This window comes from Thalassolituus pacificus (assembly GCF_025318105.1).
GTDB classification, from domain to species: domain Bacteria; phylum Pseudomonadota; class Gammaproteobacteria; order Pseudomonadales; family Oceanobacteraceae; genus Venatoribacter; species Venatoribacter pacificus.
Window position 1 is genome coordinate 1 of sequence record NZ_JAOANI010000005.1, and the last position, 57,671, is coordinate 57,671.

The window sequence follows — 57,671 nt, forward strand, 5'->3', positions numbered from 1 at the left end:
CTACCGCTCGACTTGCATGTGTTAAGCCTGCCGCCAGCGTTCAATCTGAGCCATGATCAAACTCTTCAGTTTAAAAAGTTTCGACTGGAGGAATATCCAATCTAAATCCTGCTCAAGAATAAAACTGTCTTTGCTTCATAAATGAATTATCGACGAGTTCTTACTTGATAATGCTTTGTCTCCAGAGCATCTCAGTAAGCACCCACACGTAATTGTCTAAATACTTTGTTAAAGAACGTCGCTTCGTTTCTCTCGAAGCGGGCTGCGCATTTTAAAGATTTACTTTTCAATGTCAACCACTTTTTTCGTCTTTCTGATCGTCAGGCTGAGCCTTGTCGTTCAGAGCGGGGCGCATTATAAAGCTGCTTAGCTTTCTGTCAACCCCTTGTTTTTCCTTTGTTTTTCCGTTTCTTTCGAAACCGTCTCAACTCAGGAGCGGCGCATTATAGAGATACCAGATACGCCGTCAACTCTTTATTTAAACTATTTTGCAATCTCGAACAGGTGGTACTTTTTCTTGCCCAGTTTCACCAGGAAGAAACGACCATAAAGTGCTTTTTCAACGCTGAAGGCTTCTGCAGTTTTCATATTGTCGTCCGCGCCTTTGGCCTCACCATTAATAACAATGGCATTGCGTCCCAACGCATCTTTCACTTCGCGCCCGGCTTTTACCATGCCACTGTCGGTAAACAGCGTTGTCATTGGGATATCAGCCAGACCGGACAACGGCAGATCGCTTGAAGGCAGCCCATCCAGTTTGATTTGTTCCAGCTCGGCTTCAGAGAGCTGAGCAATATCACCGGAGAACAAAGCTTCGGTAATACGACGCGCCGACTGCAGAGCGTCTTCGCCATGCACCAACCGGGTAACTTCTTCCGCCAGAATTGGCTGTGCTGTTTTACGCCCTTCAATCGTTGCGTCGTGCGCTTCAATTTCGGCGATACGCTCTATCGACATAAAGGTGAAGTAGCGCATGAATTTGTAGGCATCGGCGTCAGCGGTGTTCATCCAGAATTGATAAAAGCTGTACGGCGAGGTTTTCGCCGGGTCGAGCCATACCGCGCCGGACTCCGTTTTACCAAATTTGGTGCCATCTGATTTGGTGACCAAAGGAACGGTGAGGCCGAATGTCTGCGCTCCGTTCTGACGACGCGCCAGATCAATACCACCAACGATGTTACCCCACTGATCCGAACCACCGATCTGCAGCGTACAGCCATGACGACGATTCAGTTCTGCAAAGTCCATCCCCTGCAGCAGCGCGTAAGAAAACTCGGTAAAGGAAATACCGGCACCTTCACGGTTCAAACGCTGCTGTACGGATTCTTTGTTAATCATCGCATTCACAGAGAAGTGCTTGCCGACATCCCGCAGAAAATCCAGCACATTCATCTGTCCGGCCCAGTCGAGGTTGTTCACCACGGTGGCCGCGTTATCAATGCCTTCAAATTTAATGAACTGACTGACCTGTTGACGGATCTTATCGGCCCAACCGGCAACCACATCGGCGGTGTTCAGCTGACGCTCGGCGGCTTTAAAGCTCGGATCACCAATCAGACCCGTCGCTCCACCCACCAGAGCAATCGGCTTGTGTCCGGCATTCTGGAAACGGGTTAATACCAATAAGGGGACGAGATGGCCGAGGTGCAGACTGTCAGCTGTCGGATCAAAGCCGCAATACAGGGTGATGGAACCAGATTCCAGATGTTTGGTCAGTTCCTCATCCGCCGTTGCCTGATTAATCAGACCGCGTGCTTTTAAATCGTCTAATAATGCAGCTGTCATGGGAGCACTCTGAATTGTGTCGGTATTAGAAAGGTTGGTGAACATACCTGATCAATGTGCAAAATCAAGTTCGCTGGGTAAAATGCCGGTGAATTGTTTACACTTATGAAGCATTCAATCATTTACAGAATAAGGACAACCAGACCACTATGGCCTTGTCGGGACGCCTGCAGTATTTCCCTCTGACTCACTTGCTCGGTGTTCTGACCGCTATGGTCGTGTTGCTGATGTTACTTTTCTGGCCTCATGCGCCGGAGAAAAACCTGCAACAAACCCGGTACATTATCGAGATGCCGGATAACACCCCCGAGCCCAGGAACGAAGTCACCGCACTAAACTGGGAGGAGGCAACGGTTCGCCCCGGCGACAACCTCTCTATTCTGTTCAGCCGTCACAATCTCAGCGCTGCAGATGTTATCGAAATTGCCGCCATTGCACCGAAAGATGCTATCCAGCTAAAGCCCGGACAAACACTGCACTGGGTGCGCTCGCAGGATAATCATGTGCAGCAATTCCAGATTGAACTGTCCCCCCTCGCCCGCCACACCTTTGAACGCAGTACCGATGGCAGCCTGAAATACGAACTGGCCGAGCGTAACGCCGACTACCGGCCGCGCTTTGTCGGTACGACGATTGAAAACTCACTCTTTTTAGACGGCTCCCGCGCCGCTATTCCGGAGCAGATCCTGATTGAGCTGGCCGCCATATTCGGCTGGGATATCGATTTCGCGCTGGATATCCGCCAGGGTGATCGCTTCAGTCTGATTTATGACGAAGTCTTTCTCGATGGTGAAAAAATCGGTAACGGCAACATTCTGATTGCACGCTTTATCAATCAGGGCCGCGAACTGACCGCGGTGCGCTATGAAGATAAAAACGGCGACGCCAACTACTACACGCCGGAAGGCCAGAGCATGCGCAAAGCTTTTTTGCGTAACCCGATTGATTTTGCCCGCATCAGTTCGCGCTTCAATCTGAACCGCAAGCATCCGGTACTGAATACGCTGCGCGCGCATCGGGGCACCGATTATGCCGCACCGACCGGTACTCCGATTAAAGCGGCCGGCGATGGCAAAGTGGTCTTCGCCGGGCGCAAAGGCGGTTTTGGCAACTGTGTGATTATTCAGCACGGCTCACGCTACCAGACGCTGTACGCGCACATGAGTAAATTCAACCGCAGCGCCCGGGTAGGACGCAGCATTAAGCAGGGCCAGGTAATTGGCTATGTTGGCAGCACCGGCCTGGCCACCGGGCCACACCTGCATTACGAGTTCCGGGTTGATGGCGTTCATCGTGATTCTCTGCGGGTTAAATTGCCGAAAGCGGATTCTATTCCTTCACAGGAAAAAGCGACCTTCCGCCAGAAATCACAAAGCATGGTCAGCTGGCTGAACAGCTATAACGAAAACGAAGATAACCGCGTTGGTGCATTCCAGTGACGCTCTATATCGGCCTGATGTCGGGCACCAGTGCCGATGGCATGGACGCCGCGCTGGTCGATTTTTCTCAGGGCGCTCCGCGTTTGGTCGATGCTCTGTGCCTGCCTTACGATCCGCCATTCCGCCGGCAACTGCGTACGCTGGCGGTGGCTGAAAACGCAGACATCAACACCATTGCTCTGCTTGAGCGCCGCATTGCCACCTTATCAACCGACGCCGTAGCGCAACTGCTGCAACGCAACAGTCTCAGCGCGGCGGATGTCTGTGCCGTTGGTTCTCATGGCCATACCCTGCGTCATCACAGCCAGCCGCAAGGGTTCAGCTGGCAATTGGATGATCCCAGCTGGATTGCCGAACACACGGGCATCACCTGCATTGCCGATTTCCGCCGCCGTGATATTGCCGCCGGAGGTCAGGGTGCTCCGCTGGTGCCGGCATTTCATCGACATTGTTTTGGTCATAATGTGCAGGTGCTGAATATCGGAGGCATCGCCAATCTGACTGTTTTGCCGGAGGACAGCGACTCAGATTCCCTGCTCGGCTTTGATACCGGCCCGGGTAACGCCTTAATGGATGAGTGGTGCCAACAGCAATTTGGCTGCCCGCGCGATGACCGTGGACAGCTGGCTGCCAACGGCAAGGTGATTGACTATTTATTAGAGGACTGGCTGAGCCAGCCGTACTTTCAGCGGCCACCGCCGAAAAGCACCGGGCGCGAATTATTTCGCCTGGAGCATCTGGGTGACCTCAGCCACGAAGATCCGCAGAATGTACTCACCACGCTGACCGAATTAACGGTGCAGAGCATCGGCATGGCGATTCAACAGCATGGGCATAAGCAGGGGGAGGTTCTGGTCTGCGGTGGCGGCGTGCATAACCATTACCTGATGCAACGCCTGCAACACATTCTGCCGCTGGCGCAGGTGCACAGCAGCGCACGACGTGGCATTGATCCTGATTGGATGGAAGCCATGGCGTTTGCCTGGCTGGCACAGCGCACACAGGAAGGCTTAAGTGGTAATGCGCCGGCAGTTACCGGCGCTAAAGGCGAGCGTATTCTGGGCGGAATTTACCCTGCCTGAGCTTGCAGGCTGTAGTGATCAGGGCAAACTGACACTGCGCACCGCACGCTGCACTTTCTCTTCCCCCCATTGCAGCGGTTGTCGTGGCGACTCGCCAGCCACTACAGATACACCAAAACCCGGCTCTTCAATAAACACAACCCCGGCGTCATTGCGGATTTCCAGCGCATGCTCACCTTCAAGCAGGATGACATCCAAGACATCCGGCTGCAGATACCCACCCCAGAAATCCGTACCGCGGATACCGATAGTCGCCGCGGGCGTGGTGACGGTCAGCTGCGGATCGGCCTGACGGGTAATTAAGCCGGTAATAAAACGAAAAGCGCCTTCAATAAATTCCAGCCGGGCTGAATTGTTCTGACTGCCAGCGGCATATTGCCACTCACTGAACTGTAAGCTGGTATCTGCACCCAGAGTAATCACGCTGTCTTCGTTCATTTTCAGCACCAGACGGGCGCTGCTGCCGGTGGATACGGTATCGCCCTGCTCGACCGCATCGCCGCGTTTAAGCTGCAATTCATGACCGGCTCGATACCAGCTGACCGGACCAACACTGACGCTGATCACGCCAATGCTTTCTGCCCGGACGGGCATGACAAAGAGAAATAACAAACAAAAAAGAAGGGATTTCATATCCGGCTCCTGAACGCGGCTGCGGCAACTCCATTAGCCACAACATAGCATTAAGGAACAGACAGCGCATACCGGGCGGTATACGCGGGAAAGGTCAGAAGCTGGCGTAACCTTCAAGCTGCATGCGCGTTACTTCTTCGGCGCCATTGGTCACCGGATCAAGAAACGCCGGCAGATCAGCGGTTTCCACTTGATTACGCGCCATCCAGTTCTGGCACACCTTCAGCTCGACCACATTAAAGGCATCAAGACGAGCGGCGAGATCCACCAGCGCTTTGTTGCCGCGATAACTGCTGCGCACGAAGATAGCGATTTCATCGCCACTCAGTACCAGCCTGACCGGCTCGTTATTGCGGTAATCGACACTGCGGGAGAGTTCTTCAGCGCGGGTCAGTAAAGCCTGCAGCTCTTCTGCGGTATGCAACCGCACCACGGCCTGAATTTTACTGCCGGGCTGCAATCCCTGAACGCCAGAAGGAAGAATACCTTCCTCAGGTAAAACCACGGCATCGGCGGCAGGGGAAACGGCATTGGCTGGTTCGTCGTCCACCAGCGGCACTAACTCTGCCCAGGCCTGTTGTGCCAGCAGCAGAGAAGCGATAAAAACGATGCGGGAAAGCGCGGACATGAAGCGATCCTTACTCAGATGGAGAACGACGATCCACAGCCGCAGGTTGATGAAGCACCGGGGTTATTAACCATAAAGCGCGAGCCTTCCAGCCCTTCTTTATAATCCAGCACCGAGCCAACCAGATAGCCATAGCTGAGAGGGTCAACCAATACGCGGACACCGTCCAGACTGATGAGTGTGTCGTCTTCGGCACGCTCATCGTCGAAGGTGAAGCCGTATTGGAAACCGGAGCAGCCACCACCGGTGACGAACACTCTTAAACAGAGCTCGTCATCCGCTTCTTCCTGCAGCAGCTCACGGATTTTCTCCTGAGCTTCCTGACTGAGTTCGATCGGACTGGCCTGCTGTACTGCACTCATAATGATTCCGGCTTGCTGAATATCGGCAAATTATCTGTTTTTCCGACTAATTTAGTCAACTTTAACATCCGGTGTCACAACAACGGGCGCAGGCTCTGGTTTCTTGCGTCCATCACCTTTGGCCTGATGGTGCAGTTTGCCGTTCACTTCGGCACCCATCACCATTTCCATCATCTGGTAATACACATCACCGGTTACCTGAGCTTTCTTCGCCAGCTCAATGTATTCGCTGGCATGCACGTCGCCAATGACTTTGCCGTTGATGATAATATTGGGCGCACTGATCTGCCCTTCAACCCGACCTTTATCACTGACACGAACCACCGCACCACTGCCAGCTTCAGCCACCAGATTACCTTTGATCACACCATCAATGTGCAGCCCGCCGGTGAACTTAACATCGCCAGTGATTTCGGTTTTAACGGAAATCAGGGTGTCGTAATGGGTATTGCTGCCCTTGTCTTTACTGCTGAACATTAAGCCTCTCCTTATTGGGGCCAGTCGATGGTTTGCTCGACACGTTGTGCTTTACCGCCGGTGGATTGCAGAACAACCTGCACCTGCTGCGGCACGAAACCAGCCGGCAATGTGATATCGCCAGCCACTTCCTGAAAATAGCGGAACCTGAACTTTACGCCCAGATCGGTCACATTACTGTCGAAATCACGTAACGGCAGAATGACCTTTTCCGTACCTTTCATCCCGACAAAATTCACTGCCGCCAGCCCGGTAATATACGAACTGTTATCCGCGACCTGCGTCATCATGATGGAATAACGGAATTTTCCGGCGCTGTCCTGAGGCTGGATTTCAACCTTACTGATGCGCAAGCCTTTATCATTGGCGCTCGGGGCCATAATGCCTTTATAAAACGCCACTTCTTCTTCGAGGGTGGATATCTGTGCTTTCAGTTCTTTAACGGTCTGGCGGATACCTTCGGTGGCCTTGCGATCAACCTGACCACCTTTCTCCAGAACCCCAACACGTTGAGTCAGGTTAGTAATGGTACGCTCGGCATCCTGCAGGGCCGATTGCAGCGTATCGCGGGCGGTGGTCAGCTGCTGGATACGATTCATGCTGTCGTACACACCGCCGAAGTAACCACCCATTCCCACGGCCGCAATAAACAGTACCGTATACAGGAAACGGCGAAAGCGCTCCCATGGCCGGTACTGACGAATAATCAGCTGATCCTGTTGGCTACCTTTTACTACCGCCATGCGTGTGTCCTTATTGATTCATCCAGGGCCTGTTAACACTAATTAAACAGGCCTGTTATTAGCTAAAAATTTCTCAGGCAAGGCGCTGAGAGTGTGGCCTAACGGGTTAAGCGAACGAACAGCAACGCTGGATGAGGGATTTTTAGCCATAACCCTTCGGGCTGAGGCCAGTTTTCCCCATCGACTTCGTCGTTCGTCATTCATTTAGCCCGCTAATATCACTCCTCTCTCCTTGTTCTGAGAAAAACTGGCTCTCAGCAGGCCAGATTCACTTAGTGTTAACAGACCCTGAGTACGTATCAGGGCAACAGCGCGACCTGTTTCAGGCCGGCATCTTCCGCCAGGCCAAACATAATGTTCATGTTCTGTACCGCCTGACCAGACGCACCTTTAACCAGATTATCAATAACTGATAACACAATCACCTGACCGGTATGGGTGTGATGGTGAACGGCGATACGGCAAACGTTGCTGCCTTTTACGCTGCGCGTTGCCGGGTGGCTGCCAGCAGGCATAACATCAACGAACGGTTCGTTGGCGTAACGTGCTTCGTACAACGCTTGCAGATCTTCTGCCAGCCCCGGAGCCTGAGCATAGAGTGTAGAATGAATTCCGCGGATCATCGGCGTCAGATGCGGAACAAAGGTAAGGTTGACCGCTTTACCCGCGGCGCGTTCCATTCCCTGACGAATTTCCGGCAGGTGACGATGCCCTTTTACCGCATAGGCCATCATCGATTCACTGGCTTCGCACAACAGCGAGCCTACGCTGGCACCACGGCCAGCGCCGCTGACGCCGGATTTACAGTCGGCAATCAGCATCTGTTCCGGCAGCAGATTATTTTCCAGTAAAGGCAGAAAACCCAGCTGTACCGAGGTTGGGTAACAGCCCGGTACGGCAATCAGGCGGGCTTCCTGAATCTGCGCACGGTTCACTTCCGGCAGGCCGTAAACAGCCTGAGGCAGCAGGCCCGGCGCACCATGAGGCTGGCCATACCATTTTTCCCACTCAACCGCGTCCTGCAGACGGAAGTCGGCTGACAGGTCGATCACGCGCGCGCCGGTATTCAGAATATCTTCTGCCAGCGAGTGCGCAACGCCATGCGGCGTGGCAAAAAACACCACATCGCACTCACCCAGCGTCTGTACATCGGGTACGCTGAAGCGCAGATCGGTATGACCACGCAGGTTGGGGAACATATCCGCCACCGGCAGGCCATCTTCACTGCGCGAGGTGATCACCTTCAGCTCAACGTCCGGATGGTTTACCAGAATTCTGAGCAGCTCTACACCGGTGTATCCGGTGCCACCTACGATACCGACTTTAATCACGCCAAACCTCGTATGTCAGAAGACCGCCCCGCAAAAACGGGGAGCGGTTAAATACAGAAAGGCAGGTATAATACTGATTCTTGTCCCCCGTTGACACCACGCCGGTAAGCCCATTACCGGATAAGGATGCCGGTTTACCGTGAAGCGCCTCAGACAACAGTGGCTCAGCTTGATTTCTTTGTCAGATAACCAGATCGGTCTGGCGCTGCTCTCCCTGCTGGCAGGTCTGGCCAGTGCGCTGGTGATCACCCTGTTCCGCCTGGCGATTGAATTTCCTTTCGCGACCCTGCTGCCGGTTGCCAACTCGGACGACTTTGAACACCTCAGCGAAACCACACGCATCGCCCTGCTGTTGGGCGGCAGTCTGCTGTTGATTGCTATTTTCTACCTGATCAAACCCGAACGCCGTGGTGTGGGTGTTACCCATGTTCTGCAACGCATGGAATCGCATCAGGGCTACCTGCCACAGTCGAATATTGTGCTGCAGTGGATTGCCGCCGTCATTGCCATCATCAGCGGCCACAGCGTGGGGCGCGAAGGCCCGGCCATACACCTGGGTGCCGGTACTGCCAGCCAGATTGGTCAGAGCGTCGGTCTGGCGCATCACCGCCTGCGGATTATTGCCGGGGCCGGGGTCGCCAGTGCCATTTCAGCATCGTTTAACACGCCGATGGCGGGCGTCATTTTCGCCATGGAAGTGGTGCTGCTGGAATACAACATCCGCGGTTTTATTCCGATTATTCTCGCTTCGGTCGCCGGTGCGATTGTCAGCGAAGCGGTATTCGGCGCACAGACCGCCTTTGCCGTGCCCGGCGTTGATATGAACTCGCTGCTGGAAATCCCCTATATTCTTGCCCTCGGCATTATTGGCGGCATCGTCGCCAGTGGTTTTATTTTGCTGGTGCGTTTTTTTCAGCGTCTGAACAACTTGCCACTGTGGCTGAAATGGGGCGGCCTGAGCGCGGCAACGGCGTTAATCAGCCTGCAACTGCCGCAGGTAATGGGTATCGGCTACGACACGGTTAACGATGCCCTTGCCGGCAAGGTGATAATGGGAACGCTGCTGGGTTTATTACTGGCCAAACTGGTGCTGGCCGCCTGGGCCGCCGCCGTGGGTTTTCCCGCCGGCCTAATCGGCCCGACCTTATTTATCGGTGCCGCACTGGGTGGTCTGCTCGGGCAATTATCCGCCTGGTGGCTACCGCAATATCCGGTATCCGTGGGGTTTTATGCTCTGCTCGGTATGGCGGCATTAATGGGAGCAGTTTTGCGTGCGCCATTAGCCGCTCTGGTGGCGCTGCTGGAATTAAGCGCCAACCCGAACATTATTATGCCGGGCATGCTGACCATCGTGATTGCCAGTCTGGTGGTGAGTGAGGTATTCCGCCTGCCATCGGTATTCGAAGTCCAGCTCGGCGGTGGCCACAATTATCAACAGCCCGATCCGGTGCAGCAGATGCTGCGCAACACCTGGGTGGCCGAAGCGATGGAACAATCTTTTGTTTCGGCATCGCGTCAGTTATCACCGGAAGCAGCGGGGTTTATTTTGCAACGCGAACCGGAGTGGCTGCTGCTGGAGGAAGAAAACGTCATCCTGCCCCCGGCGGCACTGGCCGAGGCGCTGAGCCTGCGTAAAGAGCAGGAAGCAGAAGGCGCTGACAGTAATCCGGATGATATTGACCTGATCGCCATTCCCGCCGACCGCCAGCAGGTTGAACGTATTTCGCTTAAAGCCAATCTGCAGGATGCCTTAGACCTGATGCAGCAGCATCACTTACAATGGCTGGCCGTTTACCGCGATGACCAGTCCAGCCGCTGCGTTGGCATTGTCTCGCGCACTCATATTGAACATTTCTATCACTACCAACCAAGAGGCCGTTGATGCTCTGGGTAAAAGCCTTTCACATCATTGCCGTGGTGACCTGGTTTGCCGCCATTTTTTATCTGCCGCGTCTGTTTGTATATCACGCCAGCGCCGATGATCAGGTGTCGCGTGAGCGCTTCAAAATCATGGAACGCAAGCTGTACCGCGGTATCATGACGCCGTCGATGGTCGTGGTACTGGCGCTGGGCGCCTGGCTGCTGACGTTTAATCCGCGCTACTACTTTATCGACAGCCACTGGATGCACGCCAAGCTGACGCTGGTTGCCCTGCTGGTGATTTACCATTTTTACTGCGGCCACTTATTAAAAGTATTCCGCGACGACAATAACCAGCGCAGCCACGTGTTTTACCGCTGGTTTAACGAAATTCCCGTCTTCATGCTGATCGCCATTGTTATTCTGGTGGTCGTGCGTCCGTTTTAACTTCTTGTAAAAAGAGAGTGCTATGAGTTATTCCATCGCCCAGTCCGAAGCCCTGTTTGCCGCCGCACAAAAACACATTCCCGGCGGAGTTAATTCACCGGTGCGTGCATTTAAAGGCGTGGGCGGCACCCCGATTTTCTTCGATCATGCCAAAGGCGCTTATGTGTTTGACGCCGACGGCAACCGCTATATCGATTATGTTGGCAGCTGGGGGCCGATGATTCTGGGCCACAGCGCCGATGAAATTCTCGACGCCGTACGCGCCCGTATGGATAAAGGCCTGAGCTTTGGCGCACCGACCCATATCGAAATCGAAATGGCCGAAGAAGTATGCAAACTGATTCCATCTATGGATATGGTGCGTATGGTGAACTCCGGCACCGAAGCCACCATGAGTGCGATTCGTCTGGCGCGTGGTTTTACCGGCCGCGATAAGCTGGTGAAATTTGAAGGCTGCTACCACGGCCACGCCGATTCACTGCTGGTAAAAGCCGGCTCCGGCATGCTGACCTTAGGAGTACCGACCTCTCCGGGTGTGCCGGCCGCCGTTGCCGCCAACACCATCACCCTCGACTACAACAATCTCGACAGCGTCAAAGAATGCTTCGCGCAAATGGGCGACGAAATTGCCTGTGTGATCATCGAGCCGGTGGCCGGCAATATGAACTGCATTCCGCCAAGCAAATCCTTCCTGCAGGGTCTGCGTGAGCTGTGCACCGTGCATGGCATTGTGCTGATTTTTGATGAAGTCATGAGTGGCTTCCGCGCCGCGTTAGGCGGAGCACAGGAGTACTATGACATCGTGCCGGACATGACCTGTCTGGGCAAAGTCATCGGCGGCGGTCTGCCGGTGGGTGCCTTTGGTGGTAAGCGCGAAATTATGGAATATCTGGCGCCGCTGGGCCCTGTCTATCAGGCCGGTACACTGTCGGGTAATCCGCTGGCGATGGCGGCAGGTCTGGCCATGCTGAAAGCCATTCAGAAGCCCGGTTTCTACGACCAGCTGAACGCCCGCGTACAATTATTGCTGAACGGTCTGCAGGCCGCTGCCGATGCGCACAATATTCCGTTTACCCACAACAGCGCCGGCTCTATGTTTGGTTTCTTCTTTACCGGGCTGAAAGAAGTAAACACCTTCCGCGACGTGGCCGACCACTGTGATGGCGCACGCTTTAATCAGTTCTTCCACGGCATGCTGAAAGAAGGCGTTTACCTGGCGCCAAGTTCTTTTGAAGCCGGTTTTATGTCCATCGCCCACAGCGAGCAGGATATTCTGGAAACCATCGCCGCCGCCGATCGGGTAATGGCAACGCTGTGATGAATCCGTTGTTTGCTGCATTAATACTGTTGCTGGTCAGCGCCTGGCTGTGCCTGCAGCAGCGCCCGAACCAGCAACAGCCAAATGACGGAACAAAAGCAGAATGGCGCGGCGCATCGGCCGCGCGTTTTGCTGCGGGCCTGTTGCTGCTCTGCGCTGCCGTTGCCGGGTTGCTGCAACGGGTTCTGGATCTGCCGCCGGAGGCCGGTCTGTTACTGCAACAGCTGAGCCTGTATGCCGCGCTGCCGTTGTTAGTCGTGGTACTGGCAACAGATGCTCTGGGTTATCAGTGGTCGCGGATGATCTGGGGCCGGTTATTACTGGCATTGTGCGTGGTGTTTGAACTCTGCCGCCGGAATAACCAGCTCGATGCATTGCTGATTACCATCGCTGCGGCAGCCGTAATCGCTCTGCTGCTGGCGCTGTGGAAAATGAGCGCCGTACGTGTCTGGCTGGCCGCGCAACTGATCATGGCCTGCGGCGCACTGGCCTGGGTCTTGGCCAGTGAACATCAGCCTGAGCCGCTGTTATTCTGGTTAAGTATGACCAGTATCAGTGTTATGCCTATATGGGCGGATCGCATCTCCAGAATCTGAACTAGGCTGAGGGGAGTTTATGATCGGTCGATCCTTACGGATCAACCGACAAGCTCCACTTTACCGACCGTTCAGGTGCATCCATGAGTTCAATCCGTGATGATTTTTACCGTCAGGCTGACCGCTTTTTTCTGGGCATTAACAGCGCTCTTCTGATGGTCTCTTTACTGCTCGCCAACTGGTACAACACCTGGGCCGAAGCGCTGCTGATTGGTATACCAGCGCTGCTGGTACCGTTCATTGTCAGTAAAGTTTCCCCCGGCAGCCGCCTGTCCCGAATGACCTACGGTGCATCGCTGATGGTGTTCTCAGCGCTGCATATCCATCAGGCCCATGGCCTGCTGGAAATGCATTTTGGTATTTTTGCACTGCTCGCCCTGTTGCTGTATTACCGCGACGTGATGCCGATTCTGGTCGCCGCCGCGACTATTGCCGTACATCACCTGCTGTTTAATTACCTGCAGGAAAACGGCAGTGCTGTCTGGGTATTTGAATCGCGCACAGGGATCAGCATCGTATTACTGCACGCAGTATTCGTCGTCATTGAATCGGCTGCGCTGATGTACCTCGCCCATAAAAGCTGGCAGGAATTTCAGCAAAATACCGAGCTGGCCGAAATCGGCGCACACATTGCCCGCGACGGAGAAATTGATCTGACGTTCCGCATCGAACAGCCAGAAGGAAAATTCACTAAATCGTTTAATGATTTCTTTGCCCTGATGAATGACCTGGTCAGCCAGGTAGCGCAGCTCTCGCGGCAAATTGATGAGGTCGGCCGTTCATTTTCTGAATCGACACAACGCATGAGCGCAGGTGCCAAACGCCAGCATACTGAAACAGAAATGATTGCCAACGCCACGACCCAGATGACCTCGTCGATGCAAACCATTTACGGTCATTCTCAGGATGCCGCGAGTGCCGCCGCAGCCGCCGATAAAATTGGCCAGGACAGTGAAAAAAGCATACTGCAGGCACGCAGCACCATTGAAAATCTGGCCGGCAGTATTGATCGCGCCAATCAGGTGATCAAAAACCTGGATACCGAAAGCAACAATATCGGCTCCGTACTGGCCGTTATTCAGGGCATTGCCGAGCAGACCAACCTGCTGGCGCTGAACGCTGCGATTGAAGCAGCACGAGCGGGCGAGCAAGGGCGCGGCTTTGCGGTGGTTGCCGATGAAGTACGTACTCTGGCATCCCGCACCCATGAAAGCACCGAAGAAATTCAGCGCATGATTGAACGCCTGCAGAAAGGTTCAGGCGAAGCCGTCAGCGCGATGGACACCAGTCAGCAAGGCGTTGACAGCAGTGTTAGCCAAATTGCCGCCAGCAGCGACAACCTGCTGGGTATGAAACAGGCAGTGACCAATATTCATCATATGAGTCAGCAGATTGCCCGCTCTATCGACGAACAGAACAATGCCATCAGTGAAGTGAATGCCAATCTGAACGTCATCCGCGATATCAGTGAAGAAACCTCCGGCCACGCCAGTGGCTCGGCGCATAATTCAGAACGGTTAGTGGCTATGGCGACCGACCTGCGTGGTCTGCTGACTCAGTTTCACGTATCGGACTGAGCCGATATAAAAATCAAACGTCCCAAGCCGCCTGCTGACGCAGACGGCGGGCTTCTTCCCCGCGCCCCTGCGCATCCAGCGCTTCGGCCATTAACAAACGCAAACGCCGGGTTAATTCCATGTCGCCACCGGCAAATACCAGCGCGCGCTGCAGTAACTGTTCGGCGCGTACAGCATCGCCCATCTGCAGGCTGACCCAGGCCTGACGATAAAACACCGCCGGATTGCGCGGCTGAATCTGGCGCGCCTGATCAAGGTAGGTCATGGCTTTACGCCACAGCTGTTGCTGACGCGCCTGTTCGGCTTTGGCGAACAGGCTGGCGACCGCCGGGTGATGTTCGCCCTGACTGAGCGAGGCCAGCATACCGTCCTGCCACTGGGGCAGATCGTCGGCCGTTGCCTGTTGCTGTTCCGGTTTTGGCGGCAGCGGCGTACAGCCGCTCAGCCCACCCAGTAACAGCAATAAGAACAACAGAGGAAGCGGTACAGCTCTCAGAACAACCAGTCGAACCACGATTTTTTCTCCTCAGGCGCCGGTTCAGGCTGAAGCGGCTGACAGTCAGGCAGCGAAGCCGGTAAACGGCTGCTGATAAAAGGATAAAGCGTACCACGGCAACCGCTGCCCACCAGCTCGCCGCGTTCATTCACGGCGGCAGTACGCAGCGCCGAGGCCGGTTGCAGCGGTTCGCTGCCTACCGTGCGGAAGGTATCGAGCCAGATTGGCAGAGCGGCGCTGGAACCGGCGAAAGGCATCGGCTGGTTATCGTCACGACCAACCCAGATAATGCCGAGATAACGGTTATCGAAACCGGCAAACCAGGCGTCGCGCTGGTCATCACTGGTACCGGTTTTCGCCGCCAGCGGGCCGTTCAGCACCTGAGTTAAACGCCGTGCGGTGCCGCGCTCGGCCACCTGTTCCATACCATAACGCAGCCACTGCATCATCGCCGGATCGAAGGCCTGCTCGCCACGCAGCGCATAGGATGACAGGGTTTGTCCCTGCGCAGTGGTGACCGCTTCAATGGAACGCAACGGCATCACAAAACCCTGCGAGGCGATGGTCTGATACATGCCCGCCACTTCATAGGGCGACAACGAAATCGCCCCCAACAACATCGACGGATACGGCGGCACTTCGGCCTGTAAACCCAGTTTATGGAAGGTGGCGGCGACATTGCTCAGCCCCACTTTCATGCCCAGACGGGCGGTGGCCTGATTCAGCGAGCGCGCCAGACCATCCACCATTGGCACCACGCCGTGGGAGCGATGATCGTAATTCTGCGGCTGCCACAGCTGGCCGCCGGGGCCGGATACCGACACCGGTTTATCTTCCAGCGGCGTGCCCCAGTGGTAACGGCCGGTCTGTAATGCGGTTAAATACACCACCGGTTTGGCCAGCGAGCCAATGGCACGCTTGGCCGCCAGAGCGCGGTTAAAGCCAAAAAATTCGGCCTGACGCGAGCCCAGTAAGGCCCGTACTTCGCCGCCATCGACGCTGGTAATCACCGCCGCGGTTTCTAGCTGGCCTTTGAGTTTGGCCGAGCGGCTTTCCAGCTGCGCCAGCTGACGTTCGGCCGCCTGCTCTACCGCATGCTGAGCCCAGGGGTCGAGAGTGGTGAAGATATGCAGACCTTCACTTTGCAGATCTTCCAGCCGGTAATCACGCTGCAGCTGGGCTTTGGCCAGTTCGAGGAAGGCCGGATATTCTCGCTGACCGGCGCGGCGCGAATCGGCGGTAACCAGCGGCTGGCCCTGCGCCAGAATGCGCTGGGCATCGGAGATGATGTTGTTTTCGGCCATCAACCCCAGAATCAGGTCGCGGCGCTGTTTCGAGCGCTCCGGATTGCGGCGAGGATTGTAATAAGACGCACCTTTGACCAGCCCGACCAGCGTGGCAATTTCCGCGTTGTTAAGCTCCTGCACCTGCTTGCCGAAATAAAAGCGCGAGGCCAGACCAAAGCCATGAATCGCCCGGCGTCCGGCCTGCCCTAAATACACTTCATTTAAATAGGCCTGCAGAATCTGCTCTTTGCTGTAATGCAGCTCCAGCAGCAATGCCATTAAGGCTTCCTGAACTTTACGCGCCAGCGTGCGCTCGCTGGTTAAAAAGAAGTTCTTCACCAGCTGCTGAGTAAGAGTCGAGCCACCCTGCACAAAACCACCGGCTTTGACGTTGGCCAGCATGGCGCGGGCAATACCGCGCAGCGAGACGCCCCAATGATCAAAGAAGGCTTTATCTTCAGTGACGATCAGTGCGGCCACTAAGGCTGGCGGAATCTGCTCCAGCTTAACCAGTTCACGGTCTTCGTTATGGGCCGGGAAAATACCGCCGATATATTGTGGTTCCAGCCGCACCAGCGCCTGATCATCGCCGTCTTCAACAATATTGCTGACCCGTCCCTGAGCGAATTCCAGCCGCAGTTTGCGCGCCGGTTCCTGGCCATCCCAGAACGGAAAAGCACGGCGGTAAACCACCCAGTCATCACCATCGCGGTAATAGCTGCCCGGACGCACCGCCCCGGCCTGCTGGCGGTAGTCGGCCCACTCCAGTTCGGCTTTAAGCTGCTCAGGGCTGAGCAACAGCCCCGGATATACGGATAATGGCCGGGCGAATACCTTGGCCGGCAGTGTCCATTTATTGCCATCAAATTTGGCCCGCACCTGAGCATCCAGATACACCAGACCGACCAGCGTCAGCACCAGACCCACCAGCATCAGGCGCAGCAGCCACACCAGCCAGCGCGGCCAGCCTTTCTTCTGTGCGGATGATTGTCGGGAAGCGGAACGCTTGGCAGAGGGGGAACGGGACGTCTTTTTACCGTTACGGGACACCATCAGAACCTTCACTTTTTATCGTTGGCGGCATGATAACAGGCCACTGTTTACCCGCCTAACAACTACACAGCAAGCACAGAACAACGGCGGGGGTGCCATTCTGAACAGCCAATATGACCAATGCGCTTCAGTCGCTGCACTTTACTCATGTCTGCGGCATCAGCTTGCGTCGCCCGCTCACAAGCGAATCATCACCAACCCTAACAATGCGGACAGTTAATGAGAACGGCTGAGATCGTGCCCTGATCGTGCATCAGGGGGCGACGGAATTCCTTACAAAGGAGCATGCTGAGCATTCTTCCTGCGCAGCACGGCAGGGCTTGCCATTGCTGGTTCCGGCCGTGTTTTTGCCATATCAGTCAGAAGGGGTTTGGCAACAGGCTGAATAAGGGATTTTAATCGTGACAATCCAATCTATTGTCTGTATTTTTCGCGGAATATTGCCATCATGGCGCGCAGCAGCAGGGCAGCAAAAACAACGCGCCTGATCATGCAAACTGGCACTAAGAAGCAGTGCTATCCTGCCAGCGGATAATGCCCGTATCAGGCCGGATATCCTGAATTTCTTATGAGACCGGATAAACCGCTGAAGGTTTATCTGTTTTATTGGCTTCCCTGACGGGGAACGGAGCTGGAGAACTGGCTTAATGAAAATGCGTTTATTGGGTATTAGCTCGCTGACCGCCGCACTGATGGCAACCGCTGTGACAGTATCGGCTCAGGAAGAACTGCATATTTATAACTGGTCTGATTACATCGCTGAAGACACCATTACCAATTTTGAGAAGGTATCCGGTATCAAGGTGACGTATGACGTATACGACTCCAACGAAGTTCTGGAAGCCAAACTGCTGGCTGGCCGCAGCGGCTATGATCTGGCCTTCCCGACCGCGCGCCCGTTTGCCGACCGCCTGATCCGCGCCAAGCTGTATCAGCCTTACAACAAGAGCAAGCTGAGCAATTACGGCAACCTGGATAAAGTGATTCTGAAATCGCTGAGCGATATTGATCCGGGTAATCAGTATCTGATCCCTTATATGTGGGGCACCACCGGCCTGGCTTACAACGTCGATAAAGTAAAAGCGATTCTGGGCGACGATATGCCACTGGACAGCTGGCAGCTGGTATTTAATCCGGAAATCACCAAGAAGCTGGCGGCCTGCGGCGTTGCGCTGATGGATGATCCAATCGAAGTATTCGTTGCCGCCCGCGCTTATCTGGGCAAGCCAACCGATGATTTCAGCAAGCCTGCCATTCAGGAAGCGGCCAATGTGATTGCCGGTGTACGTGACAACATCCGTTACTTCCACAGCTCACAAACCATTAACGATATGGCCAACGGTGATATCTGTGTTGCTCACGGTTACTCCGGCGATATGCTGCAGGCGCAGGCTCGTGCGGCCGAAGCCGACAACGGTGTGCATGTTGAGTACATCGTACCGAGCGAAGGCGCGGTAGTATGGACCGATGTGGCGGTTATTCCGGTCGATGCACCGAACCCGGCAGCGGCCCACAAGTTCATCAATTACCTGATGCAACCGGAAGTAATCGCGCCGATTTCCAACTACGTCGCTTACGCTAACGCTAACGCCAAAGCCACTCCGCTGGTTGATGCCGAAGTGCGTAACAATCCGGGCATTTATCCACCCGCCGCCACCCAGGAAAAACTGGTGGTGCTGAAGACGCCAAGCGATAAAGAAGCCCGCAATATGTCCCGTATGTGGACACGGGCGAAAACCGGTAAATAATTCGCTGTTCACCGGATCACGCCGTTCAGAACCTCGCAACGTTGGTTGCGGGGTTTTTTCATTTATCGGCAAACCTATTAACCGTTTCACTGGAGCGTCCGGAACGAGATGACACAGATTCGTCCAGCATCCTCTGAGCAGCCCTGGGCTGCGCCTGAAGAAGAGCCTATTGTCCGCATCGACAAGGTAACCAAGACCTTTGGTTCGACCTACGCCGTTGATGAAATCAGCCTGAATATTCACCGTGGCGAATTCTTCTCGCTGCTGGGGGCCTCGGGCTGCGGCAAAACCACGTTGCTGCGTATGCTCGGTGGTTTTGAAACGCCGACCTCCGGCCGTATTTATATCGACGGTCAGGACGTCACCGATGTGCCGCCGTACCTGCGTCCGATTAATATGATGTTTCAGAGCTACGCGCTGTTTCCGCATATGAATGTGGCGCAGAACATTGCCTTTGGTCTGAAACAGGAACGCATGCCGTCGGCCCTGATCCGTGAGCGCGTGGCCGAAGTCATGGCGCTGGTGCAGATCGAAAAACTGGCAACGCGTAAACCGCACCAGTTATCCGGCGGCCAGCGTCAGCGTGTGGCGCTGGCACGGGCATTGGCCAAGCAGCCGAAAATTCTGCTGCTCGACGAACCGCTGGGCGCGCTGGATAAAAAACTGCGCGAACACACTCAGTTCGAGCTGGTGAATATTCAGGAACGTCTGGGTATTACTTTTATTATCGTGACCCACGATCAGGAAGAAGCCATGACCATGTCATCGCGTATCGCCCTGATGCACGATGGCCGCATTGAGCAGGTCGACGCGCCGCGCCGCATGTATGAATTTCCGGCCACCCGTTATGCCGCCAGCTTTATCGGTTCGGTGAACCTGTTTAATGGCCACGTCATGTCGCATGACAACGACATGGTGCTGATCCATTCCGAAGAAGCCGGCAGCGATTTACTGGTACACCACAGCCAGCCGCTGAATCCGGGCATGGAAGTGACCGTGGCTATCCGTCCGGAAAAAATCGCCGTGCGCGATCATCACTCCGAAGATCCGAACAGTATTCACGGGGTGATTCAGGAAATTGCTTACCTCGGTGACGTGTCGATTTATCACGTTGAACTGCCCAGTGGTAAGCGTGTGCAGTTTACCCAGTCAAATGTCCTGGCTCTGGCCGAGCAACCGCTGACCTGGGGTCAGGAAGTGGCGCTCACCTGGAATGCATACAGCTGCGGGGTGCTGACTCAATGAACGACTGGCTGCTGCAATTAAACAACCGTATCCGCACTCTGGTGCCGGGTAAGGGTCTGATTGTTGGCGCGCCCTGGTTCTGGCTGGCGCTGTTTTTTGTACTGCCCTTTTTGTTTGTACTGAAAATCAGCCTGGCCGAACCGCAACTGGCACAACCGCCCTATCAGGACTGGATCCGCGAAATTGAAGACGGCCTGATCACCATTAAGCTGAATTTCGGCAACTACGCCATGCTGTGGGAAGACGAGCTTTACCGCGATGCATTGTGGGGCTCGTTTGAAATTGCCGCGATTTCGACCTTTTTCTGCCTGCTGATCGGCTACCCCATGGCCTATGCCATTGCACTGTCGCCGACCCACTGGCGCATGCCGCTGCTGATGCTGGTGATTCTGCCGTTCTGGACTTCGTTCCTGATCCGCGTCTACGCCTGGATTGGTATTTTAAAAAATAACGGTCTGCTCAATCATTTTTTAATGAGTATCGGCCTGATCGATCAGCCACTGGAAATTCTGCATACGCCTACCGCCGTGTATATCGGTGTGGTCTACAGCTATCTGCCGTTTTTAGTGCTGCCGTTGTACGCCACCCTGGTGCGTCTGGATAACACCTTACTGGAAGCCGCCGCCGACCTCGGTGCCCGGCCATGGAAACAATTTTTAAAAATCACCCTGCCGCAATCGGTACCCGGCATTCTGGCCGGCTCGATGCTGGTATTTATTCCGGTGATGGGCGAGTTCGTGATTCCTGATCTGCTCGGTGGCCCCGACACGCTGATGATCGGTAAGCTGATGTGGACCGAGTTCTTCAGTAATAAAGACTGGCCGTTAGCCTCGGCGCTGGCGTCGGTATTACTGGTGGTGCTGATTATTCCGTTCGTACTGATGCGTCATTACGAACAGAAAGCCGCCGAAGAACTGAAGTAGGGGAAAGGTCATATGTTAAAACGCTATCCACTGCTGTTTGGTCTGCTGTTTCTCGGTTACGCCTTTCTGTATCTGCCGATTTTCAGCCTGATTATTTATTCGTTTAACGAAAGTCGTCTGGTCACCGTGTGGGGTGGTTTCAGTACCAAATGGTACGGCGAATTAATTAACAACGGTCCGCTGCTCGATGCCGCCTGGCTAAGCATTAAAATTGCGGCATTAAACGCATCGCTTGCGGTAGTGCTGGGTACGCTGGCGGCGCTGACGCTGGTGCGTCTGCGCGGTATCCGTGGCCATAAAAGCCTTGGCGTCATGGTGACGGCACCACTGGTGATGCCGGAAATTATTATCGGTTTATCGCTGCTGCTGTTATTCGTGGCGATGGAAGATTTAATCGGCTGGCCCGCTGGCCGTGGTCAGACCACCATTCTGCTGGCGCACGTTACCTTCTCTATGGCGTATGTCACGGTGATTGTGCAAAGCCGTCTCGCGCATATGGATACGTCCATCGAAGAAGCGGCTCTCGATCTGGGCGCACGGCCGGTAAAAGTCTTTTTTGCCATTACCCTGCCGATGATTGCCCCGGCACTGGCCGCCGGTTGGCTGCTGGCTTTTACCCTGTCGATGGATGATCTGGTGATCGCCAGCTTTGTCTCCGGTCCGGGTTCAACAACTTTGCCGATGGTGGTGTATTCCAGCGTACGTCTGGGCGTCAGCCCGCAGATTAACGCGCTGGCGACCATTATTATCGCCGTGGTGTCCACTGCAGTATTAATTGCCGGTGTCACCATGTACCGCAAAGAGCTGAAGGCGCAGCGTAAGAGCTGATAACTCTGTGGGAGTGACTTTGCAGGAGTGACTTTCAGTCACGATACCCATCGCGGCAGAAATGCCGCTCCCACAATATTCATCGCGGCAAAAATGCCACTCCCACAATATTCATCACGGCAGCAATGCCTCCCCCACAATAATCATCGCGGCAGCAATGCCGCTCCCGCACGGCACCTCAATTGCTCCTCATTATTTATTAATTGCCCTGCCTCTGTTTTTTATCCCCGAAAACCCGCTAGAGTATTGGCTTCCTGTTTTTTATCAATAACGGAGCCCGCCCTTTTATGCTGTCCGCCGCACTGCACGACCACTGGCAACTCGTTACCACCCGCCTGACCGATCACGGTGAACGCACCGGTTTCGACTGGCCGACGCTGTGGCAGAGCCTGAGTGCAGAGCAACAGGCGCGGGCGCAGAAAGTGCTGAGCATCAGCAACTACGTCGCCGACGCCCTGCCGCATGAACCGCAGTGGTTTAGCGCCGCTTTAGCAGAAGACCGGCTGTCGCAGCCGCTGCCGCGTGCGACCATCAGCCAGTGGCTGGACGAACTCAGCGGCCATGCAGAAAGCGAAGAAGACTGGCACAAAGCGGTGCGCGTATTACGCCGCCGGGCGATGGTGCAGATTATCTGGCGTGACCTGCTGCGTCTGGCGCCAACACTGGAAACCACCCGCGCACTGTCCGATCTGGCCGATGAGTGTGTGGTGCGTTCGCTGGAGTTTTTAAGCCGTTCATTATTTGAACGCCATGGCCGGCCCATCGGTAAAGAAAGCGGTAATGAGCAGCAGATGCTGGTGCTGGGCATGGGCAAGCTTGGCGCTTATGAGCTGAATTTAAGCTCCGATATCGACCTGATTTTTACCTACCCGGAAAGCGGCGAAACCAGCGGGCCGAAGGTCATTACCAATCAGGAATTTTTTGTAAAACTCGGGCAGAAGCTGATTCAGGCGCTGGATAAACACACCGCCGATGGCTTTGTCTTCCGCACCGATATGCGCCTGCGTCCTTACGGCCAGAGTGGCCCGCTGGTGATGAATTTCGCCTCGGTAGAAGAGTACTACCAGGATCAGGGCCGCGACTGGGAACGCTACGCCATGGTCAAGGCGCGCATTATGAACGGCGAGCAAAGTGCAGAAGCGAAAGAGCTGCTGAGCATTCTGCGCCCCTTTACCTACCGCGTGTACGTCGACTACAGCGCCTTTGCCTCACTGCGTTCGATGAAGGCGATGATCAACGCCGAAGTGCGCCGTCGTGGTCTGCAGATGAACGTTAAACTCGGCGCCGGTGGCATCCGCGAAGTGGAGTTTATTGTGCAAGCCTTTCAGCTGATCCGTGGCGGTCAGGATAAAAGTCTGCAAACCCGCGAACTGGTAAAAGTGCTGGGCATTTTACAGGGCGAGGGCTATCTGCCCGCCGCCGCCTGCGACGAACTGAAACAGGCCTATTTGTTTCTGCGCGACAGCGAACATGCGCTGCAGGCCTTAAACGACGAACAAACCCAGCTGCTGCCGGACGATGCCGAAGCGCAAACGCGGATTGCCTGGGCCATGGGCTGTGACGACTGGCCAACCTACCTGCATCAGCTTGAGCAGCACCGCGAACGCGTGCGCCATCATTTCGCCCAGATCGTCGCCAGCGATGACGACAACGAAGAAACCGACGAGCTGCAACAGGTGTGGAACGACCTCTGGCTCGGCGAGCTGGATGAACAGCAGGCCGCGACGTTTCTTGAACAACATCCCTGCGCCAATTCGGCGGACGTACAACAGCTGCTGAGCAAGTTCCGTGATTCGCGCACCGTGCTGAAAATGCAGCAGATTGGCCGCGAGCGTCTCGATGCCTTAATGCCGTTGCTGCTGCAGCAACTGTGGCAACAGCCTGAGCCGGTGACCACGCTGGAGCGCATCGTGCCGCTGCTCGAAGCCGTGGTGCGCCGTACCGCCTATCTGGTGCTGTTAAAGGAAAATCCACAAGCCTTAACCCAGCTGGTTAAGCTCTGTGGCGCGTCCAGCTGGGTAGCGGAATACATCACCCAGACGCCGCTATTGCTGGACGAATTATTAAGCCCGGCCAATCTCTACCGTTTGCCGGAGCGCAAAGAACTGGCGGAAGAATTACACCTGCGCCTGCTGCGTGTTGATCCGGAAGACCTTGAACAACAGATGGAACAGCTGCGTCAGTTTGTGCGCGCACACAAACTGCGCGCCGCCGCCTGCGAAGTGATGGATGCCCTGCCACTGATGAAAATCAGCGACTACCTGACCTGGCTGGCGGAAGTCACGCTGCAGACGGTCATGGAGCTGTCGTGGAGTCAGATGGTGGCCAAGTACGGTTACCCGACCAATGCCGCTGGCGAAGCGGTAAGCCAGCCGGAATTTGCCGTGATTGGTTATGGCAAAGTCGGCGGACTGGAGCTGAGCTACAGCTCCGACCTCGATCTGGTGTTACTGCACAACAGCACCAGCGGCCGTTACACCGATGGCGAGCGCAGCCAGGACAACGGCGTGTTCTATACCCGCATGGGTCAGCGCATGATTCATATTCTGACCACCCAGACCCGCTCCGGTGATCTGTACGAAGTGGATATGCGCCTGCGCCCGTCCGGCAACTCCGGCATGATCGTCGCCTCGATGAAAGCCTTTGAGGAATATCAGCAGAAACACGCCTGGACCTGGGAGCATCAGGCGCTGGTACGCGCCCGCGTCTTGTGTGGCAGCCAGCAGGCGGCGGATGAATTTCTGGCCATCCGCAACCACATGCTGAGCCAGCCCCGCGACCTTGGTCGTCTGCGTGAAGAAGTGCGAGCCATGCGCCAGAAAATGGTGGATAATCTCGGCTCCAAAGATACAAGCGGCCAACAATTTCACCTGAAGCAAGACGCCGGGGGTATTGTTGACATCGAGTTTCTGGTTCAATACGGGGTTCTGGCCTGGTCACACCAATACCCAGAGCTGTTAGACGTTACCGACAACATGCGGTTGCTGGACGCGTTCGACACAGCCGGTCTGATGGATTCACAAGATTGTCAGACCCTGCAGGAAACCTACCTGTCCTACCGAGCCGAAACTCACCGGCGTGCATTGCAGAAACAAAAGCTGTTACTGGATTCAGACACCCTGTCCAAACTTGGCTTCAATGCGCGGCGCAATGATGTGACCCGACTGTGGAAACTCTGGTTGGAGACTGATACGGCCTCGTGATTACGCGTATCATCCCCGGAACACATATTTTTTACTGAATTTAGAGTGAGGTCCTTATGCTACCTTCCATGTCCGACCGCGATGGTCTGATCTGGCTAGACGGAGAGTTGGTTGACTGGCGCGAAGCAAAAGTCCACGTACTGACTCACACCCTGCACTACGGCATGGGCGTTTTTGAAGGGGTGCGGGCTTACGAAACAGCACAGGGCGCGGCGATTTTCCGCCTGCAGGAACACACCGACCGCCTGTTCAACTCGGCCCACATCCTGAACATGAAACTGCCTTTCAGCAAAGCCGAGATTAACGAAGCTCAGCGTGCTGCTGTGCGTGAGAACAACCTGAAAAGCGCCTATATCCGCCCGATGGCTTTCTACGGTTCTGAAGGGATGGGCCTGCGCGCCGAAAACCTGAAAGTACACGTAATGGTTGCCGCCTGGGAATGGCCAGCCTACATGGGCGAAGAAGCCAAAACCCAGGGCATTAAAATCCGTACCTCAAGCTTTACCCGCCACCACGTGAACATCACCATGTGTAAGGCCAAAGCTAACGGTAACTACATGAACTCCATGCTCGCCCTGCGCGAAGCACTGGACAGTGGTTGTGAAGAAGCCCTGCTGCTGGATAACGAAGGCTACGTGGCTGAAGGTTCCGGCGAGAACTTCTTTATGATCACCAACGGCATCATGTACACCCCGGAACTGACTTCCTGCCTGGACGGTATTACCCGCCGCACCATTATGGAAATGGCCCGCGCACAAGGCATTGAAGTCCGTGAAAAACGCATCACCCGCGACGAAGTTTATATCGCTGATGAAGCCTTCTTCACCGGTACTGCCGCTGAAGTACTGCCAATCCGCTCACTGGATGGCCGTATCATTGGTGAAGGCCGTCGTGGCCCGGTAACCGAAATGCTGCAAAACATGTATTTCGATACCGTAACCGGTAAAGATCCGTTTAACGCTGAGTGGGTAACTCCGGTTAAATAAGCCGGCGTGATTCAGCAATAAACACCAATAAAAACGGGAGACGCAGTCTCCCGTTTTTATTGTTCAGCCATACTATTTTAATGTCATCCCCACATTGTTATGGATATAAACCATGTGCGAACTCCTTGGCATGAGTGCCAACACCCCGACCGATTTATGCTTCAGTTTTACCGGCCTGACACAGCGCGGTGGTAATACCGGACCGCATAAAGATGGCTGGGGCGTGGCCTTTTATGAAGGTAAAGGGGTGCGCCAGTTTCATGATCCGCAGCCCAGCTGCGAATCACCCATCGCCGGCTTGCTGCAGAACTATCCGATTAAAAGCAAAAACGCGATCTGCCATATCCGTCAGGCCAATGTCGGCGATATCTGCCTCGCCAATACCCACCCTTTTGTGCGTGAGTTGTGGGGACGTCATTGGGTGTTTGCCCATAATGGACAGGTGCCGGATTTTGTCCGTCATGTCGGTATGTATGAACCGGTGGGCGATACCGACAGCGAAAATATTTTCTGCGATTTAATGAACCGTGTGCGTCAGACATTACCGCGCGATGCCATGCCACAGCAGCTGGCCGAATGCCTGGTCAGCTTTGCCCATGAATACGCTCAACAGGGTGTGTTTAATTGTCTGCTCAGCAATGGCGACTGGTTGTTTACTTACTGCAGCACCAAGTTGGCCTGCATCACCCGTCGTGCACCTTTTGGCCCGGCACAATTAAAAGATGCCGACGTTACCGTCGACTTTGCCGCCGAAACCACCCCCAACGATGTGGTCAGTATTATCGCTACCGAGCCATTAACCGCCGAGCAAAACTGGCATATTTACCAGCGTGGTGAATGGAAATTATGGCAACTGGGCGAAGTGGTTGCCGAAGGTTTAACCTCGCTGCCGCCACGGGAAAGCAACTGATGCGTCTGCGTTTTTCAGCACCGTTTTCTGCCGTGTTTTTTGCTCTGTTGTTTGCTTTATTGCTTGCTCTGTTTTCTGTTCAAAGCTGCAGCGCGGCTGTACCGGCCGGAGAAAACCAACCTGCTGGCGTACGCAATATTATTTTATTAATCGGCGATGGTATGGGTCCGGCGCAGTTTGGTCTGCTGGAAAGTTACGCCCGCCGCGCCCCCAACAGTATTTATCAGGGCCGGCCAACAGCAGTCAGCCAGTTAATGCAACAGGGCAAAGTACTGTTGTCCGATACCGGGCCGCATGACGTGTTGGTCACCGACTCGGCCTGCTCCGCCACACAGCTCGCCATTGGTGAAGCCAGTGGCAGCGAAATGATTGGCTTAAATGCCCGTGGCGACAGCGTTGAAACCATACTGCAAAAAGCCAAACGTGCCGGTATGCGTACTGGCTTAGTTTCCGATACCCGTATAACCCACGCTACTCCGGCGGCTTTTGCCGCACACCAACCGCACCGCCGTTTTGAAAATGAGATAGCCGCTGATCTGTTAACCACCGTCCCGGATTTAATGCTGTCCGGCGGTCTGCGTTATTTTCTGCCGCAAGACGCTGCAAACATCAGCACAGAGCTGCAAAAGAAAATCAGCGCAGCGCAATTAACCTTAAAATCAAAACGCACGGACCAGCGTAATTTACTCAGCGAAGCTCAACAGCAGGGTTATGCCCTCGCCTTTAACCGCCAGCAATTAGCGCAACAGCAACATTTACCTGTACTTGGTTTATTTGCCAGTTCAGCCATGGATGATGCGATTTATGCCAGCCAGAATCCGGATTCCGCACAACCGGATTTAAACGAATTAACGCGCAAAGCACTGCAGTTACTGGGTACTTCTGAGCGTGGTTTTTTTCTGATGGTGGAAGGTGGCCAGATCGACTGGGCAGCACACAATAACGATGCCGGCGCCCTGCTGCATGAACTGTTGCGTTTTGACGCTGCGATTCAGGAAGTAGTGAACTGGGCAGCAGACCGCGATGATACTCTGGTGGTATTAACCGCCGACCATGAGACCGGCGGCTTTGGTTTTTCCTACAGCGCGCACGATGTTCCGGCGGCCAGAACGCTACCCGGTAATGGTATGCGCGGTCAGGCTTTTGCCCCCAACTATAATTTTGCGCCACTGAGTCTGCTCGATCGTTTATACGCACAGAAAAAAGGCTATTACCGTCTCTGGGGCGATGCCAGCACGGATGCCAGCTCAGACGGCAATAAGGGTTTACCCACAGCGGATTCGTTAATGGCTGAAGTGAATGCAGCGCTGGATTTTCCGTTTTCCCGCACACAGGCCGAACGGGTATTGCGCCGCGATCCCAATCCGTATTTTGATCCACAGACGGATGCCCCTGCAGCCGCAACTCAGCCACATATCGAAGACTTCAGTGATTTTTACGTCTACCGCGAAGAGCGCTATCTGAATGCACTGGCCCGTGAGCTGGCATCCGCACAGAGCGTTGTCTGGAGCACCGGCACTCATACCGCCGCCCCGGTGCCAGTGGTGATCAGCGGGCCTGAACCGATACTGCAGAATTTTCAGGGCTTTACCCGTCATGCCGAACTGGGACATCAACTGAAAGCGCTGATTAAAACCGACTGAACTGGGCCAACTGAACTGGCCGACTGAAAAAATTGGCCGGCACCAGATAACCGGCACTAAAGCATTTTCTGCATCAGCCGGACTCCCCGGCGCTGGTGCACAATAACCGCAGCAATATGGCCCAGCACCAACAGGGCCAGCAGCGCGCAGGCATAATGATGCAGCGCAGAGAAAGCCGCAGTCACCGCACCCGCCTTAAACAGAGGGGGCAGTTCCAGCAGAGCAAATACCGATACCGGTCGTTCCATCATACTGACACCACTGACCAGTACGGTGAGCACCGTGCCGTAGATCAACCCATGTCCATACGCGGCCAGCCGGACCTGCCGCGTGGTCAATGCCGGTGTCGGTGGTTTCTTGCGGGTTAATGCCAGCCATAAGCGCAATAGAAAAAACGGCATAAATACCAAAGTAAGGGCGACATTGAAGGTCCCCAGCCACTGTTCCAGCGCCTCAGGCAAGACCAGAAAAGCCAGCATAAAGCCCGTGACTGTCGCCCAGATGATCACCAGCGCCGACAGCCAGTGCAGCGCCCGGCGTATAGCGCTGTAGCGGCCTGCCCTGTCATAGAACTCTGTGCTGCCACATGGATTGGCGCTGCCATGCGGCCTGGAAGGTGTGTGATTACTTGCTGATAACTTATTCATCAGCACGTTATATCAGCAAAAGATGTACGCCAGATGAAATTCGATCTCATTTATGGCCAGTTTGGCCGTTTAGTTAATCCGCATGGCTGACGGCCACTGATTCCTTCCACCTCAAAATACCGATCGGTACCGTTCTGTAACGTATCGAACTATCCTCCTCGGCTCATTGACCGCCTATAAATAGCAGCTAAGTTTAATGAACCGCAGCGACTGAATGAGCGCAGGCTCTTAAGGCTCCGCTGAATTCCGGGCAAACGTACATTCCAGGAGGATTGCCCCGCTCTCTCAGGGGCTAACGCCATACGCAGGCAATGATTGCCTGCCGCAAGGACCTAACATGAGCAGCACCGCCAATCTGCCTACCATGCGCCGATTTTTTCTGGTTACCGGATTGATCGCTCTATTGCTGTGCAGCGTACTGGTGGCCTTACTTGAGAATCACAGCCGGGAAGATGCTTACAACCGGGCGTTTAATGAACTGGGTGAACAAGCGACCTTACGGGCCAACTACTTCAGCGAGACCCTGAACAAAGACAAAGATAAAGTTCGCTTCCTGCACAGTACTCCGCCTGTTAGTGGCATTGTCCGGGCCATGGAAAATAACGGTAAGGATCTGCTTGATAACACCACCAGTCAGCAGTGGAAGCAGCGCCTGCAAACCATCTTCAGCGGTTTTATTGCCGCCAATGCCGAAATCCGTCAGATTCGCTTTATAGGCCGGGAAGATAACGGGCGTGAATTAGTACGCGTTGAGCGTAAAAACGGCAACATCCGTATTACCGCCGAAGCTGATCTGCAGGAAAAAGGTCAGAGTGACTATTTTCTGGCTGCCAAAAATTTATATAAAGACGAAATCTACATATCCTCCATCAGTCTGAACCGTGAGTACAATAAGATCGAAATTCCGGCCTGGCCGGCATACCGGATAGCCGAGTCTGTTTTTGATTCTGACAATAATTTCTTCGGTTTTATTATCATTAACTTTGATGCCGGAATATTGCTTCAGAACCTGAAAAACGATACCCCGAAGAACATGCAGGTATTTTTATTAAATGCTGACGGCGGCTATCTGATACACCCGGATAAAAAAGAAGAGTTTCGCTACGAATACGATCCCGAAAGCAACTGGGAAAATGATGAAAACCCGGTAGCGGTAAAAAGCCATAAAAACATATTTATAAGTAATAAATCACCGGCAAAGAATACCTTTTACTACTTTTCTCAGCGGATATTTCTCGGCGGCCCTGGCAGCGATCACTTTCTTGATCTTCACACCGCGTTCAACAGAACCGACATAGAGCAGCAGATTCAAAGTATGCGCTTTAAAATACTGCTGCTGATTGCTGTGCTAATCAGCTTTGCTGCTTTTATCGCCTGGTTGTATCAGCGCCGTATCGACAGCCGCATGGCACTTCTGACAGAACGCTCGACGGCCCGCGCCATTATCAATCACTCAACCGATGCCATTATCGGTATGAACCCGGATGGAAAGATTGATAGCTGGAACAGCGGCGCGACGGTTATGTTTGGCTATCACGAACAAATGGTCATCGGTAAAACGCTGTTTACGACCATACTCGACAGCAATAATCAGCAGATTACTCCGCAGATCATCAGTGCAGTATTATCTGGCAAGGTGATTAACCAGTGTGAAACGCGTGCCAGAACCCAGAATGGCGAAAAACTGTATATTTCGGCCAGTATTTATCCCATTGTTATTGAACATAAAACGATTGGTTGCGCGATCAGCATCCGTGATATCTCTGAAAAATATGTCCTCAATGAAGAAATCGCCCGGATCAACTCCACCCTTGAAAGCCAGGTAAAAGAACGAACTCAGGCCCTGGAAATTGCCATTCAGGAAGCGCAGCAAGCCAGCCAGGCCAAGAGTCTTTTTATTGCCAATGTCAGCCACGAAATCCGCACACCCATTAATGGCATTATGGGCATGCTGTCATTACTCAAGCGCGAATGCAGCAGTGATAAGCAGCTGCATTATATTCGCATCGCGGAAAACAGCGCTTCAACACTGACCGCTCAGATTAACGATATTCTGGATTTTTCCAAGATAGGCGCAGATAAGCTACAACTGGAGCATACCGAGTTCAACATCAGTCATTTACTCAGCTCAATTGCCACCAGCATGTCGGTGCGGCCATTTGAATCCAATATCGAGTTTGTATTGGATAGCGCCGATATTAACCATACCCATCTTCTCGGCGATCCGGTCAGGGTCCGGCAGATTATTGCCAACCTTGTATCGAATGCGGTGAAATTCACGCCTGCCGGAGAAATCGTTCTAAAAGCCGGAACGCATGATGAGGGAAACGGCAATGTTCGTTTCTCCTGTTCGGTAACCGATACCGGCATCGGTGTTGATCCGGAAAAGCATGACGTGCTGTTTGAAGCGTTCAATCAGGCCGATAACAGTACGACGCGAAAATTTGGCGGCACAGGATTGGGACTCTCAATCTGTAAACAATTATGTGCATTGATGAATGGCAGCATAGATGTTATCAGCAGCAACGAAGACGGAACCAGCATCGCTTTCAATATTCTGCTCAGCATGAGTCAGGATCAGCCTCATTCGCTCGCAGTGGATAGAATATTCTCGGCTCAGCAATGGTTAATTGCCTGCCCGAATCACTCATTGCGATATTCACTGGAAAAAATCGTCCATTATCATGGTGGCGAACCGACCAACGTTGACAGTGCGATGCAAGCTGAAATGATGCTGAGTAATAATCCATCAGCCGATTATTTATTACTCGATATCGCCTGGCTGCGCGGATCGTTATTAAATGCGTTGCAGCTGGGTACTTTTCAGGGGCGTCTGATGCTGCTGGTGCCGCCCGGATATGCCCCGGAACTGCCATTATTTCCCCCACAACTGAAAGCCATCACACTTACCCGGCCAGTATCTCCGGAAGATCTGGAGCTCACTTGGCGCAAACAGATGGGCCAGGTTCTGCCAGAAACGAATCGCCAACCTGACAACAACCATTATTCATTCACTCATCCCGACGGGCGCGCCTATCGTATATTGGTTGTAGACGATAATGTGATTAACCAGGAAGTAGCTTGCGGCCTGTTGGCAAACCTTAATATGGATTCACTGACGGCCAATAATGGTCAGAATGCCTTAGAAAAGCTGCAACAAAGCAGCGATAAAGAACCCTTCGACCTGATCCTGATGGATTGCCAGATGCCGGTCCTGGATGGATTTTCTGCAACGCAAAAAATCCGTGCTGGTGAGGCCGGTGAGCGTTATTGCAACATCATTATTATTGCCATGACCGCCGGTGTAATGGATGGTGATCGTGAGAACTGCCTGCAGTCAGGCATGGACGATTATCTGAGCAAACCCATTGAAACCGATCGTTTTGAAAGCACGTTGCGTGGCTGGCTCAGCCGCATTAAAACAGCAGAAGCAGCGCAGCAACCAGACACAAAGAGAACGATAATGTCTGCAGAAAACGACCCAGACTCAGCGCTCAACAGCAACAACAATGAAAGCACCGGAAATAAAAGTAACGAAAATGAAAATAATGGCCGCAAATTACCTGCCGAAGTGGCTGGCCAATCGGTGTGGGATAGGGCTGGTGCATTACAGCGATTGATGAATAAAGAAAGTATTCTGACCCGCGTCGTGGAATTATTTATCAATACATCAGGGGAAACGCTGCAAGCCTTACAGGACGCACTGGCCGCTCAGGATATCAGCAGTATTCAGGCGCAGGCGCATACACTGAAAGGGGTCGCCGGGAATATTGGTGGTATGCAATTGATGGCCCTCAGCGGGTTGTTGGAACAAGCCGCCCGCGAACAGGACAACAGCCGCTTGCAAAGCCTCAGTCTGCATTTGCCGCACTGCTACAATATGCTGATGGAATCCCTGCAGGAAAATCAGCCGGAATAAACACTACTGGCCAAGACGCATGCGGTTAAAACACCTTAACTCCCTGCCGCCGGTGTTTTTTTCCTGCTCCGGCCTGCTGTGCTTTTACTTTTCCCGGCGCGACCTGCCCTGCTGACGCTCTTTTTCCCTGAGCTGTATTTGCGTCTGCCTGCAGTGTTCGCTGCACTTCCCGCTAACCCCGAAAACTGCACAGTATCCGCCGTCAGGGCTGAATGAATCAGCTGGTGCAGTTGTTCGGTCATCGGTTGCATAAAAGCAGCGTAATTCAAAGCTTTGTGTGCGATGTCCTGTAATTGCTTTTCCCAATGCGCCGTCATGTCCGGCCGCGTACTGGCCTCTGGCAACGCATTAATCAGTGTTTGTCCCAGTGCTGTCGCGCGAATGCTTTTGCCTTCTCGCTGTAAAAAACGGCGTTTAAATAACAATTCAATAATGCCGGCACGGGTTGCTTCTGTTCCCAGGCCATCGGTTTCTTTCAGAATACTTTTCAGGCTTTTATCCTGCACAAAACGACCAATCCCGGTCATCGCTGCAAGCAAACTGGCATCGGTAAAATGTGGTGGTGGCTGAGTGTGTTTTTCCTGCAGCAAAGGCTCTCCACTCCACAGTACCTGTCCTGCTTTTAACGGCGGCAATGGTGCTTTAGCGCTTGTCTGATTCTCTTTTTGCGGCAGTAATACTTTCCAGCCCGGCTTCAGGGTTTCCCGCTCAGTAGCGCTGAACAGACCACCAGCAATGATGAGACTGATTTTGGTATCGGCGTATTCATAGTGAGGAAAAAACTGCAGCAGATACTGGCGCGCAATCAGTGCATAGAGTTTTTGTTCGGTACTGTTTAAGCGTCCGGCAGGCAGTACTTTGGCGGTCGGAATAATCGCGTGATGAGCACCCACTTTGGCATCGTTCCAGGCCTGGCTGCGGATTGAACTGTCAGCCTGAGCGCAAGCCGTAGCCAGCGCCTCGCTGTGTGCACTCACAGCCGTTATAACCTGCTGCCGCTGGGCAAAGTGCTCCTGCGGTAAATAACGGCAGTCGGAGCGGGGGTAGGTAATTAACTGATGCTTTTCATACAGGCTCTGTGCTCCGTCCAGCACCTGCTGCGCGCTCATGCCCAGTGCTTTAGCTGCATCAATCTGCAACGCCGATAAATTAAACGGCAGCGGCGGTGCCTGCTTTTTTTCTTTACGCTCAACCTGTTCAACCTGTGCAGGTTGCTGACGAATACGGGCGGCGACATTGGCGGCCAGCTTCGGATTCAGCACCCGGCCTTCCTCATCCTGATGCGCGGCACAGGCATCACTCGGCTGCCAGTTAGCGTAGAAACTCAGTGGAGTGTCTGCGGTTAAATGAACAGCCGCCTGCACCTCGTAAAACGGTTTACTGATGAAATTATTGATCTCTTCATCGCGGCGAACCACCAACCCGAGCACCGGTGTCTGTACGCGGCCCACCGATAACACACTGTTCACTCCGCCCTGACGGCCTTTAATGGTGTAAGCACGGGTCAGATTGATGCCGTATAACCAGTCGGCGCGGGAGCGCGCCAATGCTGATACTGACAGCGGTACAAATTCCTGATTGGAACGCAGCTGCTGTAACGCCCTGCTGACAGCCTGTGGATTTAAATCACTGACCAACAGTCGCTGCATTGCCTGACGTTTGGCCGCGGGCACTTTCAGAAATTCAATAACCTCGTCCACCAGCAGCTGGCCTTCGCGGTCAGGATCGCCGGCATGCACCAGATTGTCGGCTTCTTTCACCAGTTTACGCAGCACGGTTAATTGTTTACGGGTTTGTGGTTTAGCCTGCAGCTGCCACTGTGCCGGTATAATCGGCAAATGATCGAGCCGCCATTGCTTAAAAGCCGGATCATAAGCATCCGGTTCTGCCTGCTCTAACAGATGGCCAATACACCAACTCACCACATCGCCGTTGGCGGCACGGATAAATCCTTCGCCCTTAGTGTGCGGCTTGGGCAGCACGGCGGCGATGGCACGGCCAAGACTGGGTTTTTCGGCAATAATCAGGCGCATAGCAAACAACTGTATTTTTATACAGCATCCATCATAGCCGAGCTGTTACCGCTCTTCCAGCATCAGGCCGCTCAACACAGGCTGGCATAGCAACAGCGGCCTCCCGCTTTATTTAACAAATCGCTCAGCAAAATATCTGTTCTATGCTGAAAACAGTCCGTTTTCAGGAAAAATCCCATGCGCAACAGTATCCGCACACAAATAATGCTCGCGGTTGGCAGCACCATTCTGGTGCTGCTCGCCCTCAGCGGTGTTTTTACCTACGAACAAGCACGCAGCAGCCTTGAGCAGGCCATCAGTGAACGCATTCAGGTTACCGGCGAGCGCGCCAGCCGCTACGTCAGCAGCTGGATCAGCAATAAAGGCCAGGTATTAAGCGGCACAGCCAAAGCGCTGCTTAACAATGAACGCATCCCGGTAATTGAGCAGGGGCTGGAATCCGGTAATTACATGTACCTGTATCTGGGCACCGATACCGGGGAAATGATCATGCGCCCGGATGATGAAATGCCGGACGACTATGACCCACGTACCCGCCCCTGGTATCAGCAGGCGATGGCCGAGAGACGCCAGGTGCTGACGCCACCTTATGTGGATGCCACGACTAACGAATTGATCGTAACCTTTGCCGAGCCACTGCGCGGCGGCGTGATCGGTGGGGACATATCCCTCGAGGCCATTGTAAAAGAGGTTCTGGGTATTGATCTGGGCGAAAGTGGTTATGCGGCACTGCTCGATAGCAAAGGTGACTTCATGGTTCATCCGGAGCAGAAATTACTGGGTAAAAACGTCTCCACCCTGCTGAGCGGCAGCACACAACTGCAACTGAACACAATCCAGCAAACCAGCTTCAATGATCGCAGCAGTCTGGTGGGCCTGTATTCCATTGATGGCACCGACTGGCGTCTGCTGCTGGTCGTCGATCAGGCCGAAGCCTTTGCCAGCCTCGCCACTCTGCGCTGGTCCAGCATGTTGATCGGCATACTCACCATTGTGGTGGTTACCCTGATCGCCGGCATGATCATCTCCTATCTGCTACGGCCTCTGGTGGTACTTAACACGGCCATGTCTGACATTGCTCAGGGGGAAGCGGATTTAACCCGTCGCCTGCAGGTAGATCGCAATGATGAAATTGGCGCCCTGAGTAACTCGTTTAATGTGTTTGTTTCTTCCATTCACGAGCTGGTATCGCAAAGCCGTGATTCATCCCACGAGCTGGATGGTATTGCCAAATCGGCGCGCGAAAATGCCGAGAACAACAACCAGGCGGTACAGTTACAACAGAACGAAATCAGCCAGGTGGCCGTCGCGGTTAACGAACTCTCTTCCACATCGTCGGAAGTAGCGACCAACGCGTCCGATACCGCCCATGCTGCGCAAAGTGCCACGAACGAAGGCAATAAGGGCATTCAGAATGCGCAGGAAAACAAACGCCGTATGGACGGTTTGTCACAGCAAATGGACAGCGCTACCGATGTAATCAACCAGCTGGATAATCAGGCGCAGCAGATCACCGGCATTCTTGCGACCATTCAGGGCATTGCCGAACAAACCAATTTACTGGCGCTGAACGCTGCCATTGAAGCGGCACGTGCCGGTGAGCAAGGACGGGGATTTGCCGTGGTAGCTGACGAAGTACGTACCCTGTCACAGCGCACACATACCGCCACCGGCGAAATTCAGGAAATGATCGACAGTCTGAAACACCACAGCCAGAAAGCCGTGGGCATTATGGAAACCAGTAAGCAACTGACCTCAGAAACCGCCAGCAGTGCGATACAGGTAACCGACAGCCTGACCGCGATTTCAGATGCACTGCACGATATTTCTAACCGTTCGCAAAGTATTGCCAACGCCTCACGCGAGCAGCATGCCGCCACCGAAGAGATCAGCCGCATCGCCACCGCGATTCAGTCGGCCTCCGACGATCTGGCCGCCAACGTTGAGCAGGCGACTCAGCAATCCCATCAACTGCACACACTCAGTCACGATATCAGTTCGAACCTGTCGCGCTTCCGCGTCTGAGGCTTGTCTGTGAGGCTTGTCTGTGAGAGGTGTTGCTGCCGGTTACAACAGGCCATGATCAATGGCCTTTAATACCGCCCGGGTACGGTCACGCACATTCAGTTTGGCCAGAATAAAGGACACCTGATTACGCACCGTGCCGGTCGATTTATGCAATGCTCCGGCAATTTCCTGATTGGTATAACCGGCCGCCACCAGTCTGAGAACCTGTAACTCTGCGGCGGTCAGCGGTTCATCTGCCAGGCCGCTGTCGCTATCAAACTCCAGCTCAAGCCGGTGCTCGCTGATTTTGCTTGTTACCGCCGGCTGCACCCACTGTCCGCCCTGATGCAGGGTTTCGATCGCGGCTAACAGTTCGTCCAGTGCAACGTCTTTACGCAGATAACCACGCGCACCACGGCGCATACATTCAAGCACCAGCTCATGGTCATCGAAGGTTGTCAGCACCAGCACCGGAATATGACAACCACGCTGATACAACTCCGCCAGCAGCTCGGTACCGCTCATATTAGGCATGCGGATATCCAGCAGAATAACATCCGGCTGATACTCTTCTATTACCGCCAACCCCTGTGCACCATCACTGGCCTCAGCCACCACCCGGCACAGCGGACGCAGATGCAACAACGTACGAATTCCCTCGCGTACCAGTTGCTGATCTTCAATAAGCACCACATTGATCATACGAGCAGTCCGTTATCCCAGGGTAAAGTCAGTGTGAGTTTTAAACCATGCCGGCCACATTCCCAGTCGCAGCGGCCACCGATAGCCTGCGCCCGCTCCTGCATCCCACGCATGCCATTTCCGGGCACCGGCAGCTGCCGCAGGGCGCCGTTATCTTCTACTGTGAGCTGCAGGCTGGCACCCTGTTGCCGCAGTACGATAGCCGCGCGGCTGGCCTGGGTATGACGCAGAATATTGGTCAGCGCTTCCTGTGCACAACGCAGGATCACCTCGGCGCAACGCACATCATCCATGATGAGATCCGGCGGAATCTGCAGCCATACCCGCGGACGCGGTACCGCCTCCAGCAGGGAGGTCAGCGCCTGACGTAAATCCAGACCGCGCCGCTCGCGGAATTCAGAGACGGCTTCACGCATATCGCTGAGCAACAGATGGGCAATCGTCCCGGCGCGGTCAATGGCATGATCACGGGGCTGCGCCTCGGTATGACGGGCAATCTCCAGCTGAATACTGAGTGCGGCCAGATGATGTCCCAGCAGATCGTGCAGTTCACGGGCAATCCGTAAACGTTCATCACGCTTGCTGGCCGACGATAACAAACTCTGCGTGGCTTTCAGTTCGCGCACCAGCTGCGACGCATATTCACGCGCCTGCTGTTCGGCCTGCAGGGTAAAACAGATATACAAAGCAAACAGATTAAACAGCGCATAGAGCACGCTGTTGATCAGTACGAAATCCTGATCAAACAGCAAGCCCTGGTATAAGCCGATCAGCAATGGCACCAATAATGCCGCCAGCAGACAACTGCGCCAGCTGAAATAGCGCGGCAACTGTGCAATCACCAGAATCCACAATACCGCGCTGATACCACTGCCAAATAACAGCATCAGCGACAGCGCGCTGACCATCGCCAACCAGAGCCATAACGGCGGCTGGCGGGCCTCACGCCAGGGCGGTAAGCGGGCCAGCACATTGGCGACTAAATTGAGTACAAAAAGACCGCTTACCAACAGAATCCAGCTTGTTGTGGCCGGAACACGGGTAACGGCCTCGACCTGACTGAGCCACAAGAAGATCAGTGTGACGGCCAGAAAGCCGATGGTAAGCCCTGCCAGCACGACGTCTGCAGCAATAATTATATGGGGTTTGATTCTGTTCACGGCGTCAGTGTGCCAGAGGCGCTGCTGTTGCTGAATAGGGCAAATGTCATCTTCTGCCGATCCGGCGCAACACCGGCGATAACGTGACATTTGCCACAAGCCGCCACACCAGCAGCGCTCTAGCATCGGTTTTCAACCATCGCCGGAGCCATGTATGCATCTGCTTAATTCTTTTTTGTTTATTCCTGTCGGCTGCAGCCTCTGCATGGCACCTCTGACTCCGGCACTGCATGCCAGTGAGACAGCGCCCGTTGAATACTGGCAACTGGAATACGGCGCCGGCACACTGCAGCGCTCAACACCCTGGCAACAGGCCGACAATCAACAGTTCAGCTTTCCCCTGGTATCCGCCCGTCGCGGTGGCTGGCGCTTAGGCGTCGACGGAGCGTTGCTGCAATATCAGTGGCAGCAAAACAACCTCAGCCTGAGTGGCGGCATCGGTTTGCGTGATGAGGTGTTCGACAGCCGTTTATGGGGCAAAGCCGACAGCCGCGACCCGGTATTTGATGGTTACCGCAGCAACGGTGGCGATACGACCCTGCAACTGCGCGGTGGCTGGGGCTGGCTGAATGGCGGCGTGGAGCAGGATATTTCGTCGCACTCCGGCGCCTTAACTGCCGATGCTGGCATTACCCTGCCGCTGTTTTATCTGCAGGGCGGTACACGCGCCCAACTGATTGCCGGTACCCGCTGGCTGAGCGAATCTTACAGCCGCTACGTGTATGGCATCAGCCCGGAACAAAGCAATGAGCTGCGCCCCGAATACCGCCCGCAACAGGCCTTTAACCCACAACTGACATTGCAGGCGCTGTGGCCTATCAGTCCGCAATGGCAGCTGCGCCTGCGCTGGCAGCAGGAATGGCTGGATGACACGCTGCAGGACAGCCCGCTGGTTGGTCAGCCAGTCAGTCGTCAGGCCATGCTGCTGCTTAGCTGGACCACGCCTTAGCAGGCTGTTGATTTTCTATCTGCGTTGCCACTGCAGTGTTAAAAAACGACTCAAAATGCTCATTTACGATCTGTAAACTGCGCTTTTTCGCCGCTTTTTGCCTTGCATTGACTGCCTCGAAAACGAAAATCAACAGCCTGCTAGGGCCTGAAGGCCTTTACTTCTGCGGTGACCAACGCACACACACCTGATCGCCGTAGTAGTTATCGGCATAGTTACAGATAGCTGAGTTACAAGCCTGCGGCGCAGACGGTGTTGCCTTCTGCCTGATCTGATGACGGCTCAAAGCCTTACTGACTATGTCTTTTACCTGTTTCATTGCGGTTGCTCCTGTTGGTACATCGGTGTGATCGAATAACCCCAGACTAAGCCTGCCCTATTAATAGGGGAAATCGTATTTCCGTTAGGTTTCTATTTATTTTAACTATAAATACGAGAATCCACTCGCCGCCCTCTTTTCCATCCCGGAAGTCTATATCAAAAAAAATTGATATAGATTTGCAGTGCGTCTACACTGCCCGTCATGAATACAACGGCCCTCAATCCGGAATTACCCATCGCAGCCGACATGAGCCTGCAATCATTGGCGCGTGCGGCTAAAGCCGCTGGTGATCCATTGCGTATGAGTATTCTGCAATTACTGGGTCAGGGGGCGTTTGGTGTGCTGGAGTTATGCCAGGTGTTTGGCATCAAACAATCAGCCATGAGCCACCATTTAAAGGTGTTGGCCCAGGCCGGACTGGTAAGCAGCCAGCGCGAAGGCAACAGTATTTTTTATCGTCGTCCACTGCTGACAGCCGATGACCACTGGAGCCGCTGGCTGAAGTCGCTGTTCACCGCCATTGATGCCGCCACCTCCGAGCTGAACAGCCACGCAGTTGAGCAGGTATTGAGCGAACGCGCTGAAGCCTGCGCGGAATTCTTTGCCCGCCATGCCGGTGATTTTAAAGAACAGCAGGATCTGATTGCATCATGGGATCAGTATGGTGACGCCCTGACGACCATTCTTGCCTCACTGACCGCACAGGCAGGAAAAGCCGCCAACACTGGCTACGCTCTGGAAATTGGTCCGGGTGAGGGCGCGTTTTTACCGCAACTGGCCCGCTGCTTCGGCGCAGTTGCCGCGCTGGATATCTCGCCGGATATGCTCAGCAAAGCGCAGCAGACGGTCAGCCGTGAAGGGCTGCAGAATGTCCGTTGTGTATTAGGGGATACCAGTACATTGCGGGCAGAACAAGACGGCCGGTTTGATTTTGCCGTCGCCAATATGGTGCTGCACCACGTGCCGGCACCGAAAACGATTTTCACCGATGTCGCTCAGCTGTTGCGCGATGGCGGTACGTTGCTGGTCACCGACCTGTGTCGTCACGAGCAGGTCTGGGCCAGAGAATCCTGCGGCGATTTATGGCTGGGATTCGAGCCAGCGGATTTATCCGCCTGGGCGCAGGAAGCTGGCCTGAGTGAAGGCCAGAGTCAGTTTTTAGGATTAAGGAACGGGTTTCAGATTCAGTTCCGTTTGTTTTACCGCGCAGCAGTTAACGGCCGGAAGTAACGGCTGAAACCCGCGCGCTAACCATTATCAAGAGGGCTTACTATGAGCGAATATTCGATTTTTACCTCCGAGTCGGTGTCTGAAGGCCACCCGGATAAAGTTGCCGATCAGATTTCAGATGCCGTACTGGATGCGATTATTGCCCGCGACCCATACGCCCGCGTTGCGGTTGAGACTCTGGTAAAAACCGGTATGGCCGTGGTTGCTGGTGAAGTGACCACCTCCTGCTATGTTGACCTCGAAGACATCGTGCGTGATGTGATTACCGGTATCGGCTACAACAGCTCTGACGTTGGCTTTGATGGCCAGACCTGTGCGGTTCTGAACGGCATTGGTAAGCAGTCAGTCGATATTAACCAGGGCGTTGACCGTGCTAAGCCTGAAGATCAGGGCGCCGGTGATCAGGGCCTGATGTTCGGTTATGCCACCAACGAAACCCCAAGCCTGATGCCAGCGCCGGTGTACTACGCTCACCTGCTGGTACAGCGCCAGGCAGAATTGCGCCGTAATGGTACCCTGCCGTGGCTGCGTCCGGATGCCAAATCTCAGGTCACCATTAACTGGGAAAGCGGTTCACCCAAAGTAGACGCCGTCGTTCTGTCGACCCAGCATGACCCGAGCATCAGCCTCGAAGACCTGCGCGAAGCCGTGCTGGAAAACATTATCAAGCACGTACTGCCAGAAGAATGGCTGCACGCTGACACCCTGTATCACATCAACCCGACCGGTAACTTCGTGATTGGCGGTCCGGTGGGCGACTGTGGTCTGACCGGCCGAAAAATCATTGTTGATACTTACGGCGGCATGGCGCGTCACGGTGGCGGTGCATTCTCTGGCAAAGACCCATCCAAGGTTGACCGCTCAGCCGCGTACATGGGCCGTTATGTCGCCAAAAACGTGGTGGCAGCCGGTCTGGCTGACCGTTGTGAAATTCAGGTGTCTTATGCCATCGGTGTGGCTGAGCCAACGTCTATTTCGGTCAATACCTTCAGCACCGGCAAGGTATCGGATATCGAACTGGCGAAAATCATCCGTTCCGTATTCGATCTGCGTCCGTACGCCATCCAGAACCAGCTGGAACTGCTGAACCCGATGTATCAGCTGACGGCCGCCTATGGCCACTTCGGTCGCGAGCCGTTCGAAACCAGCTACACCTATAAAGAAAACGGCGAAGAGAAAACCAAAACCTTCACCGCTTTCACCTGGGAACGTACCGACAAAGTCGACGCCCTGAAAGCAGCGGCTGGCCTCTGAGCTAACGTACACATTTAACGTAGGGTGGGCATTGCCCACCACAACTCTGGTGGGCTGTGCCCACCCTACAGATAGCGGAGAAAGTATGAGCACATTCACCGATTACAAAGTTGCCGATATGTCCCTGGCCGACTGGGGCCGTAAAGAAATCAAAATCGCTGAAAGCGAAATGCCGGCGCTGATGGCGCTGCGCCGTAAGTACAGCGAGTCCAAGCCATTGGCTGGTGCGAAGATCATGGGCTGTATCCACATGACCATTCAGACCGCTGTTCTGATCGAAACCCTGATTGATCTGGGTGCCGATGTGCGCTGGTCTTCGTGCAACATTTTCTCTACTCAGGATCACGCCGCCGCAGCCATTGCTGCAGCGGGTATTCCGGTATTCGCCTGGAAAGGTGAAACCGAAGAAGAATTCCTGTGGTGTATCGAGCAGACCATTCTGGCGGAAAAAGACGGCAGCACCCCATGGGATGCCAACATGATTCTGGATGACGGCGGCGACCTGACAGAGATGGTTCACGCCAAATACCCGGCCATGCTGAACAGCATCCACGGTATTTCTGAAGAGACCACCACCGGTGTTCACCGTCTGCTGGAAATGTTGGCCAAAGGCGAGCTGAAAGTACCGGCGATCAACGTCAACGATGCCGTGACCAAGTCTAAAAACGACAACAAGTACGGCTGCCGTCACTCCCTGAACGACGCCATCAAACGCGGTACCGACCACCTGCTGAGTGGTAAAAAAGCACTGGTTATTGGTTACGGCGATGTGGGTAAAGGTTCTGCCGCATCTCTGCGTCAGGAAGGCATGATTGTTAAAGTCACCGAATGCGATCCAATCTGTGCCATGCAGGCCTGTATGGATGGCTACGAAGTGGTTTCTCCTTTCAATGGCGGCATCAACACCGGCACCGCCGAAGGCATCAACAAAACCTTGCTGGCCAACACCGATCTGCTGGTCACCACCACCGGTAACGTCAACGTCTGCGACCAGCACATGCTGGCGGCTCTGAAGTCCGGTGCGGTGGTGTGTAACATCGGCCACTTCGATAACGAAATCGACACCGCATTCATGCGTAAAAACTGGGAGTGGGAAGAGATCAAGCCACAGGTACACAAGGTTTACCGTGACAAAGCCGCTGACGACCATCTGCTGCTGCTGTCTGAAGGTCGCCTGGTTAACCTGGGCAACGCTACCGGTCACCCGTCACGCATCATGGATGGTTCTTTCGCCAACCAGGTTCTGGCGCAGATTTATCTGTACGAGCGTAAGTTCGCCAGCATGATGGAAGCCGAAAAAGCCGAAAGCGTGTACGTGAAAGTACTGCCGAAAAAACTGGACGAAGAAGTGGCCAAAGACATGGTGGAAGGCTTCGGTGGTGTGATCACCCAGCTGACCCCGGCGCAGGCAAAATACATCAACGTACCGGTTGATGGCCCGTTCAAGCCAGAAGCGTACAAGTATTAATAACTCCGCGGGCTCTGCCCGCGAAAAATACTGAAGTTATAACGGCCACAACAGGCTCAGGGGCTCCGGCCCCTTCCTGCGTCATCGCGAAACAGACGGCAAACGCCGCAGAATACGAGGTCAGCATGACCACTTTAAGTTTTGAGTTTTTCCCGACCCAGACCGAGGAAGGCACCAGCCGGGTTCTCGCCGTACGCGATGAACTGGCGGCGTTTAATCCGGAGTTTTTCTCGGTCACCTACGGTGCCGGTGGTTCCACCCGTGGCCGTACCTTTTCGATGGTCGAAGCCATTCAGCAACGGGGCATTGCCGCCGCGCCGCATTTATCCTGTGTTGGTGACAGCACCGCCGATTTGCGTGACCTGCTGCAACGCTATCAGGCGCTGGGCATTAACCGCATTGTCACCCTGCGTGGCGACCTGCCATCCGGCTCCGGCCTGGCCAGCAGCGAACTGCGTTACGCCAACGAACTGGTGGAATTTATCCGCAAGGAAACCGGCGACCATTTCACCCTTGAAGTGGCGGCTTACCCGGAAATGCATCCGCAGGCGAGCAGCTTTGAGAAAGATTTGGAAAACTTTGTACGCAAAGTAAAAGCGGGCGCCGACAGCGCCATTACCCAGTACTTTTTCAACGCCGACAGCTACTTCCATTTTGTTGATCGCGTGCGCGCGATGGGCGTGGACATCCCGATTATTCCGGGCATTATGCCGATCACCAATTACAGCAAGCTGGCGCGTTTTTCCGACAGCTGTGGTGCCGAAATTCCACGCTGGATCCGCAAGCAGCTGGAAGCCTACGGCGACGACAGCGACAGCATTGTGAAATTCGGTGAAGAAGTGGTTACCGACATGTGCCGTCGCCTGCTTGATGGCGGTGCACCAGGTCTGCATTTTTACACCCTGAATCAGGCTAAACCGAGCCTAGCGGTGTGGAAGAATCTGATCTGATGCTTTCCTGCTCAGCCGTTTTTCGGCTGAGCTTTTACATTATTCGGTCAGTTATCACTAAACCCGCCCATCAGGAGTACTTTTCTCTGCGGGTACGGAGAAAAACTCCCCCACAACAGGCTGGATTCCTTTAGTGTGAGCAGTCCCTGAGATACACTCTGCGGCTGATCTGAGGAGTCAGCATGAAAATCGCCTTCTTCGCCGCCCGGCGTATTCACCAGCAATATTTCGACCGCCTCTGCCACAGCCTGCAGGTGCAGGATACCGATGCCTGCGTTATCTGGCATAAATCCCTGTGGCTTGATTTGCGCTGGCTTACCCAGATTCCCGGCTCCCATGCAGAGCTGGCTCAGGTAGTGGACGATCATCTGTGTGAGAAGAAGAACAGCCGTAAAGGACGCAGCCGCAGCGCCGGCTACTGGCGTAATTTCCGCCGGGTAAAACTGGCCGAAGCACATCTGCTGTTTGCCATTTACCGCCAGTCACTGAAAAACAGCAAAGCCAGCCATATGGTGTTATGGAACGGTCTGAAATTCCGCCAGGGGGTTGTGATTGCCGCGGCAGAGTCACTGGGCATCAAAGTACTGGTCATGGAAAACGGTCTGCTGCCGGGTATGACCACCCTCGACCGTCAGGGCGTTAACTTCCTCAATTCGGTACCGCGCGATCCGGCGTTTTTTATTGCCCAGTCCGACAACAGCAACCTGCCACATGAGCCTGTTCCCGAGCGTCCGGATGACCTGCCCCAGCATTACATCTTTGTTCCGTTCCAGGTGAATACCGACAGTCAGGTTGTGCTGTTTTCCCCCTGGCTGCAGGATATGTTCGCCCTCACCGAGGCCTTGCTTACCGCTGAAAAAAAACTGGGTGAAAAAATGCCCTGCGTGGTGCTGAAAACCCATCCGGCCTGCGATCAGGATTACAGCGAACTGGCACAGCAATTAACTGCAAAGTCGCGCAAAATTCAGCTGCGTACCAGTGGCGATACCCGCGCGCTGATTGCCCATGCCGATGCCGTTGCCACGATTAATTCCACCGTGGGCGTCGAAGCCATTATCGCCAATATCAATACACTGGTGCTGGGTCAGGCATTTTATAATCTGCCCGGCCTGACGCTCAGCGCACAAAGTCAGGACGAACTGGAACTGCAACTGCTGCAGCTGGCGCACTTCAGTCCTAACCCGACCATCCGCCAGGGCTTTCTGAGCTACCTGAAGAACCATTACCAGATTCCGGGACGCTGGCAGGATGCCGACGATGCGCATCTTCAGGCCGCCTGTGCGCACCTGTTGCGCGAGGTAAAAGCCCTTGGCTAAGCACCTGTTTATGGCCTCTACGCCATTCAATGTGCTGACCGCCGCGATGGTTGCCTTCGAGCTGCCACAAGGCGATGTGGCCGAACTCGGTCTGATTGATCAGACCAGCACCACTGCCACCTTCCGTGAGGCGTTACTGAGCTGGCAGAACAGTCCGTTCGCGAATATCCGCCTGCTATCAGAAAAGGCGTCCGGTAAAGGCAAACGCCGCCAGCGGCTGCAGGGCTTCCGGCGCATCCGCCAGTGCCTGCAGGAACTGCAGCCAGACTGGATCTATACCGGCAACGACCGCCGCATTGAATTTCAGTTTGCCATGGCCCACAGCAACGCCCGTGGCGTGTATCTGGATGATGGCACTTACAGTTATCTGGGGCGCAAAACGCACTGGCTGAAAGACCGGGTGCTGGACAATATGGCCAAGAAAGTGGCCTACGGACGCTGGTGGAAACAGCCTCCGGCCATCGGCGCCTCGGCCTGGATTGATCACTCGATACTGGCGTTCCCGAATTCCGCCCTGCCGATTCTTAAGAACAAAACCTGCAAGCCTCTGCCGAATAATCTGCAACGCCCGGAGTTCGCACAACTGGCGCGGATCTGCCTCGGCGAACAGCCTATGACTCTGGGCACGCTCGATGGCTTGCTGTTGTTGCCGCACAGCTCGGTGATGTCAGATCAGCAGCAAGCACTTGGGCAATGGCTGGATAGCTGTGGTGCAGACATTGCCTACAAGCACCATCCGCGTACCAGCAGCGAGCTGCAAAGTGCAGACATGGCGGTCAGGCATTGGCAATTGCCCGCGCGGGCATGGGCGGTGCCTGCCGCCATTCCGATGGAAATGCTGTTACCTATGCTGCCACAACACTGTAAAATCAGCGGCGACGTTTCCACCGCGCTGCTGACCGCCAAATGGCTCAGGCCCGAGCTGGACGTCAGTGCGGCGGTGCGGGCTGATACCGATGCCAGCTGGCAGCAACTGCTGACCACGCTGGGTATCCGGCTGACAACCTCCCCAATCTGAATGACCGCGTTGCCAACGCAGCGCCATTAACGGCTAACACGAAGACCATTATGTTGCATAAAACACTGCAGTACTGGGCACACCGCCTGACCCGCAAAGGGCCGATCCGTTTGGCGATGACACTGCTGGTGCGTAACGAAATCGATATTATTGAAGACAATATCCGATTCCATGCGGCGCAGGGTGTCGACTGTTTTGCGGTAATGGATAACGGTTCAACCGATGGTACCCGCGAGCTGCTGGAAACGCTGAAAAGCGAGTTTGACCTGCACGTTATCGACCAGCCAGCGCAGAATTACCAGCAGGCTTTATGGATGACACAGCTGGCAGAGTACGCACGCACAGCGCTAAAAGCCGATCTGGTGATTTCCAACGATGCCGATGAGTTCTGGCTGGCCGCCGAAGGCACCACTTTAAAAGATCATCTGCACGCCGATGATTCTGTGATAACACTCAAGCGCCGCAATATGGTGCTGACCGAAGAATGCCAGCAGCCCGGTTACCATTACAGCCAGGCGCAGTACGCGGTAAAAAATCCGATCCTGTACAGTTCCGACACCCAGATTAATGACACGGCGGTTTCTATGTTGCTGGTAAAAATCAGCCCTAAAACCATCGTCAATCCGCACGGCCTGATTAAACTCAAGGGCGGTAATCACCGCGCGAAGCATGGCTGGCGTTGGGTAAATGCGCGCGAAGACAGCGGCATTACGGTGTACCACTACCCGATCCGCAATTATGCTCAGTTCGAAGCCAATATTATTAACCGCCAGCGCTTATTACGCGACACCAATGCGCGCATGGGCGACCATTACCGGCGCTGGGTAAAACTGTATGAGCAGGGCCTGCTGGAGCAGGAGTTCGGTAAATTTATCCTGTCGGCCAGTGATATTGAGACCACCAGCCGCATCGGCCTGACAGAAAAATGCCCTGCCATTGTTAACGCATTTGAACGCAGCCTGAACCGTCCTGTCTGAGGGTGGGACGCTTTGTCCTATATAAAATACTGATGTAACTCCCACGCTTGCGGCGAACCGCGTTAAAATAGCGTTTCATCCGGATTCGTCCATGGAGTGGAAACGATTATGACGCAGGAGTGTCTGTGACCAACATCAGAGAAACCATGCTTAACCTGAAAATGCCCCGGGCACCACTATTCTGGATTGCCCTGCTGTTGCTGTTACCCCTTGCCCTTGAGCTGACCTACTCCGATTTTGTCCGCGAGGGTGAATATAATTCGCGTATTGGCTGGTCGTTTATTCTGGCAACCCTGGCCTACCTGTTGCAGAAGCGCCGCTTCATTGCCCTGATCCTTCTGCCATTCGCTATTGGCGGAAGTCTGGATATTGGTTACGCAGTATCATTCGGCGGGGTCTTTACCACCGCAACACTGGAGGCGGTTGCTTACACCGACAGCAGTGAAGTCTCTGAATTTGTTGCTGCCTACTCCTCCATGACGTTGACCTCCTGGTTGTTACTGCACTGGAGCATTTTTTTCCTGGGCCTGCGCTTTATGCGCCCGGCGGAAGGGACTGGCAGCAAAACCCGACGTATAACCATGGTGCTTGGTTTTATTCTGATTGCCGTTGTTGCTTATCGCACGACCGTAATGGGACGTTTTCACGATACGATTCCAGGCGTACTTGGCACTGTGCCTTCTTACCTGAGAGGCAGTGTATCCCTGCAGGAAGAATTCGAGCGGCGCCAGACAATGCTGCGAGAAACCGACATCAAAGCTGCGCTGAAAGACACGCAACCACAGACCCATATTTTTATTGTTGGTGAATCGGCAAGCCGCAACCATATGGGTATTTATGGTTACCAGCGTAATACCACGCCATTCCTGAGCAGCATTAAAGATGAACTGGTGGTGTTCGATAACGTCATCAGCAGTCATGCCCAGACTCAGGCTTCACTCCGAGCAGCTCTTACGGCAGCAAGTGCCGATCAAGGGGGCCAGTACCGCGATGCCCTGAGTGTTATCGATGTTGCCAATCTTGCCGGTTATGAAACTTGGTGGATTTCCAATCAGCAGCCGCTGCGCGCAACCATTGCTTCTATCGCCCATCAGGCCGATCACCCTTATTACATCAGCAACGACTTTAATGGCGTGGAAGTGAACCGCTATGACATCTTTATGCTGAACCGGATAACTGAAGCTCTGGCGAACCCGGCGCCATACAAAGCCATTTTTATTCATATGATGGGCAGCCATGCCCAGTATAAAAACCGTTATCCGGATGACTTTATGGTCTTTAAAGATGCCGAGGTCAACGCCTACACAGAAAACCCCAGCCAGAGTGTCATTGACGTGATTAACGAGTACGACAATTCCATTCTGTTTTCTGATTTCTTCCTGCAGCAGTTATTCTCGCTGGTTAAAGAAAAACAGAGTGGCGCGCTGGCAACCATTACCTACTTCTCTGATCACGGTGAAGAGGTTTATCGGCAGGCCAATCTGAAAGGACACAGTCCGGATAACCTGACTGCGAATATGTTCGAAATTCCTTTTGTGTTCTGGTCATCGGATTCGCTGCGAACAGCCAGCTACAGAGCGCATCAACACAGTCCTTTTATGCTGGACAGTTTCTATCATTATGCTTCTGAAGTGATGGCTATAGACTCCGCCAGCACCAATCCGGAAGCCGCACTGATTTCAGACCAGTATCAGCCGCCCGCTGTACGAATGGTCTATAAAACGCGCTATGATACGCAGCTCAGAAATAGCCAATAATCTGACCGAAATCACTGACTGCGGGGCACCATGACTACTGAGAACAAAATTTACCGGATTGGTGCCCTGCTTGGTTCGCTGAATGGTGCCGGTGCAGAGAAAACCATTCTGACTCTCTGTACCCGCTTTGCTGAGTTAGGGCATAAAGTTGATCTCGTTACCCTGACAGCGCATGCAGACTACCCGCTGCCCGATAATCTGAACCAGATCGTACTCAGCACTTCAAATAAAAAGAAGGCCAGACCTGAGTTGGAACGTATTACTCAAGAAGGTAACTATGATTTTTTTGTTACTTCCAAACCAGAATTTTACGATGCCATTCAGGCAAAGAAGAAAGTCTGCTCGGTGCACATTACCCCCACTGCATGGATCACCGATCCGAAGTGGAAATTTCTGAAGCGCGCATCAAAAATCCTGCGCCTGCGTCGGCGCTTCCGCAACAAGCAACTGATTGCTCTGTCGCAGGGCATCAAAGACGATCTGGTGCAGAATCTGGGTTGTCAGCCAGATAATATTACCGTTATTCCAAATCCCTACCAGATCGAAGAAATCCGTACACTGGCGGGTCAGGATGGCCCCCTGCCGGATGGCGATTATATCGTCTATGTTGCATCACTGAACAAACGAAAACGCCAGCAGGATCTTATCCGTGCATTCCAGATGATGAATGCACAAAACCTGAAGCTGGTACTGGTCGGCAAAGGTAATGATGAGCAGCGGCTGCGGTCTTTCTGTGAACAGAATGACTTGCAGGATCAGGTACAGTTCTGGGGCTGGGATGCGAATCCATACCGCCTGATTCGTAACGCCCGCCTGTCTATGCTCACTTCCGAAGCTGAAGGTCTGCCGCGCGTACTGGTCGAGTCACTGATCATCGGTACACCGGTTGTTTCTACCGACTGCCCTTCAGGGCCTAAAGAGGTTCTGACCGGAGAGCTGAAGCCCTATCTGGTACAGGTAGGAGATGTAACCGGCCTGAGCCAGGCGATGTCCCGGGCATTGAACCAGTATCCCGAACTGTCCAGCCTGGATGTCAGCCGTTATGCGGTAGAATCCGTCGCCGATCAATATTTAAAGCTGGTTTTCAGAGGCAGTGCTGCCTGAGCCATATGCTGGCTTAATTGCTGAGTTTGCATAAGCAGATATATAAGGCCTGTAATATAAACAGCGGGACTGATCTCACCGGCAATTTATAGCGTATTGGCGAATATCACTGAATAAAGGACGCAAACCACACAGAGCAGCCTCATGCTGACGACCAGGCTGCTATAATCTTTGTTCGGAAAACCAATAGCAGATTAATTTGCTCTCTCTGCTAAAATGAAAGAACCCTGATTCTGTACGTATAGGTCAGGTAAGACTGTGAATCTTTGCCGATAAATATTTGCCGCTCGCCAGCCCTGACAGGTAGACTGCAGCGCTAACTGTACATGGACCCCGTATGGCTAACTCAGTCTACTTCGCATCAACAACTCTCCACCTTTATACTGCTGCAGCCATCGCTGCCGGACGTACCGGAGACGAAGCTCATCTGATTTTCATTGATCAGCCTGAGGGTAAACCGCATGCGCTGTACGATATTGTCTGTAATTGGCCGGGCTCCCCTTTTTCCTCTGTCAGTTTGTACCACGGCCGTTTTCCCGGCCTGCTGAATAAACTGAAAAAACGCAGACTGCTGTTTAACACACTGAAAGAAAAACTGGCCGAACTGTTACCTGAACATATATTTGTCGGCAATGACCGCCGGATCGAATTCCAGTTTGCCATGCACGCAGCAACAACACTTGGCTGTCAGCCGGTTGGTCATTATATGGACGAGGGCGTCTTCACTTATGTGGGCAGAAAAGCCTCCCGCTCATTCAGTGATATGATCATTGATAATTGTATAAAAAAAATCAGCTACGGCATGTGGTGGAAAAATCCACCAACCATCGGCGGCTCCGACTGGATAAGTTATATACACCCGGCCTTTCCCGATCTGGTACACCCGTTATTGCGCGGTAAACATATAACCCCCCTCGAAGCTTCCCGCTTCAGCAGCCCAGCCATGCTGGAACTGTCAGAAACCATGATGCTGAATAACGGGGTTGAACCAACGACTCTGACAGCGATAGATGCATTTATCACACTGCCTCATGAATCGTTGTTTGAACGGGAGCCGGGCTATAAGGAACGTATTCTGTCCCTTATCCGGCGACTAAGCGTCCAGGGTAAGCGGGTTGCCGTAAAATACCATCCCCGGAATAAACAACCCGATCCGCTGTTGCTCGCAGTTGAAGGCGTTTGCCTCTTGCCTGCTCAGGTCAGCTTTGAGGCCCTGCTGCCCTACCTGTCAGATCAATGTGAAGTGTGGGGCGACTTGTCTTCAACCATGGTCATCGCACGCTGGCTGCGGCCGGCCTTAAAAGTAACAGCATTTACTTCTGAGATGCCTGATTTCGACAGGCTGTTTGAACGTATTGGTATTACGACAATGAATGTTACCTCTCATCCTGAGCCCAACTGACACATACAGTAAGCCAGCAATCTTTTTATCCCAATACCCCTTATTTCTAGCACAACAACCATCGTACAACTTATACGTTCGCAGGATCCGAATGACATACGCTACCGACTATATGACCAGCCCATTTAAAAATCTCTGGCGCGATATTTCTGCCAATCCTCTGTCCTATGTAATCACGTTGCTTGTTGCAATTTTTTTAATCGCACAGCCCATCAAAAAATCGGTAGCGACCGATGTCAGCATCCTGCTCTGGCTACTCGGGGCCATTGTTCTGATATCCGGCAAAGTAAAAATCCGCGCTCTGACACCTTATCGTAAAATCATTCTGGCTGGATTTGCATTTTTCTTCGTGGCATTAATTTCATTACTGCTGTCGGACTATCCGGCGGATCTGCAGAAGCTGGAACCCGAATTCCGTTTAGTCCTGTTACCTCTTCTTATTGTCGGCGTTTACTATTCTGGCTTCAGCACCCGGCAACTGGTATTCGCCCTGCTTTTGGGCAGCATCAGTTATGCCTGGATAACATACGGCCAATCAGGCGGATTTAAATTCATGCGCCGTGCTTTTGGTGATGAAAATCCCGTCGGCTTCGGTAATGGTGCTTTCCTTCTGAGCGCAGTATCAGCCTATTTCTGCTTGTCGTTCTGGAAAACAAGTAAGTCGATTTCTGCTGTGGCTTTGCTGGCCGCAACACTCTATTTATATGCAGCGATAGCTTCCGGAACCCGCGGAAGTTTTCTGGCAATTCCACTGATTGCTGTTTTCTTCATCTTTCATGTCAGAAGCCTGAAAGTTGTTATAGCAAGCCTGATACTCAGTACTGCCCTGGCAGCGGCTATCTACCAGTCACCATTGCAGCATGGTATTGATCGCGCAATTAAAAACGTAACAAATTATGTTAATGGTGAAGGAAATAACAGGAACTCTGCAGGTGCCAGATTGATGCTCTGGGAGACTGCGATCTGTATGGGCAAAGAGAAACCGATCTTTGGTGTTGGAACACATCAGTTTCTTCCCGCCAGTCAGGATCAAAGCCTTAACTGCAAATCCAATTTGCGTCCATTTGTTCAGGCTCACAGCCTGTATTTTAATACCCTGGCGACAATGGGAGTAACTGGCCTTACCTGCTTGCTGCTGTTTGGCTTTTTCCTTTGCAGAGAAAGCATGAATGTCCGGTCTGGTTATACGCACAAATATGCTGTGGTGATTATCACGCTGACAATCGCGGCTTATTCCTTAACCGTCGATGCATTCTTTATACGCTTTGTTGCGGAAAAACATCTGACATTACTGGGACTGATGCTCGGTATTATGTTGCATCAACAGCAGAAGGCAGGGTTACAACAGTAATCCCGGAATCCCGCATAGCGCTCAGAAGGCTCTCCCGCTGATGTTCATTCTGCGTGGGAGAATCTTCGGCGCCAACAGCATAACAGCGGATAGATGGATCAATAAGACGGGCTGTAAACAGAGCGGTGCTGTTGCAGGAAATAACATAACGGCAGCCAAGCACAGCAATCATTTCTTCAATACAAAGGTATGAGCCGGAAACCGGTTCCATATCATCTGTTCTGAATTCTGCTGTTAAGGCACGTGGATGAGGAGCATAAAAAACACGCTCAGCCTTCAGCACACCAAGCAGGCTCTTTATCTCTGCAGTAACCGTGGCAACAAAGCTATGGTTAGCCTGCTGATAGGCAAGAAAATTCTGGCCGATAATAATTGCATTATCAGATTTCCCGGTCTCTGAAAATTGTACAGGGAACTGTATATAGCGCTCTTTATCCGCACAATAACCGGTATCCAGACCAGTGAACGAATAAACAACATCAACCCACTCAGAATCTGCCCCAAGTTCGTCGCCGTCATACTGCAGAACGCTGTAGCCCGGCGCCAGAAGTCTCAGTTTCAGACTCCACTTCTTTAGCCCCTTACGGCAGGCAGCAGTGATATTGCTGCTGAAAATATTTAATGCACCATCCGGCAGAAGTGCAACCTTACCCAGCTTCTTTTTCCTGAACTGACCGACCAGAATATTGTTATAAATATCGTCTATCCGGGGGATATATAAAACACAAGCACCACCTTGAGTCGTAATACTTTCCTCGACATTAAGAACGGTGCGGGTATTTTCCTTAATAAATCGGATCTTACCCAGCAGACCGCCGTGGTGATTACGGTCCAGCAAGGTCAGATTTTCTCTTCCCCGTTCAGCCGCCGCATTCAGCAGCTTATCTGATGTCACGAAGTAATGGGCAACATCACGGTCCACCGATAAGTACTGATCTTCTATCGCCATAGCTGCCAACAGTTGCAGTTCGGTTTCAACGATAAAAAGATGCCCTGTCATATCCTGACCATGTGCGGCATTCGTCCGTGAATCAGAGTTCATAATCTGTGAATATTTTTCCAGGTTTTCAGCACGCCATCATTAAATGACACCGCTTTGCGCGGTAAGCTGAGGAGATTCTGATCCGGCAATGCCAGGCCCTTCACCGTAGTGGTGCCGACGCGATATCCGGCCTTGTCTGCCTGCTGCCCGACCTCTTCGCTGAAACTGCCATAAGGGTAACAGATATGATCAACGGTACCGCCGAGAAGCTCTTCTAGATCGTTTTTACTTTGTTGTAATTCCTGCAAGCAGGAATCTGCACTCAGCTGAGCCAGTCTTGGATGGGTGACACTGTGGCTGCCGATTTCAATACCATTGGCATACACCTCCCGAATCTGTTCACGACTCATTAATGCCTGCGGCTGATGGCCATCGTCTTTCAGCCATTCCGATCGTCCTGACAGCTTACCGGATACGATATAAACCATGGCAGGAAGCTGGTATTTTTTCAGCACCGGGTACGCATACTGGTAAAAATTCTCGTAGCCGTCATCAAAGGTAATGGCGACACAACGCTCAGGGTATTCCCCTTCACCACTAAGAAAACGCGAAACTTCACTCATCGGAATAACATGTTGCCCGGTCAGTTTCAGCATCAGCATCTGTCGGGTAAAACGCTTATGGTGACAATAATTTGCCTTCAGTGTTTTGATGTTTCTGAAGTCACCCACCTGGTGGTACATCAGGATGGCCAGTTTTCTGTTTGCCGACATTTCTACAGCCCTCCCAGATAATAAAACAGACCATAAAGGGCAAAGTTCACCAACAGCAGAAGCAGATTGCGGATTTTTTTCTGGCGCTTACGGCTGACCGCTTTGTTGTCTTCATTGCGGCGACTGGCCTGAAAATGCTCGATATAGGATTTCACATTATCTTTGTCGAAAATTTTGACGTATTCGACCGGCAGGTTAAAGAATATCGCGGAATGGGGCTCATCGTAGGCTAGCTGAAAGCTATCCTGATCACAGTAATGATCATTCAGCGCCTGCTTGGCAATCCACTTATCAAGAAACTCCAGCGTAGCCGATGTATTGCGCAGAAAAATGGTTCCGGTGCGGATGCTGTGTGACGCGCGCTTACCGCCCTGCTCATTAAAGTGAATACCAATATCACCTTCAAAATCATCAAAGCCGGTAATTTCCCGCCGCACAAAAGCATCGGCATCAATGTACAGAACATCACGCTCAGGGTTATCCAGTAAACACTGGCGCAGCACCTGTGGCTTAAGACCTGTGGTTGCTTCCCAGCAACTTTGTGGCTCAACCGGAGTGAACTGATAGTCCATCGAGAAACTTTTCAGAGATATTTCCAGACGTTCAATGTCGTCGCGATAGCTCTCGGTGTAAAAACCACATACAAGCAGTTTACTCACAATGTTTACCTGCTAATTTCCTGACAGTATCCCTGACGCTGGTCGCATTTAACTCCGCATAACAGGGCGGTGATTCATCATTCAAAGGACATGTTTTTTTCAGACAGGGGGAGCATGAATACGAAGAAGCCAGATTAATTACCCGCTTACCATGCGCAGCGGTTAAAGCCACGCTGGTGCTGCCAAATACAGAAACGGTAGGCACGCCACAGGCAGCCGCAATATGCATCAGGCCGGTATCAACACCAACAGCTGCAGCACAACGACTGATAATCCCGGATAATTGCCACAGCGACAGTTTTGGCAGTACAACGCCCCACTGAGCTGCGGCGGTCAGGCGCTCTGCCCGTTGTCTTTCCTGCTCACTTCCCCAGGGGAGCAACACCATCTGCTGTTCCTGTTTTGCCAGAGTCAGAAGATCAATCCAGTTCGCTTCAGGCCAGTGTTTGGACGCCCAGGTCGTTCCGTGAAAGCAGATCCAGGCACCGGTATATTCAGGAAAGGCATTATCCAGTGTGTGACTGTGAATACCAAAGTCGGGTTCCCCCTGATACTGGTACCCCAGCGCCTGGGCGAACAATTTACGCACCCGCTCCACGGCATTCATATCGCGCGGTACGTTATAGCCCTCGCGGTAAAATAAGCGTGTTTCAGAGTCTGTAGCTGAATTTTTGTCGAGTCCAACGACCGGACTGCCGCTAAGCCAGCCCACCCGTGCCGATTTAATCCGGCCCTGAGCATCAATCACCAGATCATACTTTTCGCGCCGCAGCGCTTTATAAAAAGCAAACTGTTCGCGCAGAGTCTGTATCGACCAGCGATTTTTTTTCCAGCGTAAGCGCGGATGTCCGATAACCTGCCTGACAGACGGATGCAAACGGGCAACATCCATAAAAGGCTGTTCACACAGCCAGTCAAAACAGATATCGGGGTCGGCCTGCAGTGCGTCACTCACCGCCGGCAAGGTGTGCAAGATGTCGCCTAAAGCAGACATCTTAATGATAAGAATTCGTTTCATAGAACCGCGCGTTCGTAAGCTGCCGTTACGAATATAAAGAAATGGCGTAGGTCAGATATGACGTAACAAAGATT

General features: G+C 53.5%; 48 protein-coding genes and 1 rRNA gene (1 of these 49 running past the window's edge). 29 read left to right on the forward strand and 20 right to left on the reverse strand.

All coding sequences use genetic code 11. The annotated features are described in order from the left end of the window. Together NYR02_RS01475 and tyrS are read right to left on the reverse strand one after the other, a co-directional pair. Window positions 1-72 (reverse strand): 16S ribosomal RNA (locus tag NYR02_RS01475); the annotation flags it as partial. A gap of 411 nt (window positions 73-483) precedes the next feature. Next, window positions 484-1,785 (reverse strand): tyrosine--tRNA ligase, encoded by a 1,302-nt coding sequence (gene tyrS / locus NYR02_RS01480; RefSeq protein ID WP_260974625.1) that lies wholly within the window; start codon window positions 1,783-1,785, stop codon window positions 484-486. 149 nt (window positions 1,786-1,934) lie between these two features. Here tyrS and NYR02_RS01485 point away from each other — a divergent pair, with 149 nt between their 5' ends. Both NYR02_RS01485 and NYR02_RS01490 read left to right on the forward strand, forming a co-directional pair. Then, on the forward strand, window positions 1,935-3,224 hold the full coding sequence (locus NYR02_RS01485) for an OapA family protein (protein ID WP_260974626.1): 1,290 nt from the start codon (window positions 1,935-1,937) through the stop codon (window positions 3,222-3,224). Next, on the forward strand, window positions 3,221-4,306 hold the full coding sequence (locus NYR02_RS01490) for an anhydro-N-acetylmuramic acid kinase (RefSeq protein WP_260974627.1): 1,086 nt from the start codon (window positions 3,221-3,223) through the stop codon (window positions 4,304-4,306). Before NYR02_RS01485 ends, NYR02_RS01490 begins: the two co-directional genes overlap by 4 nt. Before the next feature lie 18 nt (window positions 4,307-4,324). On the opposite strand, the gene NYR02_RS01495 is transcribed toward NYR02_RS01490, so the two are convergent. The 6 genes from NYR02_RS01495 to argC form a co-directional block, all read right to left on the reverse strand. Next, window positions 4,325-4,939, reverse strand: coding sequence for a FecR family protein (locus NYR02_RS01495; protein WP_260974628.1), 615 nt, complete (start codon window positions 4,937-4,939; stop codon window positions 4,325-4,327). A 94-nt stretch (window positions 4,940-5,033) separates the two neighbouring features. Further along, window positions 5,034-5,567, reverse strand: a complete 534-nt coding sequence (locus tag NYR02_RS01500) for a DsrE family protein (RefSeq protein ID WP_260974629.1) — start codon at window positions 5,565-5,567, stop codon at window positions 5,034-5,036. A gap of 14 nt (window positions 5,568-5,581) precedes the next feature. Further along, window positions 5,582-5,929, reverse strand: a complete 348-nt coding sequence (gene erpA / locus NYR02_RS01505; RefSeq protein ID WP_260974630.1) for an iron-sulfur cluster insertion protein ErpA — start codon at window positions 5,927-5,929, stop codon at window positions 5,582-5,584. 51 nt (window positions 5,930-5,980) lie between these two features. Beyond that, a complete protein-coding gene (locus NYR02_RS01510) occupies window positions 5,981-6,406 on the reverse strand; it encodes a bactofilin family protein (protein ID WP_260974631.1) in 426 nt (141 codons plus the stop codon). An 11-nt stretch (window positions 6,407-6,417) separates the two neighbouring features. Further along, on the reverse strand, window positions 6,418-7,149 hold the full coding sequence (locus tag NYR02_RS01515) for a DUF6776 family protein (protein ID WP_260974632.1): 732 nt from the start codon (window positions 7,147-7,149) through the stop codon (window positions 6,418-6,420). A 299-nt stretch (window positions 7,150-7,448) separates the two neighbouring features. Beyond that, on the reverse strand, window positions 7,449-8,480 hold the full coding sequence (gene argC / locus NYR02_RS01520) for an N-acetyl-gamma-glutamyl-phosphate reductase (protein ID WP_260974633.1): 1,032 nt from the start codon (window positions 8,478-8,480) through the stop codon (window positions 7,449-7,451). Between the two features lie 139 nt (window positions 8,481-8,619). On the opposite strand from argC, the gene NYR02_RS01525 reads away from it, so the two are divergent. The 5 genes from NYR02_RS01525 to NYR02_RS01545 all read left to right on the forward strand — a co-directional run bounded on the left by NYR02_RS01525 (window position 8,620) and on the right by NYR02_RS01545 (window position 14,278). After that, complete coding sequence (locus tag NYR02_RS01525) at window positions 8,620-10,362, forward strand: chloride channel protein (RefSeq protein ID WP_260974634.1); 1,743 nt, start codon at window positions 8,620-8,622, stop codon at window positions 10,360-10,362. Beyond that, complete coding sequence (gene hemJ / locus NYR02_RS01530; protein ID WP_260974635.1) at window positions 10,362-10,787, forward strand: protoporphyrinogen oxidase HemJ; 426 nt, start codon at window positions 10,362-10,364, stop codon at window positions 10,785-10,787. Before NYR02_RS01525 ends, hemJ begins: the two co-directional genes overlap by 1 nt. A 22-nt stretch (window positions 10,788-10,809) precedes the next feature. Beyond that, complete coding sequence (gene hemL / locus NYR02_RS01535; protein ID WP_260974636.1) at window positions 10,810-12,105, forward strand: glutamate-1-semialdehyde 2,1-aminomutase; 1,296 nt, start codon at window positions 10,810-10,812, stop codon at window positions 12,103-12,105. Beyond that, window positions 12,102-12,701, forward strand: coding sequence for a hypothetical protein (locus NYR02_RS01540; RefSeq protein ID WP_260974637.1), 600 nt, complete (start codon window positions 12,102-12,104; stop codon window positions 12,699-12,701). Before hemL ends, NYR02_RS01540 begins: the two co-directional genes overlap by 4 nt. 83 nt (window positions 12,702-12,784) lie before the next feature. Then, complete coding sequence (locus NYR02_RS01545) at window positions 12,785-14,278, forward strand: methyl-accepting chemotaxis protein (RefSeq protein ID WP_260974638.1); 1,494 nt, start codon at window positions 12,785-12,787, stop codon at window positions 14,276-14,278. A gap of 13 nt (window positions 14,279-14,291) precedes the next feature. Here NYR02_RS01545 and NYR02_RS01550 read toward each other — a convergent pair whose 3' ends face one another. Further along, entirely contained in the window at window positions 14,292-14,792 is a 501-nt protein-coding gene (locus NYR02_RS01550; protein ID WP_260974639.1) for a tetratricopeptide repeat protein, read from the reverse strand. Continuing rightward, window positions 14,771-17,113: a penicillin-binding protein 1B gene (mrcB, locus tag NYR02_RS01555; RefSeq protein ID WP_260974640.1), complete on the reverse strand. Its 2,343-nt coding sequence runs from the start codon at window positions 17,111-17,113 to the stop codon at window positions 14,771-14,773. The genes NYR02_RS01550 and mrcB overlap by 22 nt, the downstream gene beginning before the upstream one ends. Window positions 17,114-17,760: 647 nt before the next feature. On the opposite strand from mrcB, the gene NYR02_RS01560 reads away from it, so the two are divergent. From NYR02_RS01560 to NYR02_RS01595, 8 genes are all read left to right on the forward strand, one after another. Beyond that, entirely contained in the window at window positions 17,761-18,861 is a 1,101-nt protein-coding gene (locus NYR02_RS01560; protein WP_338055911.1) for a polyamine ABC transporter substrate-binding protein, read from the forward strand. Between the two features lie 108 nt (window positions 18,862-18,969). Continuing rightward, entirely contained in the window at window positions 18,970-20,106 is a 1,137-nt protein-coding gene (locus NYR02_RS01565) for an ABC transporter ATP-binding protein (protein ID WP_260974641.1), read from the forward strand. Then, window positions 20,103-21,029, forward strand: coding sequence for an ABC transporter permease subunit (locus NYR02_RS01570; RefSeq protein WP_260974642.1), 927 nt, complete (start codon window positions 20,103-20,105; stop codon window positions 21,027-21,029). Before NYR02_RS01565 ends, NYR02_RS01570 begins: the two co-directional genes overlap by 4 nt. 12 nt (window positions 21,030-21,041) lie before the next feature. Continuing rightward, complete coding sequence (locus tag NYR02_RS01575) at window positions 21,042-21,857, forward strand: ABC transporter permease subunit (RefSeq protein ID WP_145466841.1); 816 nt, start codon at window positions 21,042-21,044, stop codon at window positions 21,855-21,857. 287 nt (window positions 21,858-22,144) lie between these two features. Continuing rightward, entirely contained in the window at window positions 22,145-25,060 is a 2,916-nt protein-coding gene (gene glnE / locus NYR02_RS01580) for a bifunctional [glutamate--ammonia ligase]-adenylyl-L-tyrosine phosphorylase/[glutamate--ammonia-ligase] adenylyltransferase (RefSeq protein ID WP_260974643.1), read from the forward strand. A gap of 56 nt (window positions 25,061-25,116) precedes the next feature. Beyond that, a complete protein-coding gene (locus NYR02_RS01585; RefSeq protein ID WP_260974644.1) occupies window positions 25,117-26,046 on the forward strand; it encodes a branched-chain amino acid transaminase in 930 nt (309 codons plus the stop codon). Between the two features lie 112 nt (window positions 26,047-26,158). Then, a complete protein-coding gene (locus tag NYR02_RS01590; RefSeq protein ID WP_260974645.1) occupies window positions 26,159-26,956 on the forward strand; it encodes a class II glutamine amidotransferase in 798 nt (265 codons plus the stop codon). Beyond that, window positions 26,956-28,599 carry an alkaline phosphatase gene (locus NYR02_RS01595; RefSeq protein WP_260974646.1) on the forward strand — a complete coding sequence of 548 codons (1,644 nt, stop codon included), beginning with the start codon at window positions 26,956-26,958 and terminating at the stop codon, window positions 28,597-28,599. Before NYR02_RS01590 ends, NYR02_RS01595 begins: the two co-directional genes overlap by 1 nt. Before the next feature lie 56 nt (window positions 28,600-28,655). Here NYR02_RS01595 and NYR02_RS01600 read toward each other — a convergent pair whose 3' ends face one another. After that, on the reverse strand, window positions 28,656-29,246 hold the full coding sequence (locus tag NYR02_RS01600) for a cytochrome b (protein WP_260974647.1): 591 nt from the start codon (window positions 29,244-29,246) through the stop codon (window positions 28,656-28,658). A gap of 337 nt (window positions 29,247-29,583) precedes the next feature. Here NYR02_RS01600 and NYR02_RS01605 point away from each other — a divergent pair, with 337 nt between their 5' ends. Then, entirely contained in the window at window positions 29,584-33,165 is a 3,582-nt protein-coding gene (locus NYR02_RS01605) for an ATP-binding protein (protein ID WP_260974648.1), read from the forward strand. A 35-nt stretch (window positions 33,166-33,200) separates the two neighbouring features. Here the strand turns inward: NYR02_RS01605 and NYR02_RS01610 are convergent, their stop codons facing one another. Continuing rightward, complete coding sequence (locus NYR02_RS01610) at window positions 33,201-35,198, reverse strand: DNA topoisomerase III (RefSeq protein WP_260974649.1); 1,998 nt, start codon at window positions 35,196-35,198, stop codon at window positions 33,201-33,203. Window positions 35,199-35,375: 177 nt separating this feature from the next. Here NYR02_RS01610 and NYR02_RS01615 point away from each other — a divergent pair, with 177 nt between their 5' ends. Then, window positions 35,376-37,223 (forward strand): HAMP domain-containing methyl-accepting chemotaxis protein, encoded by a 1,848-nt coding sequence (locus NYR02_RS01615; RefSeq protein ID WP_260974650.1) that lies wholly within the window; start codon window positions 35,376-35,378, stop codon window positions 37,221-37,223. Window positions 37,224-37,265: 42 nt separating this feature from the next. Here NYR02_RS01615 and NYR02_RS01620 read toward each other — a convergent pair whose 3' ends face one another. Both NYR02_RS01620 and NYR02_RS01625 read right to left on the reverse strand, forming a co-directional pair. Next, a complete protein-coding gene (locus NYR02_RS01620) occupies window positions 37,266-37,907 on the reverse strand; it encodes a response regulator transcription factor (RefSeq protein WP_260974651.1) in 642 nt (213 codons plus the stop codon). Further along, entirely contained in the window at window positions 37,904-39,025 is a 1,122-nt protein-coding gene (locus NYR02_RS01625; RefSeq protein WP_260974652.1) for a sensor histidine kinase, read from the reverse strand. Before NYR02_RS01625 ends, NYR02_RS01620 begins: the two co-directional genes overlap by 4 nt. Before the next feature lie 196 nt (window positions 39,026-39,221). Between NYR02_RS01625 and NYR02_RS01630 the strand changes: the two genes are divergently transcribed. Continuing rightward, complete coding sequence (locus NYR02_RS01630; RefSeq protein ID WP_260974653.1) at window positions 39,222-40,016, forward strand: MipA/OmpV family protein; 795 nt, start codon at window positions 39,222-39,224, stop codon at window positions 40,014-40,016. A 157-nt stretch (window positions 40,017-40,173) separates the two neighbouring features. On the opposite strand, the gene NYR02_RS01635 is transcribed toward NYR02_RS01630, so the two are convergent. Next, window positions 40,174-40,335, reverse strand: coding sequence for a hypothetical protein (locus tag NYR02_RS01635; protein ID WP_260974654.1), 162 nt, complete (start codon window positions 40,333-40,335; stop codon window positions 40,174-40,176). Window positions 40,336-40,539: 204 nt separating this feature from the next. Between NYR02_RS01635 and NYR02_RS01640 the strand changes: the two genes are divergently transcribed. The 11 genes from NYR02_RS01640 to NYR02_RS01690 all read left to right on the forward strand — a co-directional run bounded on the left by NYR02_RS01640 (window position 40,540) and on the right by NYR02_RS01690 (window position 54,165). Then, window positions 40,540-41,568 (forward strand): ArsR/SmtB family transcription factor, encoded by a 1,029-nt coding sequence (locus tag NYR02_RS01640; RefSeq protein WP_260974655.1) that lies wholly within the window; start codon window positions 40,540-40,542, stop codon window positions 41,566-41,568. A 42-nt stretch (window positions 41,569-41,610) separates the two neighbouring features. Continuing rightward, window positions 41,611-42,822, forward strand: a complete 1,212-nt coding sequence (gene metK, locus NYR02_RS01645) for a methionine adenosyltransferase (RefSeq protein WP_260974656.1) — start codon at window positions 41,611-41,613, stop codon at window positions 42,820-42,822. Window positions 42,823-42,907: 85 nt separating this feature from the next. Beyond that, window positions 42,908-44,290, forward strand: a complete 1,383-nt coding sequence (gene ahcY, locus NYR02_RS01650) for an adenosylhomocysteinase (RefSeq protein ID WP_260974657.1) — start codon at window positions 42,908-42,910, stop codon at window positions 44,288-44,290. A 125-nt stretch (window positions 44,291-44,415) separates the two neighbouring features. Continuing rightward, complete coding sequence (gene metF / locus NYR02_RS01655) at window positions 44,416-45,240, forward strand: methylenetetrahydrofolate reductase [NAD(P)H] (protein WP_260974658.1); 825 nt, start codon at window positions 44,416-44,418, stop codon at window positions 45,238-45,240. Window positions 45,241-45,422: 182 nt separating this feature from the next. After that, window positions 45,423-46,556, forward strand: coding sequence for a capsular polysaccharide export protein, LipB/KpsS family (locus tag NYR02_RS01660; RefSeq protein WP_260974659.1), 1,134 nt, complete (start codon window positions 45,423-45,425; stop codon window positions 46,554-46,556). After that, entirely contained in the window at window positions 46,549-47,574 is a 1,026-nt protein-coding gene (locus tag NYR02_RS01665; RefSeq protein WP_260974660.1) for a hypothetical protein, read from the forward strand. The genes NYR02_RS01660 and NYR02_RS01665 overlap by 8 nt, the downstream gene beginning before the upstream one ends. A gap of 50 nt (window positions 47,575-47,624) precedes the next feature. Beyond that, entirely contained in the window at window positions 47,625-48,551 is a 927-nt protein-coding gene (locus NYR02_RS01670; protein ID WP_260974661.1) for a glycosyltransferase family 2 protein, read from the forward strand. Between the two features lie 125 nt (window positions 48,552-48,676). After that, window positions 48,677-50,308, forward strand: coding sequence for a phosphoethanolamine transferase (locus NYR02_RS19480; protein ID WP_260974662.1), 1,632 nt, complete (start codon window positions 48,677-48,679; stop codon window positions 50,306-50,308). Window positions 50,309-50,338: 30 nt separating this feature from the next. Beyond that, window positions 50,339-51,412 (forward strand): glycosyltransferase, encoded by a 1,074-nt coding sequence (locus tag NYR02_RS01680; RefSeq protein WP_260974663.1) that lies wholly within the window; start codon window positions 50,339-50,341, stop codon window positions 51,410-51,412. 337 nt (window positions 51,413-51,749) lie between these two features. Continuing rightward, a complete protein-coding gene (locus NYR02_RS01685) occupies window positions 51,750-52,814 on the forward strand; it encodes a polysialyltransferase family glycosyltransferase (RefSeq protein ID WP_260974664.1) in 1,065 nt (354 codons plus the stop codon). A 91-nt stretch (window positions 52,815-52,905) separates the two neighbouring features. Beyond that, window positions 52,906-54,165 carry an O-antigen ligase family protein gene (locus NYR02_RS01690; RefSeq protein WP_260974665.1) on the forward strand — a complete coding sequence of 420 codons (1,260 nt, stop codon included), beginning with the start codon at window positions 52,906-52,908 and terminating at the stop codon, window positions 54,163-54,165. Here NYR02_RS01690 and NYR02_RS01695 read toward each other — a convergent pair. The 5 genes in view from NYR02_RS01695 to NYR02_RS01715 are tightly spaced (at most 51 nt apart) and all read right to left on the reverse strand, a layout consistent with a single transcriptional unit that may run on beyond the window. Next, window positions 54,125-55,165, reverse strand: coding sequence for an alpha-2,8-polysialyltransferase family protein (locus tag NYR02_RS01695; RefSeq protein ID WP_260974666.1), 1,041 nt, complete (start codon window positions 55,163-55,165; stop codon window positions 54,125-54,127). The two genes, NYR02_RS01690 and NYR02_RS01695, sit on opposite strands and share 41 nt — an antisense overlap. Window positions 55,166-55,203: 38 nt before the next feature. Next, entirely contained in the window at window positions 55,204-55,920 is a 717-nt protein-coding gene (locus NYR02_RS01700; protein ID WP_260974667.1) for a polysaccharide deacetylase family protein, read from the reverse strand. A 2-nt stretch (window positions 55,921-55,922) separates the two neighbouring features. Further along, a complete protein-coding gene (locus tag NYR02_RS01705) occupies window positions 55,923-56,579 on the reverse strand; it encodes a glycosyltransferase family 77 protein (RefSeq protein ID WP_260974668.1) in 657 nt (218 codons plus the stop codon). Continuing rightward, window positions 56,572-57,597, reverse strand: coding sequence for a lipopolysaccharide heptosyltransferase I (gene waaC / locus NYR02_RS01710; protein ID WP_260974669.1), 1,026 nt, complete (start codon window positions 57,595-57,597; stop codon window positions 56,572-56,574). The genes NYR02_RS01705 and waaC overlap by 8 nt, the downstream gene beginning before the upstream one ends. A 51-nt stretch (window positions 57,598-57,648) precedes the next feature. Beyond that, window positions 57,649-57,671: the 3' portion of a chemotaxis protein CheW gene (locus NYR02_RS01715; RefSeq protein WP_260974670.1), read on the reverse strand. 451 nt of this gene lie beyond the right edge of the window; 23 of the gene's 474 nt are visible here — the last part of the coding sequence; the start codon falls outside the window, past its right edge; its stop codon occupies window positions 57,649-57,651.

What these genes read in the sequence shown, in the direction of transcription:
- tyrS (WP_260974625.1), bottom strand. Translation starts at nt 1,785, where the DNA reads ATGACAGCTGCATTATTAGACGATTTAAAAGCACGCGGTCTGATTAAT.
- NYR02_RS01485 (WP_260974626.1), top strand. Translation starts at nt 1,935, where the DNA reads ATGGCCTTGTCGGGACGCCTGCAGTATTTCCCTCTGACTCACTTGCTC.
- NYR02_RS01495 (WP_260974628.1), bottom strand. Translation starts at nt 4,939, where the DNA reads ATGAAATCCCTTCTTTTTTGTTTGTTATTTCTCTTTGTCATGCCCGTC.
- NYR02_RS01500 (WP_260974629.1), bottom strand. Translation starts at nt 5,567, where the DNA reads ATGTCCGCGCTTTCCCGCATCGTTTTTATCGCTTCTCTGCTGCTGGCA.
- erpA (WP_260974630.1), bottom strand. Translation starts at nt 5,929, where the DNA reads ATGAGTGCAGTACAGCAGGCCAGTCCGATCGAACTCAGTCAGGAAGCT.
- NYR02_RS01510 (WP_260974631.1), bottom strand. Translation starts at nt 6,406, where the DNA reads ATGTTCAGCAGTAAAGACAAGGGCAGCAATACCCATTACGACACCCTG.
- NYR02_RS01515 (WP_260974632.1), bottom strand. Translation starts at nt 7,149, where the DNA reads ATGGCGGTAGTAAAAGGTAGCCAACAGGATCAGCTGATTATTCGTCAG.
- hemJ (WP_260974635.1), top strand. Translation starts at nt 10,362, where the DNA reads ATGCTCTGGGTAAAAGCCTTTCACATCATTGCCGTGGTGACCTGGTTT.
- hemL (WP_260974636.1), top strand. Translation starts at nt 10,810, where the DNA reads ATGAGTTATTCCATCGCCCAGTCCGAAGCCCTGTTTGCCGCCGCACAA.
- NYR02_RS01545 (WP_260974638.1), top strand. Translation starts at nt 12,785, where the DNA reads ATGAGTTCAATCCGTGATGATTTTTACCGTCAGGCTGACCGCTTTTTT.
- mrcB (WP_260974640.1), bottom strand. Translation starts at nt 17,113, where the DNA reads ATGGTGTCCCGTAACGGTAAAAAGACGTCCCGTTCCCCCTCTGCCAAG.
- NYR02_RS01560 (WP_338055911.1), top strand. Translation starts at nt 17,761, where the DNA reads ATGAAAATGCGTTTATTGGGTATTAGCTCGCTGACCGCCGCACTGATG.
- NYR02_RS01565 (WP_260974641.1), top strand. Translation starts at nt 18,970, where the DNA reads ATGACACAGATTCGTCCAGCATCCTCTGAGCAGCCCTGGGCTGCGCCT.
- NYR02_RS01570 (WP_260974642.1), top strand. Translation starts at nt 20,103, where the DNA reads ATGAACGACTGGCTGCTGCAATTAAACAACCGTATCCGCACTCTGGTG.
- NYR02_RS01575 (WP_145466841.1), top strand. Translation starts at nt 21,042, where the DNA reads ATGTTAAAACGCTATCCACTGCTGTTTGGTCTGCTGTTTCTCGGTTAC.
- glnE (WP_260974643.1), top strand. Translation starts at nt 22,145, where the DNA reads ATGCTGTCCGCCGCACTGCACGACCACTGGCAACTCGTTACCACCCGC.
- NYR02_RS01585 (WP_260974644.1), top strand. Translation starts at nt 25,117, where the DNA reads ATGCTACCTTCCATGTCCGACCGCGATGGTCTGATCTGGCTAGACGGA.
- NYR02_RS01590 (WP_260974645.1), top strand. Translation starts at nt 26,159, where the DNA reads ATGTGCGAACTCCTTGGCATGAGTGCCAACACCCCGACCGATTTATGC.
- NYR02_RS01595 (WP_260974646.1), top strand. Translation starts at nt 26,956, where the DNA reads ATGCGTCTGCGTTTTTCAGCACCGTTTTCTGCCGTGTTTTTTGCTCTG.
- NYR02_RS01600 (WP_260974647.1), bottom strand. Translation starts at nt 29,246, where the DNA reads ATGAATAAGTTATCAGCAAGTAATCACACACCTTCCAGGCCGCATGGC.
- NYR02_RS01605 (WP_260974648.1), top strand. Translation starts at nt 29,584, where the DNA reads ATGAGCAGCACCGCCAATCTGCCTACCATGCGCCGATTTTTTCTGGTT.
- NYR02_RS01610 (WP_260974649.1), bottom strand. Translation starts at nt 35,198, where the DNA reads ATGCGCCTGATTATTGCCGAAAAACCCAGTCTTGGCCGTGCCATCGCC.
- NYR02_RS01615 (WP_260974650.1), top strand. Translation starts at nt 35,376, where the DNA reads ATGCGCAACAGTATCCGCACACAAATAATGCTCGCGGTTGGCAGCACC.
- NYR02_RS01620 (WP_260974651.1), bottom strand. Translation starts at nt 37,907, where the DNA reads ATGATCAATGTGGTGCTTATTGAAGATCAGCAACTGGTACGCGAGGGA.
- NYR02_RS01630 (WP_260974653.1), top strand. Translation starts at nt 39,222, where the DNA reads ATGCATCTGCTTAATTCTTTTTTGTTTATTCCTGTCGGCTGCAGCCTC.
- NYR02_RS01635 (WP_260974654.1), bottom strand. Translation starts at nt 40,335, where the DNA reads ATGAAACAGGTAAAAGACATAGTCAGTAAGGCTTTGAGCCGTCATCAG.
- NYR02_RS01640 (WP_260974655.1), top strand. Translation starts at nt 40,540, where the DNA reads ATGAATACAACGGCCCTCAATCCGGAATTACCCATCGCAGCCGACATG.
- metK (WP_260974656.1), top strand. Translation starts at nt 41,611, where the DNA reads ATGAGCGAATATTCGATTTTTACCTCCGAGTCGGTGTCTGAAGGCCAC.
- ahcY (WP_260974657.1), top strand. Translation starts at nt 42,908, where the DNA reads ATGAGCACATTCACCGATTACAAAGTTGCCGATATGTCCCTGGCCGAC.
- metF (WP_260974658.1), top strand. Translation starts at nt 44,416, where the DNA reads ATGACCACTTTAAGTTTTGAGTTTTTCCCGACCCAGACCGAGGAAGGC.
- NYR02_RS01660 (WP_260974659.1), top strand. Translation starts at nt 45,423, where the DNA reads ATGAAAATCGCCTTCTTCGCCGCCCGGCGTATTCACCAGCAATATTTC.
- NYR02_RS01670 (WP_260974661.1), top strand. Translation starts at nt 47,625, where the DNA reads ATGTTGCATAAAACACTGCAGTACTGGGCACACCGCCTGACCCGCAAA.
- NYR02_RS01680 (WP_260974663.1), top strand. Translation starts at nt 50,339, where the DNA reads ATGACTACTGAGAACAAAATTTACCGGATTGGTGCCCTGCTTGGTTCG.
- NYR02_RS01685 (WP_260974664.1), top strand. Translation starts at nt 51,750, where the DNA reads ATGGCTAACTCAGTCTACTTCGCATCAACAACTCTCCACCTTTATACT.
- NYR02_RS01690 (WP_260974665.1), top strand. Translation starts at nt 52,906, where the DNA reads ATGACATACGCTACCGACTATATGACCAGCCCATTTAAAAATCTCTGG.
- NYR02_RS01695 (WP_260974666.1), bottom strand. Translation starts at nt 55,165, where the DNA reads ATGACAGGGCATCTTTTTATCGTTGAAACCGAACTGCAACTGTTGGCA.
- NYR02_RS01700 (WP_260974667.1), bottom strand. Translation starts at nt 55,920, where the DNA reads ATGTCGGCAAACAGAAAACTGGCCATCCTGATGTACCACCAGGTGGGT.
- waaC (WP_260974669.1), bottom strand. Translation starts at nt 57,597, where the DNA reads ATGAAACGAATTCTTATCATTAAGATGTCTGCTTTAGGCGACATCTTG.